Below are 57,671 nucleotides of genomic sequence, written 5' to 3'. Positions count from 1 at the left end.
ATAGTCCCCTCGAAAAAGCTAGTGCATAATCAAGACTCCAACCCGCTAGAAAAGGCTCTACTATGCAGACAAATGCTCCCTATGCCGCTCCCTATGAACTAGCCAATCTCAAAGAATTAGAGGCCCGTGTCCGCCAATTTGGTGAATTACTTGGCGAAATCCTGCGTGAACAAGAGGGTCAAGTTTTATATGAAGCAGTCGAGAAATTACGCCGTGGCTACATTCAGCTACGCCAGAAAGACGACCCAGCACTTCGCGAAGCATTAATGCAATTCATTCTGCAATTAGATGTCAAAGATATTGAGAAAATTATTCGTGCCTTCAATACCTTCTACGTCATTTCCAATATTGTGGAAGAAGATTTCCGTGAGCGTGAACGTCGTCGCAAATTTGCTCATGGCGATGATCCTTTATTATGGAAAGGTTCAGCACGTCGTACCGTTGTAGAACTACGGGACGAAGGCGTAACGGCGGAGCAAATGCAAAGCTTGATGAATCAGTTGCGTTACATTCCCGTCTTCACTGCTCATCCAACCGAAGCCCGACGCCGGACTTTGATGGGTATTCAGCGTCATATTTTCTTAATGATTAATCAGCTAGAGTCTTTAGAAGAAGCGGGCGAGGAGGAAAAAGCCGCACTCCTGCGCCAAATTAAAGGCCAGATTCAGATGCTCTGGCGTACTAATGAAGTCCGTACTCGCAAGCCAACCGTCGAAGATGAAGTGAACTATGGCTTGTATTATTTCCGTGAAAGTTTATTTGATGCGATTCCCCTGCTCTATCGTTTCTTTGAGCGTGCTATGCGCTATGCCTATGGCAATCAACCAGTGATCGTGCCAAGTTTCCTGCGCATAGGTTCGTGGATTGGTGGCGATCGTGATGGCAACCCTTTTGTGACGGCAACAGTGACACGTAATGCCATTCGTTTAGGCATGAGTGAAGCTTTATATGCATACATTGAGCGTGTCGATGTACTGCGTGACTCTCTCTCACACTCTACCGAATTTATTACCCCTTCTGCTGAATTTTCTAGTTATCTCGATAACATTAATGAGCAAATGGGGAATCGTTTACTGACAAAGCGAACTGATCAACTGCTCGAAGAACCCTATCGGCGCTTACTCACGATTATGCGCTATCGTTTAAAAAATACTTTAGAGGTAGTACGTGCCCGTCTTGCGAATCAATCAGCCGTCTTACCTTTAGAGTCCTATCATAACGCCGATGTATTCTTACACGAACTCAAGCTTATTTATGAATCCCTGCGTAGTCATAATGATGGTTTACTCGCTGGGCGTGAGTTACGTGATTTAATTCGTTTAGTTGAAACCTGTGGCTTTGGTCTCTACCAACTGGACATTCGCCAAGAATCGACGATTCATAGCGAAACCGTAGCAGAGATTTTGAATCTCTCAGGTTTATGCGGTAACTATTTGGAATTACCCGAAGCTGAACGTATTGGCCTCCTCGCTGAACTCATTCAGCGCAATCGTCTGCCGATGCCTTATCGGCCTGATCTCACCGCACGCACTGCAGAAGCCTTAGAGGTCTTCGATACCATGACGGAAATGCGGGCAGAAGCAGGCTCAGAAATCTTTGGTACTTATGTCATTTCCATGACGCATCACGCCAGTCATATTATGGAAGTGATGTTATTGGCAAAAATGGCCGGTTTAATCGGCTACACTGCTGAGCGCCAGCTCTTTTGCAATATTCGGGTTTCACCGCTCTTTGAAACCATCGAAGATTTAAAACATATCACGAGCGTTCTCACCAATTTATTCGAGGATCCGACCTATCAAGCTCTCTTGCAAGCCTCAGGGAATTTACAAGAAGTGATGCTAGGCTATTCTGACTCTTGTAAAGATGGAGGCATCTTAGCCTCGAATTGGAACCTGTATAACGCCCAAAAAGAAGTCTTAAGTTTAACTGATAAATATGACATTACCTGCCGCCTATTCCACGGGCGTGGCGGTACCGTAGGGCGTGGAGGTGGTCCTACCCATGAAGCGATTGTGGCTCAGCCACCCAATACCGTACGTGGGCAAATTAAATTTACTGAACAAGGTGAAGTACTTGCCGCTAAATACAGTAATCTAGAAACTGCCGTCTATGAATTAGGTGTGGGTGCAACGGGACTCTTGAAAGCAAGTGCCGGTTTAGTCCTACCACGGACTGCCTATAGTGAATCCTATCATGAGGCGATGCATGAAATTGCTGCCACAGGCGAATATAGTTATCGTGAACTGACTGATCGTACTCCCGGTTTGATGGATTACTTTTATGAAGCCACGCCCGTCCAAGAAATCGGCCAACTCAATTTAGGCTCACGCCCTTCGCATCGCAAACAAACCGTCAGGGATAAATCCTCGATTCGCGCCATTCCTTGGGTATTCGGTTGGGCACAAGCACGGCATACTCTGCCCGGCTGGTATGGGATCGGTACTGCACTTGCAAGTTTCCGTCAAAAATATCCTGATGGATTAGAACGCCTACGCGATATGCATGCTAATTGGCCAGCCTTTAAATCGCTTTTAGGCAATACCCAAATGGGCTTATTTAAAGCAGAAATGGACATTGCGCACGAGTACGCTTCCTTGGTAGAAAATCAGGAGATAGCCAAACAGATCTATGCAACGATTCGTACTGAGTTTGAATTAACGGTGAATGAAATTCTGTTGATTACTCAGCAAGCGCGGCTGATGGATGATACGCCTTTATTGCAGTATTCTGTGTTACGGCGTAATCCTTATCTTGACCCGTTAAATAATATTCAAGTGACGTTACTGCGCCGACATCGCGAGCATTTAACCCAAACTACCGAAGCCTCACCTTGGTTAGAAGCACTATTGCGGACGATTAATGCAATTGCAGCGGGGTTGAGAAATACTGGTTAGTAGGCTTAAAAACACAACCCCTCCGCATTGGAGGGGTTGGAAAAGAATCCTCAGCCCGCTTAATCCTAAGGACTAAAAGAGGAACCACAGCCACAAGTCGTGGTAGCATTAGGATTGCGAATCACAAACTGTGCTCCTTCTAAACCCTCGGTATAGTCGATTTCTGCACCAACCATGTATTGGAAGCTCATCGGGTCAATCAGCAACTTCACGCCTCCATTTTCTACCATGGTATCGCCATCACCTTCTGCTTCATCGAAGGTAAAACCATATTGGAAACCGGAGCAACCACCACCTGTCACAAACACTCGCAGCATTAAGGCTGGGTTGTTTTCTTCATCGATCAACTGTTTTACCTTCGCTGCGGCAGCATTGGTAAAAACCAGCGGAGATGCCATCTCTACGATCATGTAAAAACTCCTGCAAACTATTCTAAATCAAGATAAATCAAGATGAAGACGACGGTAGCACCTGCTGAAAGCAGGGTCAATAAAGCCTCTTTTCTAGCAAGATTAGTTAGCTATTGGTCGATTCTGGTGCTTTAGGAGGAGGTAGTTTACTAGCATCATTGGGTTTTTGCCGCACCAGTTTACCATTCACTTCTGCACCAACCGCCATTTCGAGCAAATTGTAATAAACATCACCACAGATGCGCGCTTTTTCGAATAACTCTACTTTACCATTAGCAAAGACATCACCATCAATCGCACCGTTCAACAGCATACTAGAAACCCGCACTTCACCTTGGATACGACCTTGCTCACTTAAAATTAAAGTGGAGTCATCATTATCCGCAGTCAGATTACCCTTAATCGTGCCTTCAATATTCAGATTACCTGAAAAGGTCAAGTCGCCATCAATGGTAGTACCACGACCAATTAAAGTATCGATCCGCGCACTACGATTACCACCCTTTTCAGCATTATTGGTGTTGGTGGTAGCAGCGGGTGCCACTGCATTATTGGTAGTCGCTGGTGGATTCACCTTCGGATTACTCTTACCAAACATTGACGTTTACTCCTTACTTACTGCAGATTTTTTAGATAAATTAAATGCTTGCCAAGCATAGCTCTTCGTTACTGGGTTCGCACCTGCCTCAGGACGCAAAGTTACCGTGACTTGTTCTGGAACAAACTCGGGCGGCAACTCAATTATCCCCTCGAAGCGCTGATAATACTTCAAAGAAAAGCGATTAACATCTTGATTCTGCCCAGTGGATTTCACCCGCAAGCTATCAAGTGGCAAGTTTACTCTCGTACCGGCCTTTAAACCTTTAATCTCTAGATGGTATTGTCCAGCGACTCCGAACTCACTGCCACGCACATTCGACAGCACTAACTGATACTGATAAAAGCGCTCATGTGGCAGTTTATTGCCTTCGAGATCGACCAAACGTGGCTTTAAACCCAAGTAACGAATAGACAAGCCCGCTTCAATATCTTTTGGGGAAAGAATATCTTCATAGAGCAGCAAGTTGTCTTTAGCATTAGCTAACTCTGTTTCAGCGAGTTCTAGTTTACGCCTTAATTCTGCATTGGCAGTCGCTTGGACTTGTTCAGAACGTATAGCAGACGCTGCTTGGCTTTCGAGCTTAATAATTTGGTGCTGTTGCTCTGCTAATAAGCGCGCTTGCTCGTTCATTTTGCCGCGTAGCGAGAATGCTTGCATACCATTTGTGGAATCAACAGGAGTTAGATACCCACTGACATATAGCCAAGCCATAACTACTAATAACAATAATAATAAGCTCACTAATAGCGGCCAACACACATTGCGTTGGCGCGCGGCCTGTACTTGAACCACACCTCGATGATCGATTCGATACTCAAGACTCATACAGGTTTAGTATAGCTTATCAAGGCAATAAGCCCGGACTCAGTAAACCGGTAGTTTCTGGATAACCAAACATTAAGTTCATATTTTGCACAGCTTGTCCCGCAGCACCCTTCACTAGATTATCTATCACTGAAAGCACCACTAAACGCTTACCATCTTGAGGTTGATGCAAGGCAATCCGGCAAGTATTAGCACCACGTACTGAACGCGTTTCTGGGTGTGATTTAAAAGGCATGACATCGACAAAAGCCTCACCCTTATAGCGCTCTTCGTATAGAGACTGCAGAGAAGTCGCCTCTTGTCCACTAGCAGTCAGATCTGCATAAAGAGTGGCGTGAATTCCGCGAATCATCGGCAGTAAATGTGGTACAAAAGTTAAAGCAACTGGCTCACCCGCAAGCTTAGTTAAGGTTTGCGCAATTTCCGGCTGATGACGATGTCCAGAAACACCATAAGCTTTGAAACTATCCGCTGACTCACACAATAAATGCGCCACGCTGGCCTTGCGTCCTGCACCACTCGCACCCGATTTAGTATCGGCAATAATATCTAGATCGACTAGACCCTGTTCAATTAAAGGGACTAAACCGAGCGTCACTGCAGTCGGATAACACCCCGGATTTGCAATTAAGCGGGCTTTGGCAATCTCTACCCGATTCAGTTCAGGTAAACCGTAGACCGCTTCTTCAACCAGCTCTGGGCAGGCATGTTTCATTTCATACCATTTTTCCCAAATCTCAATGTTCTTGATCCGAAAATCGGCAGCCAGATCAATGACTTTTGTACCGGCTGCTAATAAAGCGGGGGTGCTCTTCATCGCGACACCATTGGGAGTGGCGAAGAACACCAAATCATTGTCCGCTAATTGCTCGACTTCAGGCGCTGTGAAATCCAAGTCCAAAAAACCACGCAGATTGGGGAACATAGCATCGACACGTGTACCTGCGTTTTCACGCGAAGTTACCTGACTGATCCGCACTTGTGGGTGATTGACTAATAAGCGTAATAGCTCGACACCGGTGTAACCGGTAGCCCCAACAACAGCAACCTTTTTCACAGTAGTCCTTTATCTCTATTCATTAGAATCTTTTGTATAATACCCCATCCTTTTTGATTCACAAGTTTTGACTATGAAACTCGATATTAAAGCTTTATTGATTCTGGCGGTGATTGTTGGTGCTGGATTATTCTTTTTATTGATGCCGAGCCAAGGTACACAAGCAGCACCTAATGCAGAAATCACCACGATTGATGGGACTAAAATTGCCACTGAGCAATTGAAAGGCAAACCTTACCTCGCAGTCTTCTGGGCGACTAGCTGTTCGGGCTGTGTGAAAGAAATTCCGCAGTTAGTTGAGCTGCAAAACGAATTTGGCAAAGATGGCTTCAAAGTACTAGCGATTGCAATGGAATACGACGAGTTGCCTTTGATTAAAACCATGCGCGAGCAAAAAAGCATGAACTACGCTATCACTTGGGATCAAGGTGGCGTCTTGGCAAAGGCTTTTGGAGGCGTGCGGGTTACTCCCACCAATTTCTTGGTTTCCGGTGATGGCAAAATCGTGTTGCAGCAATTAGGCGATTTTAAAGTCGATGATATGCGTGAACGCATTAAAACTTTGCTCTAAAACTTAGGATAACTTATGTACGAATGGATTAGAGCCTTCCATATCATCTTTTTGGTGACATGGTTTGCGGGTTTGTTTTACCTGCCACGCTTATATGTGTATCACGCTATGCCAGAAAATAAGTCTAGCTTTGAACTTTTCAAAGTGATGGAACGGCGCTTATTCGGCATTATGACTATCGGTGCAGTACTGACAGCCGTGTTTGGGATTTGGATGATTATCCTTAGTGAAGGCGTGATTTTACAGATGGGCTGGTTTCATGCCAAAGCATTGCTCCTGCTGTTGTTGATCGTTTATCACTATTTCTGCTGGCGTTTAATGCAAACCTTCCGAACTGGAGAGAATCTGCATAGTCACAAATGGTATCGCTATTTCAATGAGATTCCGGGTCTCTTGCTGATTTTGATTGTGATTTTTGCAGTGGTAAAACCGTTTTAATTAAAACTTAAGTTTGGGCTTATTGTTAACTTATTGCAGAGACTTAACCACATGAAACAATTATTAAGTTCGGTGGCACTCACCACTTGTTTGACTGCTTGCGTCAGTATCCCTATGCCAGAAACGCATTCGTCTCCAAGTGATGGTGAGCCACACTATGTGTTTACTGGCACTGTCCAAGCTGCTAACCGGATTGATATCGGTCGAGGAGCAGCCACAGGTAGAATGTTTAATTATCGTCTAAGTGTGGTGGTGCAATCTGTAGCACGGGGTAATGATTACATTGAACCTACCCAAACTATCTCTGTTGAAACTTTACCCGATCAAGTCCTCCCCGGCCAATATCAAACTTGTCAATTTGTGGCTAAAGAACGCCATCCTGCTTATGCCTCGGGTGTACTCTTACTCAATGCACGAATTATGGATTGCCGTTAATTGATTACATCCATGAATCTGCGTTATTTTTTCGAGCTAATTGCTTTAGCATCGCTCTGGGGCGCTTCTTTTTTATTCATGCGCGTTGCAGTCCCAGAGTTTGGCCCGATTTGGTTGATTGCTTGGCGTGTCTTCTTAGCAGGATTATTACTATTACCGGTTTTAATCCATCAAGGCTTACTAGCAGACCTGCACAAACATGCTAAGCCGCTACTAATAGTTGGCCTTTTTAACTCCGCTTTACCTTTTTTAGGTTTCGCTTATGCGACCACTATTTTAACAGGTGGCTTCACCTCAATTTTAAATGCAACCGTGCCCTTATTTGGGGTGTTACTGGTATTAATAGGCTTTAATCAAGAAAAACTATCTCCGGCACAAATCGGCGGTTTTGTATTAGGCTTTACTGGAGTCGGCATTCTCTTAGGTTGGCACACATCCACTCCTAACTCCTATTTTTGGTTAGCCGTATTAGCTAGTTTAACCGCCGCTCTACTCTATGCAATCTCAGCTACTTATATTAAACGTAGATTAGTGGGTGTTTCCTCCGTGGTCATTGCTGTCGGTAGTCAATTAGCCGCGACTTTAGTGTTTATTCCCTTATTACCCTTTAGCATGCCAGCCGCCTTGCCCTCTTTAAAAGCAATGTTAGCTCTAGTCGCTTTAGCCGTTTTCTCCACAGCTTTAGCGTATTTAATGTATTTTCGCTTGATTCGGATGGTGGGCGCAGCGCGTGCGGTGACAGTCACTTACATGATTCCCCTATTTGCGATGATTTGGGGAACCTTAGTTTTACATGAGCCGATTACTTGGGACATGATGGTGGGTTGTGCGGTGATTTTAACGGGTACAGCCTTAGCGAATGGTGTGTTTACTAAGTGGACAAAAAACTTAGCACTCCTAATAGAGAGATGATCAGAGACTAAGTAGTGAGTAGCCTTGATATTTAATCAAGCCTCCCCATTTGTCTCCATTTTTATGACGCTGAGTAATTACAATACCTTTTTTTCTTAAAAATTAATTACATTGTATCTATATATAAATAAGCAATTAAAGGACTAGTCATTATGAATTTAAATGCTAAGGACAAAAACCCCATTACCTCATTGAATTCAAATAAAGATATCAGCAATAATAATCACAAACCTATATTTTTAGCTATTACAGGGAATTTCACATTTCAGGGCGAAGATAGAACCAGTTTCGTGAGTCCTAATGGTAGCCCAACAGAGAAAATATTCTTAGCAGTTGACGCTATAGCCAAATCAATTGATCAAAAAATAGACTCTCAATTTATTGCCCCAGGGACTACCTGCGAAACCTCTGTTAAAACTGCATCAGATTTCATCAACAAAAATTACCAAAAGGATGATTCTATTATTGTCTACGGATACAGTAATGGGGGGAGATGTGCAATGGATTTAGTCACAGAACTACAAAAGCAAAAAAAGCCCGTCGACTTATTAATCACTGTTGATGCAACAGACGCAAAGAGTAAGTTTTTTGGAAATCATAATACAACAGTAGACTCTACTACACCCGCTAATGTAAAACTACATCAGAATTTCTATCAAAATGATGAATGTGGTATTCGTAAATGCCCTAGCGGGGCAACCATGCAGGCTGAGTCACCCTTAACCACAACTGTAATTAACCATAAAACACAACTGGATAGTTTAACTAACGAAGAATACAAGACTCATCTCCACCGTCATATGGAAACTATTAATAAAGATGAAATTTTAAAAACTATCTCTTCTACCTTACAGACTACTAAAAAGAATGAATAACACCTTCCTGCTCTGGGGTGCTAGAGTCATTTATTTGCTAGCGGCTCTAACGCTTTTATTTTTTATTAATACCTCCCCTTATCTTGATAATGAGCTTTATTTGCTAGGCGGCTCTTGTTTTGAATCTGCCCTGGCTGTAGAGGGACAATTTGAATTAACGCTGCGCTTACTATTAGTAATCACGAGTCTTTTGATCATAGGAGTTAGCATCCTACTTTTCCGAGTCAGGTCATGGCTATATTTAGCCATTGGTTTTGCAATAACCTGTGCTTTTGTTGGCATTAACCAAACTTGGACACAGAAGCATTTATTTCAAGGCTATACGTGGTCAAGAATGACGGATTATTATGATGCCGCCATGCGTAAATGTTATATATTTGATGGCCCACAGTACGGAGTTTTATTAGCAATTTGTTTAGTTTGCTTGTGGGGATTGCTGATCCTATGGCGAGAAAAGCATATTTGAGCTTTAAACAAATGCTTTTTAGTAGAACTTTCTTATCGTTCAAATGAGAACACCGCTGTTTGGCGGTGTTCTCTAAACCAACTCATCAAGCTTACTTACCGACCTACTGTTTCATCAAACACCAGTAAGCCTTCTTTTTCATCCACTTTAATCGTCTCACCCGGCAAGAATTTACCTGCCAAAATTTCCTGAGCCAATGGATTTTCTACTTGGCTTTGAATTGCACGTTTCAAGGGACGCGCCCCATAGACAGGGTCAAAGCCTGCATCCGCAATATGATCCAGCGCCGCATCAGTGAATTCGATATTCAATTCGCGCACTGCTAAACGCTTACGCAAGCTATTTAATTGAATATTCGCGATCTGACGAATTTCAGCCTTATCTAAGGGATGAAAGACCACCACTTCGTCAATCCGATTGATGAACTCAGGACGAAAATGTGTCCCCACCACCTCCATCACCGCAGCTTTCATCTTGTCGTAGTTTTCTTCACCGGTCATATCTTGGATCAGATGCGAGCCTAGGTTCGAGGTCATCACGATCACCGTATTCCGGAAATCAACCGTGCGCCCTTGCCCATCGGTTAAACGGCCATCATCCAGCACTTGCAACAAAACATTGAACACATCTGGATGCGCTTTTTCAACCTCATCTAACAGAATCACCGAATAAGGACGCCGCCGCACGGCTTCGGTCAAATAGCCACCTTCTTCATAGCCAACATAGCCCGGAGGTGCACCAATCAGCCGCGCCACAGAGTGTTTTTCCATGAACTCAGACATATCAATCCGCACCATGGAATCATCGCTATCGAATAAGAAAGTCGCTAACGCCTTGGTTAACTCCGTCTTACCCACACCCGTTGGACCGAGGAAGAGGAAAGAACCACTGGGACGCTTCGGATCAGACAAACCCGCCCGTGCGCGCCGAATCGCATTGGAAACTGCCACCATCGCCTCTTCCTGACCAATTACACGTTTTCGTAATTCATCTTCCATGCGCAGCAATTTATCGCGCTCAGACTCCATCATTTTGCTGACGGGAATAGCTGTCCAACGTGCGACAATTTCTGCGATTTCGTCTTCCGTGACACGATTTTTGACGAGCTTCGGCTGATTTTGACTAGCGGAAGCCTCAGTTGCATCCGCTTGCTTTAATTGCGCCTCCAACTCAGGAATCCGCCCATATTGTAATTCTGCCATGCGCTGCAAATTCCCTGCCCGCTTCGCCGTTTCAAACTCAATCCGCGCTTGATCTAACTCTTCCTTGATATGCGTCGTGCCCTGCATCGCTGCCTTTTCAGCCTTCCAAACTTCATCTAGGTCAGACGATTCTTTTTCTAAGCGAGTAATTTCTTCCTGCAAATTATTCAGGCGCTTAATCGAGGCTTCGTCTTTCTCTTTTTTCAGCGCTTCCCGTTCAATTTTCAATTGAATTAAACGCCGATCCAGCATATCCAACGCTTCCGGCTTGGAATCAATTTCAATCCGAATCCGAGAGGCCGCCTCATCAATCAAGTCAATCGCCTTATCGGGCAAATTACGGTCGGTGATATAGCGATGCGACAAGGTAGCGGCTGCCACTAAAGCGGGGTCGGTAATTTCTACCCCATGATGCACTTCATACTTTTCTTGAAGACCGCGCAAAATCGCAATGGTGTCTTCCACGCTTGGCTCATCGACCATCACTTTCTGGAAACGCCGCTCTAAAGCCGCATCCTTTTCAATGTATTGGCGATACTCGTCTAAAGTGGTCGCACCCACACAATGCAATTCACCGCGAGCTAAGGCTGGTTTGAGCATATTGCCCGCATCCATTGCGCCATCGGCTTTACCTGCACCGACTAAGGTATGAATCTCGTCAATGAATAGAATGGTATTGCCATCGGTTTTGGCAATATCATTCAGCACTGCTTTCAAGCGCTCTTCAAAATCCCCACGGAATTTCGCACCGGCTAATAAAGCGCCCAAATCTAAAGATAATAAACGCTTACCTTTAATACCTTCCGGCACTTCGCCATTCACAATCCGCTGCGCTAAACCTTCGACTAAGGCCGTTTTCCCTACCCCCGGCTCACCAATCACCACCGGATTATTCTTGGTGCGGCGTTGCAGAATTTGAATCATGCGGCGAATTTCTTCATCACGCCCAATAATAGGGTCAATCTTACCTTGCTCGGCACGCTCGGTAATATCAATGGTGTATTTCTGCAAGGCTTGGCGTTGATCTTCGGCATTCGGATCATTCACCGTTTGTCCGCCCCGCATGGTTTCAATCGCTTTCTCGAGCGCACCTTTAGTGGCGCCCGTTTCGCGCAATAAATTCCCAAGCGTCCCTTTATCCTCCAAAGCGGCTAACACGAAAACTTCAGAAGTAATGTATTGATCTTTACGTTGCTGTGCGATTTTGTCAGTGACATTGAGCAAACGCGCCAAATCATTCGATACCGATACCGAACCTGCATCACCGCCACTCACTGTGGGCAAACGCTCAATTTCTTGACCTAATTTAGAACGTAACTGATTGACGTTTACATCGGCTTTAGTCAATAGGCCACGTACTGAACCTCCATCTTGATCCAGTAAAGCGGTCATTAAATGAATCGGTTCAATAAATTGCTGATCCCGCCCTAAAGCAAGCGACTGCGCATCTTGTAGAGCGAGTTGGAATTTGCTGGTCAGTTTATCCATTCTCATGTGGATTATTCCTCATAAAACTTTTTTAAAAGCTACTACTTTAACTACCTATGCATATAGGGGACAGAATCAGCAAATTCAAGGTGAGCGCTAACGAATTCCCTTATCGACGGTCGCTGTATTTGCATTAATCTATGGCATAATCCTCTCTAAGCTGATCGAGCCAAAACAGGAACTTGAGTGAAACCAGCATTGCCCCCACTGTCCAAACAAAGCGGTGTCTTTAAACTTTGGCATGTCCTCCTCATTGTGTTGGTGGTGGTCGGGTTTGCATTATTTATCAATGCAAAAGGCATGAGCTTTTTCACCTACACACTTCCTAATAGTTTTAATTTTAATAAAGGCCAAGACTACAGCCACTATCAACCGGACTACACAGAACCTGTAGCGTCCAATGTGAGCTATTACCGTGAACCCGAAGATACTGATGCCGATATCTGGGTGATTGAACCGAATTCACCTCAACAGCAACAACGACAAACGACTCAAGCGCCCGTTTTAGAAGAATACAACGATAATTTGTATAGCGATAATTCCGGTGTTCCTAAGCCGAGTTATACTTATGACCAGCAATACCCACCGCGTTTAAGCCGTGGCTATTACACGGTACAAGTTTTCACCGGCTACAACTCTAAGCATGCTTATGATTTACGCGCCGCTTTAAAAAAAGATGGCTATACGCTTGCCCATATTCGTGAATTGCGTACCCGCAAAGGGGTATTATTTAAGGTGCGAGTCGGACGTTATAAAGAGCGCTACACCGCTTTTGCAGTACGTGATCAATTACGCCGCCGTTATCCTCAGACTCTAGCCAAAAGCTTTGTGATGCTGGTTGAGACTGAATACCACTAATCCCTAGCAAACAGTTCATATTGAGCATTGTCTAAACCTTGATCAGCACAGAAAATTGAGCCACTGCGCATTACATTCGACACACGCATTTTACCCGCCGCATCAATCACCACGCCTTCGATTTCAGTCCCACAACGCTTGCCAACAGCAGTTTCTTGACTAGGTGTCCCTACGACAGCTAACACTCGGTTTGTTTTATCGCGCTGATAGACTTGCACGCTATCCGTTCCAGGAGATTTGATGAAATAACACGGAGCTTTAGACTTTAACCAAATCGGCTCAACTTTAAGTTTGGGGTGCTTAGCTTGGAGCTGACAACGTCCGGTATTAAACCATATAGACAAAACCTGCCCGGCAATATTCACTTGGTCAGTAATATAGATAGGCGATAGACGCTCGGGAATTTTTAAATCTTGCGTCATCTGAGTCGATTTAACCTGCTCCTCTTGGCAAGCGACTAATAGCAAAGCAATCCCTAAGCAGATTAACAGTATTAAGGAATACAGTGGCCTTGCCATCATTCAGTTACTCTCCTAAACCGGAGTAAGTGTTTAAATCTGAGCAGTTCATCACCGGTTATGAGCTATTCTCAAATGCCTACTCACTTCAATAATAGTGGATGCTGATGATCTGTGCTGAGCTTATGAAAAAAATCAATGTCGGCTTTGCAACAACAGACCGAACAAACTAATTGCGTCTTGATGAATTGTTAAAGTAATCCAATCTATTCAGGTACGCATCAGGCAAGAATGGGCAATATACCTCTAGTTTGCTCTTTTCACATGCTACTGTTGAATCAATAACAAAAACTGGCTAGGCAATAATAATGAATCAGAACCTTGCTGTGCGTATTCCTTTTTGGGCACGTTTTTTAGTTTTAGCTCCACTGCTGCTCACTTTTCTTCTTATCCTAGGGTTCAGCCCCCGATCCTATGCGGCAGGTAATACCGCAGCTCCGGTTGTCAACACGACTATTTCGGTGGCTAAAACTGGCTCAGAACCCTTTGATAGCACGACTTGGGACGGTAATCTAGCCACTGCGGGTATGGATGCGAGCGAAGATAATAAAGTCACGCGTTTACAAGACTCGATCACTTATCTGGTGGAGGTCTCAGTCAATGACAATGACGTGCAGAGCCTGACTAGCACCGTACAGTTGGATAAACGCCAAGCTTGGATTGAGATTCCCACAGGCTGTAAAACTGATCCGCAAGAAGTGAATCCAGTCTCGAGTATTTCTACAGATAAACGGACACTATTTTGTAATCTTGGCCCTGCTGTAGAAGGGACGACCCGTGCTTTTTATCCAGTGGCGCGAGCCATTGCAGCCTCGTATGATGGCAGCGAGATTACTCTGAATGATCAGCATGTGAATGCAACGGTTTCATCTCAAGCTCAAGGCTCGAATGTTGCGACGGCTGGCCCTACAGATGTCACCGTTACCGCTAACTTCCGGGTTGACACTACTAAAGAATTACAAGTCACTGCACTTGATCCGGCAACCGGTAAGCCGCTGTATATTGCACCCGCACATAAAGGGGCGGACGGCACTACCAATGGTTCAGTCGTCGAGTATGTCATTAAAGTTAAATACCAAAAAGGCTCGATGCTAGCCGATGCACCGAATGAAGCCGGCGGTGATTTTGAGCAGGATTATTTGCTACTCGATCATTATACCGATGACAATAATAATAATAATACTAAAGCAGTGACTTCTAGCTCAGGTGTACCCATTAACGTGTCCACCAATGCAGTCCTCTATACTTGGGACTCGAAAAAACCAGCTTGTGAATTAGTCGGCAATCATGGCCCTAATGCTAGTGTGACTTGTACACAGGTGAATCATATTCTTGATCAATTAGGGCCAACGCTCACACCGGATGGGGTGAATGATCCGAATATTGCCATTGATCTGAAAAATATCGATGTGCGTGACCCCGATAATGATTCTAATTTAATCGAATTACGCCTTAATGTTTGGTATAGCGAACCGGCTGATATTGCGACTCATCAAGGCTGCCCCCCCTATCCTTGTACCGTACAAACAATTAACTCGGTAGGCGTTTACGACTCCACCTCTGGAACACCTAAAGTTATTGGTTTCAATCCTGTATCAACAGAAGATGTCTCTAATAATAATTTACTTAATTACAATGGCGTTGGTGAGCCTTTCCCAGATTATGTAACTTATCCACTCATTTATAGTGGCCCAGGTAGCTGGACTGCAGCTAAAGGTTTTGACGGCCCTTGGCCTCCCAGCAAAACCGGAGCGAAGAAATATGCACTGGGAGCCACGATTCCGATACTGCTAAATATTTGGGATTACCGCTTTATTAATGGCGCTAGGTCACAATTATGCGAAAAACTCGATACCGACCAATTTGAATACGTTGGCCTAGCTGAACCCAATCGTACAGATTTAGGTTACGGTTGGAATCATACCGAATACAACCCTAACATTGTGAGTTGGGGGCCAACAGTCAATACTTATAGTGCAGATAAACTAGGTTTAATAACCTACTTATATTCAGATGATCCGCACTCCGGCTTGCTCGCACAGCGTGATGAAACTTGTGAGGATGATGTGAATGGGGATGGCAAGTTCGTCTTAGATGGTGTCAATCAGACGAGTCAATTAGCAGATGCTCCCAATGATTGGGTCACTGATCCGGCCTTAATAGGGGGAACAGCCAAGGTTAGTAAATTACGTATGCAAACTGTTCTGAATAAGAGCTTTTTGCTGAGCCTTGACCCTACCACTACCCGCATGGCCTTTATTACCAATCATTTATTAAAGATTAAGCCCTCTGCAACAGGCTATACTAACTCAACCACAGGAGTTACTTATTTACCCAATTATATGGCTATTCGCAATGATGGCTCTACAGGTACTTGGGGTGCTTGGAAGGATATGAGTGGTATTTCGATTGATCCTGATAATGCAGGCTTCTCTTATGCTGGCTACGATGCAGATCGGGTTGTAATTGTCCCCTCTTCCATTGCCTTGGAAAAATACACTGAGCCACGCGGTCTCAAAGTCGTAAGGGGGGGTGACCGGGTACAGTTCATTCTAAAGCCTCAAGTCTTCGGCAGTTGGAACCCGAGTATCACCACGGCAACTTTAACGGATAGCCTACCTGTCGGTACTGATTACGTACTTGGCTCTGAACGATTCTCCGTGGATGGAGGTACAACTTGGTTAAATCGTGCCGACTATTTAGCCTCTACTCCTAGCGTCAGTTTAAGTTCAGCAGAAAATACCGCCCTGCGCTCATTAAAATGGGATTTTGCGGATGTGAATACGGGTGACCAACTCCCCATGATCCGCTATAGCGTAGACGTAGATCCAAAACTAACCACTGGTACTTTTATCAATAATGCCACACTCACTTCAGACATTGGTGTTGATGGCAGTGATGCTGATACAGCTAGTGATCCTGTTAAGGTAAAATATCAACTGAATATCTTGGCTAACTTTGGCTTAGATGTCTTCAAAGACGTTGATTATCCAATCCATGGGCGGAATGAACCATTCGAGTTTGAGTTGGTATATACCAACTTAGGTGGAGAAGATTATAGTAGCGGCGATTTCATTGATATTTTGCCTTATAACAATGATGGTAGTGGGCAAAACTCCAGTGGTCTAGCGAGCACCCGCCACCCAAGCAGCAAATTCAACGGTATTTATGCGGTAAGCAAAGTCACGGCTAGCCATAGCGAAGTGTTCTATGCAACTAATGCTGCGTCTAACAGCATACAACAAGATCCTTGCCATGAGAGCAATCAACCCTCAGGCAAAATTCCCGCAGCAGGTGACTTGTGTTATCTGATGTATGTGAACAATGGTAATAAATATGCTGGTGGTAATGTTTCTGGGACAGGCGCTACTCCATGGACTGCTTGCACCAGCCTTGCTCCACTGAGCTGTGGTGCTTTAACCCCTGAATCGATTACTGGTCTGCGCTTCACTACACCCGCTTTAACAGGAGCTGCTGGCGGCAAATCAGTGTTAGTACAATTAAGCCCAACAGGCAATATCGGTGGTACGCCTGACCTTGATGCTAATGGCAAAGTGACTGCAGCTTCAACGGGTGATATCTACACCAATAACTTTGGTGGGCGGGTTCCTGAACTGTCGTTACAAGTCATCGCCAATGATGTGAGCGTGACGATTGTGCCAAATGCTATCGGTAATTTTGTTTGGTTAGATACCAACGGTGATGGTCTGCAAGATCCTAATGAAACTGGAATTCCGGGAGTACAAGTTAAACTTCAATGTGGCACTAAGTCAGTTACCACGACTACCTTAGCTGATAATGCCTCTACACCAGAAAATGAAGCCGGCTTATATCAATTCAGTAATTTGGCCGGCGGCAATGCAGCCAACGTTCTACTATCAGGTGCGAGTTGTACACTGAGCATTGATCCTAATGAAGCCAATTTAGTGAATTATCCACTCACTAGCACAAATGCAGAGGGGGACTCTAGCAATGATCGTGTCACAGATCTCAAAGACAATGATGCCAGCTTTAATAGCGGACTTGCTAGCATTGATTTTACCGCAGATAGCACTGGTAAGGACAACCAAGGCTTTGATTTTGGCTTTAAACCCAATTTTAGCCTCGGCAACTATGTCTGGTATGACCAAGATATGGATGGAATCCAAGATGCAAATGAAGCGGGGATTGATCAAATCTCAGTAGCACTCTATGACAACGCCACTTGTACCGGCTCTGAAATCGCTAACACCATGACGACTAAAACGGGTTGGTATGAGTTTAATAACCTAGTCAATACTAGTTACTGCTTAAAATTCACCGCTCCCAATAACTGGGTTTTAAGCCCTGCAGATACCACTGGTGATTTATTAGACTCAGATGCAGTAGTCACTGGAATTGCGAATCAGTTTGTCATTAAAGATATTAATCTGACTGCTACCGACTATAGTTACGATGTGGGTTTATTCCATGCGCAATGTACCGCACCGTTAGTTCCTATGGGCAGCCAAGCGATCATGCCTGCGTATGGTACTAGCCCTTGGCATCATCCTAATGCTTACAATGTGGAAGTTGGTGATCTTAATCTGATTGGCTTCTGCCTAGAGAAGCAAGACGCTGATCCAATCGTGGATGATCGGTTCAAAGTCAATGCTTCAGACCGTCAAAGCTTGAGTGCTACGCGAATTGATCATTTAAGACGCTTGTTCAGCGCTTTAGGTGATCTTGAAGTCTTAGCCAGTGTCAAAACCGAGTTTGGTACTGCCACGCAAAGCCTCGATACCCTCTTACAAAATCTAGTCTGGTATTACACCAACTGGAATGAAGACTATAGCAAAGTTGAAACAGCTATTGATGACACTGCTTGGACAGCCAGCCAGAAAATCGCCATGAAAGCCTTAGGTCAGTTAATTTTAGACAGAACTCAAGGTGCAAATGGTCAAACTCAATATAGCATCACTGAAGTTTATTGGTTACATAATCAAACCGATACGAGCCGCCAAGACTTAATCGTTCCAACGAATTATGTCTTTCCTGATGAACAATGTACTCTGCCTAAATTAGTTGATGTACAGCTCACGAAAATCTTAAGCGCGAGCACGGCTAAGCGTGGCGATACTTTGACCTATGAGTTAACCGCGACGAATCAAGGCCCAAGTACAGCGACTCAGATAAAAATTACTGACCAATTACCTAGCGGTGTGAGTTTAAAGACAGGTGTTGCTCCACTGGCACAGCAAGGAAGTTATGATCCAGTGACTGGAATTTGGGATTTAGGTAATTTAAGCACCGGCCAGACTGTAAACTTAGTCATTACCGTGACGGTGGATTAATAGTTAGGATTATTAAGCTAACTATAATGAAGATAAAGGCTCAAAGCCTTTATCTTTTTTTAGGACTGCAAACAGCGCTTCCGTAAACTACTAGTACGCGGAAAATGTGCACTCAAGAACTCCATTTGATCGGCTAAAATACTCCTGCCTTGCAAAAACACATACTCAACATAAGTAGGTTGAAACGGTACTGCTAATAAGGGCATATTCGCTTGCTCAGGCGTGCGTCCACCTTTATTACTATTGCATTGCTTGCAGGCTGTAACCACATTTGTCCAATGATCTCTTCCACCTTTGACAATCGGAATGACGTGATCACGAGATAAATCATGTGCACTAAAATGCCCACCGCAGTATAAACACAGATGATTATCCCGACGGAATAAAGTCGGATTATTTAAAGGTGGCACATAAGACTCACCGAATAAGCCTTGTTTACTGCCATAAGTGGCAATAATGGAATTTAGGACTAATTCGCTGCGTAAACCTGTGCGTGCATTAATCCCGCCATGTACCTGTAACAGCGAACTACCACAGGTATAAGCCACTTGTTTAGCGTAATAAAGCTTGACCGCTGTTTGGAAATGAATCCATTCCAAAGGCATTCCGCTAATATCCGTTCGCAAAATTAGTTGCTGCAAGTTCGTCATGAACTTAACTCCTGATTGGTTGGCGCTACCACCGTAGCACGCTTAGGTGACTAGATTGTGATAAGCGCCTTGTTGTTAGTTTGCATAGTGCAATTAGATAGTGTCCAATTCCTGATATAAATCAAATAGCCTGTAAGTTTTAACTAGTTTAAAGCTGATAACTGGAGAGTTTTGACGCATATCAAAAAGCCCTGTCAGCAGATCATACAAACTCTTAAGCATTACTTCATTATTTAGACAGGACTGCACAATGCTAAGTTTTGATTATGGTTTGCCAATGGCGCTCATCGTGGCTTTAGTTGCATGGGCATGGTTTAGCTTCTTCTCCGTGGTGTTTTTCTCTTAAGGTTTTCGTCCAAACCTAAAGAGTTCCACTTGCCCTACTAAGCATACTTAGTAGGGCTTTTCTGTTTGCGCTTGTTCTATCAAGTCGCTTTGTTTATCATTTGTCCTTGATAACGATGATGATAGGAACACGGAATTATGAAACTTGATTTGGAATTTGGCATTCCCATGCTGCTGGTTTGGTTGCTGATTGCTTGGTCGTGGTTTAGCTTTTTATCGGTTGCTTTTTTTAGCTAAGTCTTAGAAACGGATATAAAAAAGGCCGCTTAATGCGGCCTTTTAAATTACTAGCAAGTCATCGTTTAGAACTCGCCAACAGCAGTACGCAGCTTTTTCACCGCTACATTCTCAAGCTGACGAATCCGCTCAGCAGAAACTCCATATTTATCTGCTAAATCTTGTAAAGTGGCTTTTTCATCCGCCAACCAACGACTAACCAAGATGTCTTTACTACGCGCATCTAAATTCGCTAGCGCTTCTTCAAAACGATCGTGGGTATAGGTTTCCCATTCCTCTGCTTCTAAAGTTTCAGCAGGATCAGCAGATTCAGCCGCTAAGTACTGACTTGGCGAATAAAAACGCTCATCCTCATCATGGTCATTAGATAGATCAAAAGATACATCTTGGGAGCCTAAACGCTGTTCCATTTCGAGAACATCAGCTTTACTTACCCCCAAATCATTGGCAACCTCTTGAGCTTGGTCATTCGATAACCAACCTAAACGTGCCTTGCTACTGCGCAAATTAAAGAACAGTTTACGCTGTGCTTTGGTGGTCGCGACTTTAACTATCTTCCAGTTGCGCAAAATGAATTCATGAATTTCAGCACGAATCCAATGCACTGCAAAGGAAATCAGGCGTACATTCATTTCAGGATCGAAGCGTTTAACAGCTTTCATGAGACCGACGTTACCTTCTTGGACTAAGTCACTTAAAGGTAAACCATAGCCATTGTAACCACGCGCAACTTTCACCACGAAGCGTAAATTGTGCAAAATTAACTGCCGAGCCGCTTCAAGATTATTATCTTGGCGCAGGCTTATCGCCAACTCACGCTCCTCTTCAGCCTCCAATACTGGAATGGCATGAATGGCGTGGATATAACTCTCTAAACTTCCAACGGGGGAAGGCAAAGTCTGTCCACGTAGCGTTAGGGCTTGTGTCATATAAGTTGCTCTCCTATTAATCATTAAATGGTATGTTAGCACTCTTCTACTTAGAGTGCTAATGCTTGCACGAGTTCACTACACAGACGCTTAATCCTATAAAACAAACCGCTTGATTCTGTTTAATTTTATATTTAGTTAAACCTGTTAGAATCTCTACTTAAGACCACAATAACAATAAGCCCATGAGCATAGATCACACCGCCTTGCTAGAAAAAATCAGTGGCAATCGCTTCCTGACCAATGAAGACCGGCAGAGTCTGCTGAGTTTAATTAATAGTTTTCAGGACGAAACGCAAAGCTTACGTGAGCAAGCGAAGCAACTTACTACGCGCTTACACAATCGCGATACTGTCATTGAAGATTTAGAGCGTGCATTGGCTTTGCGTGAGCAACAAATTCACAGTAAAGAGCAAATTCTGCAAAAAAATCAGACGGCTGATCAGGCTTATCAAAGTAAAGCTGAGCAATATGAACAGCGCTTAGTAGAACGTGAACGGATTATTAAAGAACGCGATGAAGCCATTCGTTCGCGTGAGCAACTAATTCGTGAACTGGAAAAACGCTTACACGAAGTTGAAAAGAATACCTTTCAAAGTGAAAAAATTCTGCGTGAACGTGAGGAACAGATCAAGCAGCGTGACCGTTTATTAGAAGAGAAAGAACGGCATTTAGAAAAGCGCGACCGTGAATTAGAAAATCGCGATAAACAGATCACCCGCCGTGACAGCTCCTTAAATGAATATGAGCGTCAACTCCATGAGGTTAATCAGTGGGTTTTGTCTTATCAGCACAAACAGCATGAACAGAAAAAAATTATTGCAGCACGCGATGAGCAAATCAGCCTGCGTGATACCCTGCTCCAAGAAACTCAGCAGCAACTGTTAGAATTAGATCAATATTTACAAGAAGCCCATCAACAACTGCAACAACGCGACGAATCGCTGCGTGAACGCGATGAGCAACTGAAAGAACGTGATCAACTCATCAAGCAAAAAATCGAGCACATCAGCATTCGTAATGAACAACTCTTTGCGCAAACCCGCATCTTGCATGAGAAAGAACAAAATGCGATGCAATACCATCAGATGCTAGAGCAACGCGAGAAATTGCTGATTGAAAAAGACCAACAACTGCTAGTGCTCGAACAAGCGATTACTCATCACAGCCAACAACTTACACAGCGGGATACACAAATCAGCGCTCAATTTATGCAGTTGCAAGAGCGTGACCGAGAACTAAGCAAGCGGGATACGCAAATTGCTGAGTTAGTCCGTCAACTCGAGCTGATCCATCAGCGCACTCACTCGCAGCAACAGCAAATGGCTACACACCAGCAGCAAGTTGATCAATTGCAAGCTTATTTGCAGCAACAACATGAACAATTTAGCCAAATCCAACAAACTGTACAGACCAAAGACGCACTGCTGCACCAACGCGATACAACTATTCAGCAACTGAATGAATTACTTGATCAACGCAAAAAGTTGCTGGTTGAACACGATATGAAACTACAACAACGTACTCAAGAAGTGCAGCAAAAAACCGAACAACTGCAGCAAAAAGAACAGCAGTTGAATAGCCTAGCCACGCAGTTGATGGAAGAAGAGGCACAGTTAAAAAAGCAAATCGCTCAACAACAAGCGCATGAAAATCAATTGGCAGAGCGTGATGTGAAACTGCAGCAGTTAGAGCAGCAACGTAATCAATTGGTGGTACAACTCAATGAGCAGTTAGTTTCTTTCCATACGTTAACGAGCCAAGAGCAAACGCATCGTCAAGCTCTAGTGGAGCGCTCTGAACAATATATCAATCAAACGTTTGAGCAAGTTCGCACCGAAGCACAGCAATTAATTGGTGATCAACAACGTCAGTTGAAGCTGATTGCTAAAATGATTGAAGCGTTAATGCAGCAACAATACACTCATTATCAAGAGAAGCTTGCAGCTCTCACTGAGCTTTATCATCAAGATTTACAACAACGCCAGCAAACTCAAGCGCAACAACAACAGGTTATGGGGCAGATAGAACAGCATAGTGAGCTAATCAAACAAAGCAATATTGAAGGCGGCCAAGATAAACTCGCGATTCTGCTTGATCAACTTCAAGATCTGAACGAGCAACTCGGACAAGGTACTAATGAACTACAACAGCAGCGCCATACTGAACTAGTTGAATACCTGCGTGATCTTGCAAGGCAGTTGATAGCCTATCGCCCTACCGATCAAGAAGCTTGGAAAAAACGCGTGTTAGTGGATTTGAAACATATATCTGAACAACTGCAGGCTCAGAAAGTCAGCACAGCAACGTCTGAAGATACTAAACCTTATCAGCAGCTTGTTGAGCAACGGGAAAAAGTGATTCAACTGAAAGAACAAATGATTCAACAACTCAATCAACAGTTGACGATGAAAGATAAAAACTTAATAGCTAAAGAAGAGTTGATCTTCAAACTCAGTCAGCAAATAAAAGGTATTCAACCAGGAGCGTTTTAACGCCTAGTGTGAATATTGAGATTGCAAGGCTACACTGAGCAAGCGTGCCGTCAAATCCACGACAGGAATCACACGCTCATAAGGCATGCGCTTAGGGCCAATCACCCCTAACACCCCCACATGCTCATCACCTAAGGAATAAGGAGCGGTGACAAGACTGCAATCTTCAAATACTGAATAACCGGCTTCGCGACCAATAAAAATTTGTACACCATCAGCCTGAATGGTTTTATCCAGTAGGCTCAAAATGTCACGCTTACGATTGAAAGCACCGAATAAATCACGCAGCTTGCTAATGTCTGAGAGATCATCATACCCCATCAGATTGGTTTCACCCGCGATCACACAATCTTCTTCTTGCTGAGTATGTAGCCCTGCAAAGGCTAATTCACCTAACTCAATCGCCGACCGCATTAAGCGATTCATATCTTCGCTATGCTGACGCATTTCATCTAACAAGGCTTGGCGGGCGCTATGGATATTTTTACCTACTAAACACTCATTTAAAAAATTAGCCGCTTGCTGCAGTTCAGACAAGGTCATTTCGCGCTCAAGCTGAATAATACGATTTTGTACTTCATTACGGGTAAATACCAAAATCGCCAATACTTGATGGCTGGATAAACGCAAAAACTCGATTTGCTTCAAAGAAGAAGGATTCCGTTTTGGAACCGTCACTACCCCTGTAAGCGAGGTAATCCCCGACAATAAACTAGAGGCTGAGTGGATGAGGACTTGAGAATCTAAGCCAGCACTTAGACGCCCTTGGAGAATATCAATCGCATGATTTTCTAAAGGTTGGACTTGTAACAAAGTATCCACAAATAAGCGATAACCTTGTGAGGTCGGCACACGACCTGCAGAGGTATGCGGTGAGCGGATATACCCTAGCTCTTCAAGATCTGCCATCACATTGCGGATCGTCGCTGCACTTAAATCAAGACCACTACGTTTAGCTAAAGTCCGTGATCCCACTGGCTGTCCATCGGCAATATAAGCCTCCACTAACACTTTTAATAAGTGCTGAGCACGCTCACTTAAATCACTAGTTTGACGGTTTACTGCCATTTGACCTGTATTATCCCCACTACATAATGTCACAATAGATGCTTAGACAGGAAATTCAAGGCTTTGCTTACAAACAACTCAGAGATTTTGTCTGAATAGCGCCACGGTCACTTTAGCCTTTTATTCGGCAGCTCGCTACAATAACGCGCCTTGAGCGCCGCATCTTAATTATTTTTAAACAGGTGCAATACAATTATGACTTTATTCACTACCGCTGGCATATTTTCTAGGCAGGATGGCGAAGCCGTTACCGCCACCTTACACAAGCTCTATGCGTTTTTAAGCCAACAAGGTTTAAAAATTCTACTCAATACTCAAGCCGCGCATTTACTGCAAAATACTGCGGTTCCCGATGAGCTACTAGCACAGCAAATTGATTTAGCGATTGTGGTTGGGGGTGATGGTACTTTACTCACTGCGGGACGCCTACTTGCTGACTTTCAAGTACCCATTGTGGGAGTTAACTTAGGACGTATGGGCTTTCTAGTCGATGTTTTACCTGCACAAATGCAGGAACAGTTGACTGCCATTTTACAGGGTGATTACTTAGAGGATGAGCGCTGCTTATTAAAAGCTTGTGCTTGGCGTGGTGAAGAAAAGCTAGGGCAAAATATTGCTTTAAATGATGTGGTACTACATGCACGTAATGAAGTACGCATGATTGAATTCACCACCTACATTGATGGATTCTTTGTGAATACCCAACGGGCAGATGGTTTGGTGATTTCCACTCCAACGGGTTCGACGGCTTATGCGCTATCGAGTGGAGGCCCTATTTTACATACCTCGCTGGAGGCCAGTATTTTAGTACCGATAAGTCCTCATACTTTAACTAGCCGCCCGATTGTTATTCCTAATCAAAGTTCGATTGAAATTGAAATGGGTAGTGATCGCCCGGTAGAAGCTTTATTATCCTTTGATGGACATCACGATATTCCGCTCATTTCTGGTGATCGGATTAAAATCAACGCCTCCCCGAAAAAAATGCGCTTACTTCATCCCCGTCATTACGACTACTATCATATACTGCGCTCAAAATTGCACTGGGGTACGCAACTATAATGCTGACTTATATCCACATTCGTGATTTCGCGATTATTACTGATTTAGAGCTGGAATTGCAGGCGGGTATGACGGCTTTAACCGGTGAAACCGGTGCGGGTAAATCTATTTTATTAGATGCGATTGGTTTGGTCTTAGGCGATAAAGCGGATGCGGGTAGTGTGCGCCATGGTGCTGAAAAAGCTGAGATTACCTTAAGTGTTGATCTCAACAATACACCGCAAGCTAAACAATGGCTCGCTGAACAAGATTTATTAAGCGATGAAGATCTCTGTATTTTAAGACGCGTAGTCACAAATACGGGTAAATCACGTGCGTGGATTAATAGCTCCAGTACAACACTGACTGCATTACGTGAATTAGGCGAACAACTGGTAGATATTCATGGTCAGCATGAACATCAATCCCTGATGAAGCGTGATATGCAACGTGGAATGGTCGATGCTTATGCCACGAATGAAAACCTGCTCAAACAAACGCAGGAAGCCTATAAACAGTGGAAAAACTTAAATGAACGTTATCTACAACTCACTACCCAAAGCAGTCAACTTCAGGAGCGTTTAGATTTACTGAATTTTCAAGTACAAGAATTAAGTGAACTCGCTTTAGAGCAAGGGGAAATCACCGCGCTCGATGAAGAGCTGAATCGCTTAGGACATGCTGAACAGTTACAGGCTACTGCAGAGCATAGCTATCAACAACTTTATGAAAACGAGCGTTCTTTATATTCTTCACTTAGTCAACTCAGTCAAGAGTTAAGCCGTCAAGCACGTGTTGATCAGGCTTTAACAACCCCCTTAGAATTAGTGAATAGTGCACAAATCCAAATCCAAGAAGCTGCGTGGATCTTGCGTGACTATGCACAAGCCGTGGATTTAGACCCTTTGCGCTTAAGCACAGTAGAGGCACGTATTGCTGATATTCGTAATATGGCGCGCAAATATCGTTTAGAACCAGAACTACTTCCAGAGCAGTTAACACGTTTACAAGCTGAGTTGGCAAGTTTAGCGAGTGATGATTACGACCTAGAAACTTTAAAGACTAAATTGGAGGCTACTCAACAAGCCTATAAAGTAGTTGCCCAAAGTTTAAGTCAAGCACGCATGCAAGCAGCTGATCAGTTGTCGAACGGTGTAAGTACTACGATGCAAACTTTAGGCATGCAAGGCGGACAATTTCAAATTCAGGTTAGCCCCAACGAAGATGATACACCGCATGCTTATGGTATGGATCAAATTGAATTCTTAGTGAGTGCAAATCCCGGCCAGCCTCTCAAGCCATTAACTAAAGTCGCTTCCGGTGGTGAACTATCCCGAATTAGCCTAGCCATTCAAATGATCGCAGCCCAACGAATGACTCTACCTGCTTTGATTTTTGATGAAGTGGATACAGGAATTGGTGGTGGTATTGCCGAAGTAATAGGTTCGCAATTACGCAGCTTAGGGACGAACCGCCAAGTCCTGTGTGTCACACATTTACCACAAGTTGCTTCACAAGCGCATCATCATTATAAAGTCACTAAAATCAAAACAGCGGATAGTACTAACACCGGCATCATTTATTTACCTTCCACTGAGCGAGTAGAGGAAATTGCGCGCATGATTGGCGGCACTGAAATCACTGCAACAACTCGTGCTCTCGCTACTGAAATGCTAGAAAGGGCTGATTAAACTGATTAGCTCCTCAACATAAGCTGATTATCCTACCGCTTATCAGAGAGTTTTAGCTTTTTAATGGGCTAAACCTCTACGTCTGTACCCTGCCTACTATACTGTAATATAAGGTTAGCTTGGTGTTGCTGCCCCCCAACCAAGTAGATAACTCTACCGATAAGCCAAGATCAAACCCGATAGAAACTTAATATAGTCTCTGTCTAGAACTCTCCGTAAAAAAGAGAACCTAACTGGTAGGCGTTGATTTTATGGAAAAAATTTCGCTTATCTCGGCAATAAATTCATTTTAATTGCTGTGTACTTGATACTTATCAAGGAGGATTTCTGTGAAAAAAACCTTCCACATTTTAATAGTAGCTAACTTATTGCTAGGTGCTACTGGAGTCTGTAATGCAGCTTGGGCGGATAGCCGCTCAGCAGAAGTACGTTTGGTGGCAACCATTAATAATGGTCCGGCCTTCCAGCCCATTACTTGGAAAGTCTACCGTGTTGATGGTAAAGGTGAGACGTATCAGTCGGATCGTCATGTATTCACCATTAGCTCTTTAGCTCCTGGCCGTTATACCGCAGTCGCCAAACGCCATGGTCAAACTGAACGTAAACGGGACTTTTATGTGATGGCCGATACCACCAATAAAATTAGTATTCCTGTTGATTAATCTTTTATCTTGATGCTCTCCTCCATCTAACCCCCTCCTTACCTTCGGGTGAGGTCGGGCTTATTTTGAAGCCATACTTTTTCCTTAACTGCTGTTGAACTCCCCCTTATTGCTTTTGTCTTTATGTCATAATGCCGACTAATAAATAATTAGTAGATAACCCAACTCAGGGCTAAAGAGTTGGCTCCATAAAATGATATAAATAAATATAGGGGATCAAGAAAATGGGCTCAAAAAGTCAACATGCACTTGCTATCGGTATTGGTGTAGGTGCTAGTTTAATTAGTCATTACCTTTTGCCAGAATTAGACTGGGTAGCCCTCGTATTCATTGGTTTAAGCGGTTTCGTGGGTGTGCATTTGCCCAATATTCAACGGCCGTCCTCCTCTTCTTATTGGATGGTGCGCCTAGTTAGCATTATTGCTGCCTTTGGTATCCCTTTGATTATGTACACTTACCGACCTAGCGACTTATTGATTGCTTGGCTAGCAACCTATTTATTGTTTCAAGGAGCTTGGTGGATTGTTGACCGTGTGTCTTTATACCGTGACTACACACATAGCTTAAGCGCGATTATTGGCTTACCGATGTTTATTACACTAGCCGCTTATATCAGTTTAGAACCGCTTGCTGTCTTACCCGTATTTTTGGCTAGTAGTAACGGTTATGTGATTCAACTTCTCACTGAGCAACGGCAGAAAGTAGGCTTGGAAACAACAGGTTTTTTATCCAAAAAACCAAACAACTCACTAGGGGAATAAAAACTGCTCCCCTAGTTTGATTTTTACGATTATTCAGAACGTTCTTGGTTAGCGATTTCTTCGTATACTTTAGCCATGTCGACTTCGCGTACTTTACCAATCACCTCTTCCAATTGTCCTTCAGATAACATCCCCGGCTGAGCAAATAATACTACTTGCTCACGGAAAATCATTAAAGTAGGAATCGAGCGAATCTGGAAATGGTTGGATAACTCCTCCTCTTCCTCGGTATTCACTTTAGCAAAAACAATATCAGTATGCTTATCTGAGACTTTTTCATAAATCGGCGCAAACGAGCGACAAGGTCCACACCAAGGGGCCCAGAAATCAATAATCACAATCTCATTATCACTGATTAACTCATTAAATTCAGCGGCAGTTACATTTTCAGTTGCCATAGCAAGCTCCTTATTTTTTAGTGACCATTAATGCTAATCGTTGCCTGACAAATGATTTGCCGGAAAAGTATCAGCAAGCTACTGCTTAGTTTCGCCCCAACGCGGCTGCATTTGATGTTCTAAACCCAAATGATCTAAAATCCGTGCGACCATAAAATCGACTAAATCATTAATGGACTGAGGACGAAAATAAAATCCGGGGTTAGCTGGCATAATCACCGCTCCCATCCTAGTAAGTTTTAGCATATTTTCTAAGTGGATTTCGGAAAACGGTGTTTCTCTTACCACGAGAATTAACTGCTTCCGTTCTTTAAGTGCAACATCTGCGGCACGCTCAATTAAATTTCGACTACTCCCACAGGCAATGGCTGATAAAGTACCGGTAGTGCAAGGGCACACGACGGTAGCATCCGCTACTGCACTGCCACTAGCAATCGGTGCCATCCATTGCTCGCGCTCAAATACGCTTAACTGCCCCGCTTTGGCAGCAAACAAACTTGAAAAATACTGTTCAATTTCAAGAGCACGGGCTGGTGCTTTAAACTCAGTTTCAGTATTAATCACCAACAATGCAGGACGCGAAAGCAGCAAATACACTTTGCATTGTAAAGCCAACAACTGCTCTAATAAACGCAGTCCATATTGTGCTCCTGAAGCACCGGTCATCATTAAAGTGATGGTTTTAGGCATAACGCTTAGCTAACTCAGCTAAAACTTTATCGTGAATCCCGCCAAAGCCACCATTACTCATAATGAGTATAGAGTCGCCGATCTGTGCCGTCTGAGCCACTTTTATGGCTAGGTGCTCAATATCTTGCTCCAGTTGAGCTTTAGCACCTAACCCCTCAAGTACTGAACCTAAGTCCCAGTTTAAACCGGCTGGCTGATACAACCAAACTTGATCCGCATCTATGAGTGAATGAGCGAGTTGTTCTTTATGTGTACCTAAACGCATCGTGTTTGAGCGTGGTTCTAATAAAGCAATAATGCGGCCTTGCCCAACTTTTGCTCTTAACCCTGCTAGAGTGGTAGCAATAGCGGTTGGGTGATGCGCGAAATCATCATACACCGCAATACCCTGAACTTGCCCACGCAACTGCATCCGCCGCTTCACGCCCTTGAAATTAGGTAAAGCTGCTAGACCATGCTCAACAGGTACGCCGACATGTCGTGCTGCAGCCAAAGCAGCTAAAGCATTATGGACATTATGCGTGCCTAACAAATCCCAACTGACCGAACCGACTCGTTGACCCTGGTATAAAACGTGGAACTCACTACCATCAGCTTTAAGCAACTCAGCCTGCCAATCCCCTTCAATGAAAGTCTCTACAGGCGTCCAGCAGCCCATTGCCAAAGTCGCCTTGAGATTTGCATCAGTACCATGATTGATCACCAAGCCATTCCTAGGAACCATCCGCAGCAAGTGATGGAACTGCGTTTTAATCGCCTGCACATCAGGAAAAATATCAGCGTGATCATACTCAAGGTTGTTTAAAATGACGGTACGTGGATGGTAGTGCACAAACTTAGAACGCTTATCGAAGAAAGCCGTATCATATTCATCTGCTTCGACTACAAAAAACGGTGAATCCCCTAAACGTGCTGAAATACCAAAGTTTTCTGGCACACCACCAATTAAGAAGCCGGGTTTTAAACCCGCATATTCTAAAATCCAAGCCAACAGACTAGCAGTCGTAGTTTTACCATGCGTCCCTGCCACGGCTAACACCCAACGTTCGCGCAAGATATTTTCATAGAGCCATTGGGGACCAGAAATATAAGGTAAGTTCTGATCCAAAACCTGCTCAATAATCGGCATTCCACGGCGCATGAAGTTGCCTACGACGATTGTATCGGCATCAGATGGTAAGTGAACAGGGTCATAACCGTCGCTAAGTTTAATCCCTTCTGCCTCTAGCATGGTGCTCATCGGCGGATAGACATTCGCGTCAGAACCAGTCACATCAATTCCCTGCGTCCGCGCTAATAAAGCAATACCACCCATAAAGGTACCACAGATACCTAAAATATGAATTTTCATCTAGCCCTTGTCCTTAGGTCTTATCAGTTGCTGCAGTTACAGTTGGTTGCAGATGAGTTGCGATCACATCGGGTAAAGGGATGGGGCGCGAAATACCATAGCCTTGACCAAATTCAATCCCAATATCCCGTAGAATACGGATAATCTGCTCATTCTCAACATATTCAGCAATCGTTTTAACCGACATCAACTGTCCGACTTGATGCACTGACTGCACCATAGCACGCCCTACGTCATCAGTGGCAATATCCTTTACAAAGCTGCCATCAATTTTTAAGTAATTTACTGGCAACTGCTTAAGGTAAGCGAAGGAACTTACCCCTGTACCGAAGTCATCTAAAGAAAAGCTACAGCCTAATAATTTTAGTGTATCAATAAATTTATGTGCCAAGGCTAAGTTACTAATTGCAACCCGCTCAGTAATCTCGAAGCACAACATATTCGGTGGCACGGCGGCCCATTTAATCATATCCAACACATATTTCAGGAAACTAGGATCATCCAAACTTTGTCCGGATAAATTAATGGCAAAAATCGGCAAAGGATTGCACTTGGCGATTCGTCTAACATGCGTTAAGAGTTCTTTGACTACCCAACGATCCAATTTCGGCATCATCGAATAGTATTCGGCGACTGGGATAAATTCATCCGGTGAAATCGCTTTACCTTCCGCATCAAAGAGTCGCAGTAAAATCTCATAATGATGAAAGGGCTTGAGGAAAGCCCTAGGTTCAAGGGGTTGAATCGGTTGCGCATAGAGCCGAAACTCCCCACTTTCAAAAGCTTTACGCAAACGCCCAATCCAAACTAATTGCCCACGATGTTTATTAATTTCAACATCATCAGGACGATAGAGATGTAAGCGATTACCACCCTTGGCTTTCGCGACCCGACAAGCTGCATCCGCTAAAGAAAAGACACGATTTGGTGTACCTGATTGCTTGTGAATGGGTACAAAGCCGACACTAGCAGTGATTTTATGTGGCTGCCCATCCCAAACAAAATTATAACGCATTACTGCATTACGCAAACTTTCCGCTTTACGTAACGCATCAATTGGCTCAGCCTCACGGAACAAAATTCCGAACTCATCGCCACCAATGCGTGCTAATACATCGCGGCGTTTATCAATGGAGTTTTTCAACAGGTGGGAAATGCGCTCAATGAAAGCATCTCCTGCACTATGACCCAAGGTATCATTGACTAGCTTAAATTGGTCAAGAGCCACATGACAAAACGAGTGCTTAACTCCTTGTTGTCGTGCCTCATCCAAGGCAGTTTTTAATTTAAGCTCAAAACTCTTACGATTCAATAGCTTGGTTTGTGGATCATTCATCTGCACATAATTCAGATGAGCCTGTAAAGCCCTTAACTCTGATTGATCTTTTAATAGCAGCAAAATATGATCATCGTCTTTTCCCGTTAAAGACAAGGGTTTAACCAGATAGGTTATCTCGACATCTTGTAAACCATGACAATTGAATAAGCAATCACGGAAGATTTGCTGTCGAATCATATGATTACGCTCCATCCAAGGGATAGGCGAATGTTTAGCAGGATCCAATAAGTGAAAAACTTCGGTATGATATTTACCACGGGTACTGCGCGCACGCTGGCGTAAGAGTTTTTCGGCTGCGGGATTAATTAAAACAATGAAGCCGTGCTTGTTAGCAAGCACGGCAGCTTCCTCTACATCCATCAAGGCTGCAATCAAGATATTCTCTTGATCCACCGAAACTCGCCGTGAACCACCACGTTGACGCAGAAAGAACCAAATGCCTGCACCAATAGAGCCTAGCAGTGAGACAGCAATTGCTAGATACCAAAGAGACTGAGTCCACATGGATGGAACCCCAGTTTCAATCACTTAATCATACCCCGACTACTATAAATTATTTTTTTGATGGATCTATCATAAAGAGCAGTTTATAGCCTGTATAGACTGACCAGATAGGCGCGGTAATCTTCGGGGCTTAGCGCGAATTTTCTAAACTTCACCCATAAAAAAAGCACTATAACTAGAGCGTTGATAGTGCTTTTGACAGTTTTGAGCTACGACTTAGGAGCTTAAACTTTTTCTTTAATCCGTGCCGCTTTACCAGTCAAGCCACGTAGATAGTACAGTTTTGCACGACGCACATCACCACGACGTTTCAATTCGATGCTAGCAATGCTATTACTGTAAGTTTGGAATACGCGCTCCACACCTTCGCCATAAGACATTTTCCGTACGGTGAATGCTGAGTGTAAGCTACGGTTACGTTTAGCAATAACCACGCCTTCATAAGCTTGTAAACGCTCTTTATCACCCTCTTTTACGCGAACCTGTACTACTACTGTATCACCGGGAGCAAAATTAGGGATATCCTTATTCATTTGCTCTTGTTCTAACTGACGAATAATCGTATTCATGAGATAACCTCTGAAGAAACCTTGTATTCCTGTCTAAATTCATTCAGCAGGGCTTGTTCTGCTGCACTTAAATCTTTTTTTGCTAGCAAATCAGGACGTTTTAACCATGTCGCCCCTAACATTTGCATTTTACGCCAACGAGCAATAGCAGCGTGATTCCCACTTTTAAGAACAGCAGGAATCCCCAACCCTTCAATGAGCTCAGGGCGGGTATAATGTGGACAATCTAACAAACCTTCTGCGAATGAATCTTGCTCAGCAGAATCTTCATGCCCTAATACTCCGGGTAGTAAACGGGTGACACTGTCAATCAGTACCATTGCCCCTAGCTCACCACCACTAAGTACATAATCACCGATGGAACATTCTTCGTCTACTTCTAATTGAATAATGCGCTCATCAATGCCTTCATAGCGTCCACACAGTAAGACTAACCCTGACTCTTGCGCAAACTCACGGACTTTGGCTTGTGTTAAAGGTATACCTTGTGGACTTAAATAAACTAATCGACCCAGATGCCGCTTTCGTACATCACGAATCGCTCGCAATAAACAGTCGGACTTCATTACCATTCCTGGGCCACCGCCATAAGGGCGATCATCTACAGTACGATGTACGTCCAACGTATAATCGCGTGGATTATAACAACTAACCTCGACAGCTTGCTGCTCAATAGCTCGTCGCACAATACCATGCTGAGTTACCGCTTGTACTAACTCCGGAAACAGGGTCAGTACTGCAAACTGCATTTTAAGCTCAAAACTCTGGATCCCAGTCGACTTCGATTAAACTAGTAGCCAAATCAACACGCCTAATCACTGAATCCATTACCCAAGGCAACCAATGTTCGCCAGTAGCATGTTTAACTACTAGGACATCATTAGCTCCCGTTTCAAATAAGTGATCTACCTTACCTAAGACCGTGCCAGTGATAGTTTTCACTGTTAGACCCTCTAAATCAGACCAATAATACTCATCGGCTGCTAGAACAGGTAATTGACTACGTAATACAGCAATCTCAGTGCCAGTCAGCTTAATCGCTGCATTACGGTCTAAAACATGTTCAAATTTGGCGACCAGGCCTTTGGATTGCTGTTGATGGTCAATAAGCTTTACAGCTTTCCATTCTTGATTAACTTTGAAATATAAAGGCTGATAATTAAAAATATCGGCCAGATTTTCAGTATAAGAATGGACTTTTACCCAACCTTTAACACCAAACGCACCGGAAATTTTTCCAAGTACAACCATGGCTTCAGATTGAGCTAGCATCTAGAAAACCTACTTAAGCAGCTGCTTTTGCTGATTCACTCAACAACTTTGCTACGCGCTCACTAGGTTGTGCACCTTTAGAAATCCAATATTGCACACGCTCTTGCTCAACGTGTAAACGAATTTCTTGACCGCGAGCAACTGGATTAAAGAAACCCACACGCTCAATATAGCCGCTGTCACGAGGCTTGCGTTTATCAGTGACCACTATGCTATAGAATGGATTCTTTTTAGAACCACCACGAGCCAGACGAATATTGACCATAAATCAAAGACCTTAGTTAAATTCAAATACCGATCGACAGAGCGCTGCCAAAAGCAAACGCGCAATTGTACGGTTTTTTTGAGAAATGTGAAGAGGGTATTGACAAATAAACCGTGTTCTAAGCCCCAAGTTTGTGGGGCTTAGCAAAATTAGCCCTAATACTGAACTGAAGCCAGTTGTGGCTGACGTGAGCCTGGGAAATAGCGATAGTGACCGCTAATAGGCATTTTGAAGAGTACATCTTCTAGCTTTTCACCTTGGCCAATATTATGCACGATCATGAAACGGCGTGGATCAGAAGGCGAGCGCTGATCGACCACAATGCCAATATGTTCTTGATCACCCCCCAAACTCCAAGTGACTAAATCACCAGGACGATAATCACTAGGATTACCAGTGACAGGTAAACGTTGACCATGACGAGTGAAAAAGACTTTTAAATTATGGACACGCCGATGATCGATATTAGTATCCGGACCTTGCAAGCCCCACTTCGGCAAATTTGGATAAGAATAGAATGCGCGCGAAATATCTTCATGGACTAGACGTTGCAAATCGACACCCAAGCGACGATAAGAACGAATAACGGTGTCAGTACAAACGCCAATATTGGAAGGGACATCGCCATTCGGATAACTTATAGGAATATACGCACCATTATAGCTAACGCGATAACGTAAACGATCCACTGCAGCTTCAGCCAAGCGTTCAGAATAATCCGTGTTAACTACACGTTGCGAACGTTGTATTTGCCAAGCCATTTGTGCACGTTGTCTGGCTTCATTCGCACGCTGGGCAACTTCCCATTGTTGATGATACCAACGCTGTTTTTGTTCGAACTCCAATTGATGCTGATCTTTGCCACGGCGTGGTGGTGACGATTGTGCTGTTACAGCAAGATTCCTTTGAATAATTCTGATAGAAGTTTGCGGCTTAGTGGTCGCCAATTTCTGTGGTGTCGAAGGCTTTGCTTCTGTTTCGACCGTGTTCGTAGAACAACCTGCTAAATTCGCTAAGGCTAAAATAGCACTGCCATAAGCCACAAAACTAATCTTTCTTTTTAAAGCTGTATTGACAAAAGAGTTCACCATAACTCCACCCAAAGGAATAAATAATCTAGAAGGAACGCACATCCCCAACCCGTGCGCACGTAGTTTTATAATAAATATCTAGCAAATACTAGCTTCAGGAACATTAATTTTTTAATGCATGGGGTTTAACAAAAAACTTTAGCTATTCATAATTCTTGTCAGTCGGCTTCCATTTACATTGTTATGGTTGAGTACCATACTCAACCATAACAGTAACAGTTTTTTAGTATTGATACTGCTGCATAGCACGACGATCAATAGGCACTGCACCACGGTAATTACCCTTAGCCTTAACAGGTGGCACTTTGACGGGCGGACGCTGAACCGGCCGGTGGACTGGACGAGGGCGCTGTACAGGTGGTGCTGGTTGTACAATCGGGGCTGGCTCTTCAATGACGGGCACAGGCTCTGGTTGGGGAGCTTCAACAATTGGCTCTGGAACCGTTTCAACCGGTGGCGCTGCTTGCTGTTGGCTACAACCTGCCGCGGCTATACCCGCAATCAAAATAGCCATAGCTACATGCCGATTCTTAATTTTCATTATTGGTTGCCTCTATTTAAAATTTATTGTTATTAAAAATACGCTAGGTATCTTATAAGCCCATTGCAGACAGCCTTACTATGCTAAGACCCGCCCTAATGACAGCTTAACCAATAAATTTTATCGGCAGTTGTTAAATGACTACTAGATAAACGGCAAGGATACCCACTCTCTTAGAATGGGTACCTTGTTAGCTATTGTTTCCTAATGCTTGCTTACAGCCTTTTATTGGCGATATTGCTTCATTGTGCCTTGATCGATTTGAATGGGGCCTTTGAAATTGCCTTTGGCTTTAACAGGCGGAACAATAATTTGCTGTTGTTGCTGAGGACGCATCCCACCACGACAGCTGTAATGATGTGAGTGGTTAGGATTGGTATATGGATGAGTATGAGTTATAGAGTTAGTGCAACCAGGGATCGCTGGGTGGGTATGTGCCCATTTGCCACCTGTTGGAGGTAATGGCTTTCTAATTGGGCCTCTCCCCCCTCTATTGGGCTTGCGACCTTTACAACTGTATTTATGCGTATGGCGTGGATTAGTGAATGGGTGACTATGCGTAACTGAATTAGTACAACCAGGAATCGCAGGATGAGAATGACGACCACCTAACCCACCTCCTCTACGTACCCCTCCTCCTCTACGTACGCCCCCACCACCTTTACGCACTGTACCACCACCAACACGTGGACGTGGAGGACATTTACTGCAGTCAGTAATGGTAATAACTTTGCCAGGAGCCGGTGCTGGTGGAGGTGCAGCTTGTGCAACCTGCTGTGCACTCATCTGACTACAACCAGAAGTGAGTAGCCCTGCCAAAAAAATGGCAGCTAGTGAAAATTGGGTTTTCATTTTCATAATAGTGGTCTCTTTCGTTGTTTAAGGGAACGCACTCTCGAGTATAGTCAAAGTTTTTAAAATTGATGCGCATAAAACCGAGTTTTGAGTTTTTTTTACGACATTTTTTATATTTTTTTCTAACCCCCACTCAACTGTTCAATGCACAAGCAATCGTCTAGCAAATCCTTGTAGTAGCTTGCTTCTGGGGTTCAAAACTCACAAACAAAAAGCCCCTTACTTTTTACAAAGTAAAGGGCTTGAGCAGTTTTGTTGTGGTTTAGCTACAAAAGCTTAGCCACATCAATTCTTACTGTTGGTATTGCTTCATCACGCCTTGATCGATTTGGATCTTACCACGATAGGTACCTTTTGCCTTCACTGGTGGTACTTTTACTGGTGGTACTACCACAACTGGTGGGCGTGGTTGTGGACGAACAACAACTGGAGGACGTGGCTTCACAACTGGACGTGGACGTACCACTGGACGTGGACGTACCACTGGGCGTGGTTTCACAACTGGACGTGGTTTTACAACAGGTGCTGGGCCACATTTGCTACAATCTAAGACAACTTTATCTGGAGTTGGTGCTGGCGGTGGCTCTACGACTTGTTGAGCACTCATTTGGCTACAACCAGATGCTAATAAACCAGCCAGAATAACTGCTGCGAGAGAGAGTTGAGCTTTCATCTTCATAGTCTTCGGTCTCTATATAACGTTAATTAGGGAACAAGGTTCTACAAGTATATTCAAAATTGTTGGTAAGATAAAACAATTCCCCTGACTTTTTTACAACAATCACCCTAATTACTTAATAAGTTGGGCAAGTAGGTGCGTAAGGTGTTTTAACTATGCCCCAACGATACTGTAGTGGTGCATGAGGGTCAGATACTAAGTGACCACCTTCTAAGTTTTTGCGTAACTCACGCAAACTCATATATAACTCTTCGCCTAAGGTCATTTGTACCATGCAGAAATCATTTAAATGTTTCATTTCACCGGCTGGTGGCTCATCAATCGAGAACACCGCTTTCGCCCAACGGGCAGGTTGGGATTGTGGATCAAAGCGGCCAATGCGATCTAGGTGATGGCGAATGGAACTAAAGAACATGCCTAAACGTTTATCGCGTCCTGGCGTTGAATAATCATCAAACTCTTTAGCACTCATACATTGACGTCCACCTTTACGAATCTCCTGTAGATGCCACAGTGCATCATATACGTAAACGCTACGATCATTAGCATACATACAAAGTGCTAATAATAAACGAGTAGTTTTTTCATCAGGGCGCTCTGAGCGTTTGCCTAGCTTTTTAGAAATAATATCAGTGAACGCCACATAGTCGTATTTCAAATCAGCCGCTAACTGGAACTGTTCTTCGCTATAACCCGGCTGTGCGCTGGCAGGCTGACGAATATTTTGAGGTTGCTTAAAGCGACGATAACCATCAGCAAATGTCTTATCTTCGGGTACATAAAACGGAAAGGATGGAGTACGTAGTAAGAAACGTGAAGTTTTTGGCGTAGTCGAGGCCATGACTTCAGCAATACCGGTTTCAGTCACCTCTACAATTTGATAAGAGTGTACACCCGGTGCTACATAAACGTCACCCGCTTTAATGTCATTCAACGCAACCGGATAAGTATCTTGTCTTAAGGACTTAGTGCTCGTCATATCAGCAACATAATCCATAAAACGGCGCACACGTTGTGGTTCAGGTAGATTGTCCCAAATGCCCATATTATTGCTAATCACTTGGCTTGGCGTTTGCTGATTATTTACTACGAAAGGCAATCTATGCTCATAAGAGAAAATGAGGCGCATCATATAAGTTGCATCAGCACAGTCGTTTTCAAATTTGTAATAGATAGGCTTGGCTGGATTCATGAAGATATCATCTTTCCAGTTTTGAACTACCCATTGGCGATAGCGATTTTCCCAAGATTCATCCCATTGCGAGTCAGAACTCCAAACAGATGCAAAGGCGGAGCTAAACGGTGCTAAGCAAATCCACACCAAAAGTAGTAATAACGCTTTAAATTTATCCATAATTTCTATGCTTGTGCGACAAGAACCAATACAGTTGTGAGGCAAGAGTGCAACAGTAACTGATTATTTACAACATTACCAAATTTAACCGTTTTATAAAAATAAAGAAGCTACTAATAAAAATGCCCGATATCATCTGACATCGGGCTGGTATGGGTAGATTTTATTGAATCACAGAAGCTTTCTGCAACTCAAAAATCACTCATTTTACGGTTTTTTGTAAGTTTGCATTACACCCGTATCAATTTGAACTGGCCCCTTGAAATTACCTTTTGCTTTAACTTGGGGCACTACAATGTGCTGTTGTTTTTGACCACCTTTGCAACTGTAATGGTGTGAGTGGTTAGCATTGTTGTAAGGATGGGTGTGAGTGATGGAATCAGTACAACCAGGAATCGCTGGATGGGTATGTGCCCACTTATTAGCAACTGCTGTCTTTTTAGTTTGCTTCACTACACGCTTAGTAACTGTTTTTTTACCACCTTTACAACTATACGCATGCTGATGTTTAGCGTTAGTAAAGGGATGAGTATGGGTAGTAGAATTAGTACAACCAGGAATTGCTGGATGGGTATGTGCACCACCTGCTGGAGTAGCCGCTGGGGCTGGAGCTGGTTTATGGCACTTGCTGCAGTCAACGATTGTTTTTGGTGCGGCTGGTTTGGCTTCAGGAGCTGGTGCAGCTTGCTGTGCTGCCATTTGGCTACAGCCAGAGGCAAACACACTTACCGCAAAGATCGCCGCTAAAGTATACGGAGTCTTGATTTTCATGGCTTTTAATCTCTTTCGTTGTTAAATGTGAAGCAATAAAGACTAGACGGGAACCCACCCTCTAATCATTGATCGACCTAATGACTAAGCAGAATATTTCTATGGAAATGCCTAACATTCAGCTCTAAATGTTGCCAAAAGCCAACAAACCTAAGCATTTAGTTGTAACTTTGGCACAACTAAATCATACAGCGCAGCCCTCACTAGGTAAACAGTTGAAATCATGAATTTTTAGAGAAAGGGCAAGTTTTTAACCAGAGAAACCACCTCCTAGCGGAGGAAAACCACTCCCAGTCGGTAACTTCCCTTTCATATTCTGCATTAGTCTACGCATCCCACCACCTTTTGAAAACTGCTTCATGACTTTACTCATTTGCTGTTGTTGCTTGAGTAAACGATTCACATCCTGAACTTGCAGACCACTGCCGGTGGCAATGCGACGTTTACGTGAGGCTTTAATGAGTTCAGGATTACGGCGCTCTTCTAAGGTCATTGAATTAATAATCGCGATCATACGGCGAATTTCTTTATCATTGGCTTGCTCTTTCACATGCGCAGGCATAGCGCCCATACCGGGTAACTTATCCAACAAGCTACTCATGCCACCCATTTTTAGCATTTGATTCATCTGGTCACGCAGATCTTCGAAATCAAAACCTTTGCCTTTATTGAGTTTACGCGCTAGCTTTTGAGCTTTTTCATGGTCAACTTTATGCTGGGCTTGCTCAATTAAACTGAGCACGTCGCCCATGCCTAGAATACGTGAAGCCATCCGATCCGGATGGAAAGGCTCTAAAGCATCAAGCTTTTCACCTACCCCCATGAATTTAATGGGCTTGCCGGTAATATGCCGCACCGACAAAGCCGCACCGCCGCGTGCATCACCATCGGTCTTAGTCAGAACTACACCCGTTAAAGGCAAAGCATCACCAAAAGCTTTAGCGGTATTGGCCGCATCTTGCCCAGTCATACTATCGACAACGAACAATGTTTCAACCGGCTTGAGCAGCGTATTGAGCTGGCTGATCTCCTCCATCATCTCCGCATCAATATGCAAACGGCCTGCAGTATCGATGATCAAAACATCCATATACTGGCGTTTAGCTTGCGCGAGTGCCGCTAAAGCAATATCAGCAGGCTTTTGATGGGGTTCACTGGGGAAAAACACTGCTTCAGTTTGCTTAGCAATAGTTTCTAGCTGCTTAATCGCCGCAGGACGATACACGTCACAGCTAGCAACCATCACCGTTTTTTTACTTTTTTCTTTCAAAAAGCGAGTTAATTTACCTACGGTAGTAGTTTTACCCGCACCTTGTAAGCCAGCCATCAAAATAACAGCAGGTGGCTGAGCATTCAGGTTGAGAGTTTCATTTGCCTGCCCCATAATCTCAATCAGCTCTTCATGAACGACTTTAATCAGAGCTTGACCGGGGGTAAGGCTTTCTAAAACTTCTTGTCCGACTGCACGTTCACGGATACGACCGATAAAATCACGCACCACTGGCAGTGCAACATCCGCCTCTAATAAAGCCATTCGCACATCACGCAAGGCATCTTTTATATTTTCATCGGTTAAACGCGCTTGCCCACGTAGTTTTTTTACCGTTTTCGAAAGACGATCACTTAAATTTTCAAACATGATTATGGTCTTCTGCTAGTCCCAATCGAGAACAAATTGCTATCATAGCATTAAACTGTATCGTCACATCGATGAGAAGCTAATCTGTATCTAGAATGACAATAACGATGACCTTGATAGTCATGGCGGCTTGGATGTCGACCTGGCTCGTAATTGCTTTACGCCTACGCAAGCCTCCTGCAACGAGGCCACCTACTTGGCTACTCAACAGTCTTTGGCTGTTAGCTTTAATTGTACAAGGTGCAAGCTTAATCCTGACTTGGTTTAGCCAGCAACATGGTTTTATTGATTTCTTTGCTGCGCTATCAGTCGTTTTATGGCTAACTTGCTTCTTACTATTTCTTACTCAGCTTAGCCGTCCTTTGGAAAATTTGGGGTTACTGATCATTCCCTTTATCCCGCCAACCTTATTAGGCAGTTATTTCCTAAGCACCAATAGTGCTACTTTAAATTTAGATAATGGCTTAGGCATTCATATTTTTAGCTCACTACTCGCCTATAGCATGCTTACCTTGGCTGCCTTACATGCACTACTCCTCGGCTTACAAATCCGGCAACTCCATGATCATAAACCCAATATATTAGTCAGAACTTTGCCAGCTTTACAGGATATGGAATCACTACTCTTTAAAGTGATCGCGTTAGGGTGGGTATTGTTGAGCTTAAGCCTGTTCAGTGGATTTATGTATTTAGACAATCTCTTCGCCCAACATGTAGCACATAAAACCATTCTCTCAATTATGGCTTGGCTGGTATTTGCAATACTACTCTACGGGCATTGGCAATATGGCTGGCGGGGTAAAACAGCAATTCGTTGGACTTTAGCGGGTTTCTTTATGTTAATGCTTGCCTTTTTTGGCAGTAAATTTGTTTTAGAATATTTAAAACAGCCATGAACTTGCAGCTATCTCTTAGCCTGCAAATGACACTCCTTAGTCGACACATCTTCCAACTTATCCTCCACGTCGTAAGACATCGCCCTTTAGGGCGGGAGCTATAAGGCGCATCGGCGCTAGCCGATCTATTCACAGATTGTGCCGTTTAGTATAATCAAACCGATGAAAACTCTGAAATTGCGTATCAAAGACCAACATGCTTCAGTGCTCAACCGAGATGAATTAGTCAAAGCCTATGCTGCAATTTTCATAGGCGATGTGAGTTCAAAAGCCCTAGCCAAAACCAAGATGGCTAAATCCGTGTTAAATGCCGGTTGGGGAAGTTTTAAAACCATGCTTCGGTATAAATGCGTGAACGCAGGGGTATGGTTTGAAGAAGTGAATGAAAAGTACACGACCCAAGCTTGTTCGAGTTGCGGCAGTATTTCCGTCAACAGTCCGAAAGGTAGAGCAGGTTTGCGAATAAGAGAATGGACTTACCCTGATAATGCCCGATGATAGTGCTTAGTTGGATGGGATAACACCTATCCGTGAAGTCAATCAATCCCTCAAGCTCAAGCTGCCTCTAGATGGTCTAAAAACCATTAATGGTTTAATTATGGAGCATTTGGGATATCTGCCTGTACTAGGTATAACTGTCTTGATTGAGCAGCATCCTATGGAAATCCGTAAAACGCGTAAAAATGCAATCAAAACTTTAATTATCTATCCAGCGCTGCCAACACCCAGCCAGAAGGAATCCGAACATGGCAAAAACTAAACTGCAGTATTATTGTACCGCTTGTGGCAGTGTGCATAGCAAATGGAATGGACAATGTTCGGACTGTAGCGCGTGGAACACCTTAGAAGAAAGTATTGCGCCCCCTGCTAACGCTACACCTAAAAATCCACGCTTTACCGGTTATGCTGGCGAACCCGCTAGTATTCGCAGCATTAAAGAAATTCACATTCAAGAAGACCCACGCACGCCAACCGGTGTACAAGAATTAGATCGAGTTTTAGGTGGGGGTTTAGTCGCAGGTTCAGTCGTCTTGATTGGTGGTGATCCAGGTATTGGAAAATCGACTATTCTTTTGCAAACTTTATGTGACTTGCCACAAATCAGCAGTCTGTATGTCACCGGTGAAGAATCACTCCAACAAGTGAGTTTACGAGCGCGGCGCTTAGGTTTAAATGCTGATCATTTGCGCTTACTCACTGAAACAGGTGTTGAGACCGTTTTAGCTTTAGCACAAGCTGAAAAGCCCCAAATCATGGTTATTGACTCGATTCAAACCCTTTACACCGAACAATTACAATCTGCCCCCGGGTCTGTCAGCCAAATTCGCGAGTCCGCTGCACAATTAGTTCGCTTTGCTAAGCAAACCCAAACTACACTCTTTATTGTAGGCCATGTGACCAAAGAAGGTACGCTAGCCGGCCCGCGCGTTCTCGAGCATATGGTAGACACAGTGCTCTATTTTGAAGGCGATCCCGGCGGACGCTATCGGATTTTACGCGCTGTCAAAAACCGTTTTGGTGCCGTGAATGAGCTTGGTGTGTTTGCCATGACCGAGCAAGGTTTAAAGGGAGTTAGCAATCCGTCGGCTATTTTCCTCTCTCGGCATGAAGAGCCTGTTTCTGGTAGTGCTATCATGGTAACACGTGAAGGTACACGGCCTTTGTTGGTTGAAGTCCAAGCTTTAGTCGATACCAGTCATGCCGGTCATGCCCGCCGTGTGACTTTAGGGATGGAGCAAAACCGCTTGGCCATGCTCTTAGCCGTCTTGCATCGACATGGTGGGATTTCTATGTATGATCAAGATGTTTTTATTAATATTGTTGGCGGTGTTAAGATTTCAGAAACTGCCGCTGATTTACCCTTACTGCTAGCTGCCTTATCAAGTTTTCGTAGCCGGCCACTTCCAGCCGATGTAGTCATCTTTGGTGAGGTTGGCTTAGCAGGAGAAATTCGCCCCGTACCTAATGGTGAGGAGCGGCTAAGAGAAGCTGCCAAACATGGTTTTAAGCAGGCGATTGTGCCTAAAGCGAATAAACCACATCATGCAATTCAAGGCATGAGAGTCACTGCAGTGACTCGTTTAGAGGAAGCGATGGCGGCATTGATGTAAAAATACAACACGCCAATCGCATAATTGTTGACTCAAAACCACATATATAATAGCTTTATGAACATTCTGGGGCGTAATTTTACTCACAAATTCGGTTTGGTCCGCCCTAACAGGTTTCCTTGCCACAATCGCCTTATTCACATGTTCATGAAGAAGTAAGTTATGGATCACTTGCCTGCTTGTTCAGCCAGGGAGTTTTATCTTGTCATTTATTGATTTAGGTCTACAGGGTGCTTTCGCCGATAATATCGACGCAGCAGGCTATGAGACCCCGACAGAACTACAACAACAGCTTATCCCCCTAATGGCACAGCGTAAAAGTGCCATTGTTTGGACGCAATCTGCAGCAGGCAAAACGGGGGCTTTTTTAATTCCTGCGATTAACTATATTTTTAATAATCCGCTGCCTGAACATCAAGGTGCACGCATCTTAGTCCTGACTTCGCGCCGTGATCGTGTCAATCAAATTACCTACACTATCAAGCGTTTACTCGGTGAAGGCCAGCAAATCCGTACCGGCTTTATTGTAAGTGGTCGCCCTTATCAACCACAAATGCGCCTACTACGTCGCCCCTTGGATTTAATGATTGCTACACCGGGGCGTTTAAATGATTTGGTCGATAATAACAAAGCCGATTTCTCGAATATTGAGCTGCTGATTATCGATGATCTGACCGCCATTTATAAGAAAGGCTTACACAGCTTGATAGATCGGATTGTTGAACAAAAGCCGGCGACCGCACCGGTGATTGCTTTCGTGCGCCATGATGATGAAGTCACCCCTTATGCACGTCGCATTATTCCAAACTGCGAAGAAATCCTCATTGAGGATGAAAAAAGCCAGCTCTTACGCTTGCCACAAGTCGTGCATCAAGCAGATGACTACACACACAAATTAGCGCTGATTGATTACATTCTTGATGGCTTAAAAGGCAAGCCTACAGTTATTTTCACAGTCACTAGTAAAACAGCAAAAACCTTAGCCGATAATCTAGCAAATCACGGGCATACTGCTGATTCAACTCATTTATTACCTGATGAGGAACGTAATTTAGAAGCCTGTCCAATTTTAATTGTGCCTGATCAAGAGGACTTTATTCCCGAGTTAAGTGGCAATGAACCTGTTATTCATTTTGAGTTGCCGGAAAAAACTGATACTTACTTAAACCGTTTACAAAGCGTGTTAGGTACAGAACGCCAAGAGCCGGTGATTTTATTAGCAGGCCCAAGCGATCGTGATGGTTTGAAGAAGATTGAAGAGTTTCAAGGCGAAGCGATCAATCAGCGTACGATTCCGGGTTTAGAACCGAAACAGACTAATCGCAGTGGTGCTAAGCCAAATACACGTGCACCTCGTAAACCCAGCACTAATCCACGTAGTGCTACAAATGCTGAGAAATCGAGTCGCCCGCAAAATAGCCGTGGTAGCAAGCCAGCGACTCCAAATAATGGCACAGCCACTCCACGTACTGGGACGGACGATAAACAGCGAGGACGCAAAGGACCTTATGGGCGTTTAAATGGAGGGGCACAACGTAAACAAGGTTCAGGGCAATCAGCCTCTGATGCAGGTTATGAAATTGGTAGCTGGGAAAAGCAAGATTATGTTCCTAAGCAAGCGGCAACCGCTGATAAGAAAGTTGTGATCCGCTATAAAGAAAAGCGGCGAAATCTAGTCAAATAGTGCACTTATCCCTATGTTAAGCCTAGAAGAAGAGCATTTGCTCCGCCAAAAGCTATTTGATTTACGCCAAGAACATCGCGATCTGGATACTGCGATCGAGGTCTTACGCATGACCCCAGATTATGATCAATTTATGCTCTCACGCATGAAAAAGCGTAAATTACTTTTAAAAGATATGATTCAAAAACTCAGTAGCCAACTGATTCCAGATATGAATGCCTAAAGTGAATTTAAGAAGCTAGCGCGAGTAGTTTTTTAATAATAGGCTGATTAGCGGCAGGGAAATCTAAGCTTGCAAGTTCTGCTAACTCAAACCAAGCAATGTCTTGCCCTTCTTTACCAACTGGCTCATGTTGAAATTGAGAGACAGCCCACACATCTAAATGGATATTTTTATCCGGATAGATGTGCCTAATTTCAATTAAAGGCTGCATGCTTGGCAGATCAGCTTCTATGCCCAGCTCTTCAAAGAGTTCTCGCTTTAGAGCAATAGTCGCAGTTTCTGTAGGCTCTACTTTGCCACCGGGAAACTCCCATTTACCACCTTGGTGCTTATGCGAAGGTCGCTGTGCCAACAAAATTTGCTGGCGACTGTTATAAATAACCGCCGCCACCACATGAATCCAAACAGATGAAACTTCAGACATCAGCTACGGTATTCAGCATTAATTTTGACGTAATCATAAGAGAAGTCACAAGTCCAAGTGGTTGCACTCGCCGCCCCTCTTCCCATCTGAATGCGAACATTGATTTCATCACGCTTCATTTCCACTTGGCCTAATTCTTCACGATAAGAGGGAGCTGGCTGCCCCTTCTCAATCAGTAAAGTATCTCCCAACCAAATCGTGACTGCATTCACATCTAGCTTATCAATTGGACTACGCCCAACTGCTGCTAAAATCCGTCCCCAGTTAGGGTCACTGGCAAACATCGCGGTTTTCACTAAAGGTGATAAAGCGACCGTATTCCCAATCACACGCGCTTCTGCACGATCGTTAGCACCCTCCACCACCACACTAATGAATTTGGTAGCACCTTCACCATCACGCACAATCGCTTGCGCAAGATACATACAAACATCCTGCACCGCTTGCTGGAAGCTAGCACGATTACTCGCATCCACCACTGAACCTGATTTTCCAGTAGCTGCTAACACCAGAGAATCATTGGTTGAAGTATCACCATCAATCGTGATGCAGTTATAGGTTTCTTCAACCACTTCACTTAAAATGGCTTGTAATAAACTCGGTTCAACCTGAGCATCGGTGGCTACATAAGACAACATAGTAGCCATATTCGGGTGAATCATCCCCGCACCTTTAGCGATGCCTGTGATGGTCACTGACTTGCCGCCCAGTTCAATTTGCTTGCTCATGGCCTTACCGATAGTGTCGGTGGTCATAATGGCTTTTGCTGCAGCTAACCAATTATCCTCTTTAAGATTAGCCATCGCCGCAGGTAAAGCAGCGACAACTTTATCGACGGGCAACTGTTGGCCAATCACACCCGTAGAAAATGGCAAAATTTGCTCTGGCTTACACTGCCCTACTTCTGCCAAAGCATTACAACAAGCTTTAGCTGCAGCAAGACCGAGTTCACCTGTGCCTGCATTCGCATTGCCTGCATTCACTAGCAGATACCGTGGGCTAGCACTTGCTAAATGTGCACGAGCAACCGTCACTGGAGCTGCACAGAAAGCATTACGCGTGAAGACCGCAGCACAAGAACTGCCTTCGGCCAGCTCCATCACTAACAGATCATCACGCCCTTTATAACGAATGCCTGCATTCAAAGTCGCTAAGCGCACACCCGCAATGGGCAATAAATCCTCATTAAAGCTTAAATTGACAGCCATTAACTTAACTTCCCATGACATTGCTTATATTTTTTGCCTGAACCACAGGGGCAAGGATCATTACGCCCAACTTTCGGCTCAGAATTAACGGCTGTTTTCTCTTGTGCTGGTGTGAATGCATCCACAACTTCATCATCGTCTGCAAAAGCATCAGGATTTGCATGAGTATACTGTACATCTTGTTGTACCGTTTCATGCGCAGGCGGTGGCTCACCAATTTGAATCCGCACCAAGAAAGTAATTACGTCATGCTTGAGGCGCGTGAGTAGCTCCTCAAACATCTCAAAGGCTTCACGCTTATATTCCTGCTTCGGATTCTTTTGCGCATAGCCACGCAAACCTATACCTTGGCGCAGATAATCCATCGCTGCAAGATGCTCTTTCCAGTGCGAATCTAAGATATGCAGCATTGCTTCACGCTCTAAGCGACGCATATTTTCAGCACCAATCACAGATTCTTTTTCGGCTAGCTCATTCTTAACCAGCGCTTGGATACGCTCACGAATTTGCTCTTCATACAGCTTTTTATCCTCATCCAACCATTGCTGGACAGGCACTGATAAATTCAAATCGGTTTGGAGTTGCTTCTCTAACCCAGCAATATCCCATTGCTCATCCACACTGCCGGGTGGAATGAAGCGGCTCACTAAATCCTCAACCACATCGTGACGAATGGACGCGATCATATCTTGGGTATTATCTGCTATTAACAGCTCAGTACGCTGCTCATAGATAACCTTACGTTGGTCATTCGCGACATCATCGTATTCAAGCAAATGTTTACGAATATCATAGTTATGCGCTTCAACTTTACGTTGGGCATTCTCAATCGATTTTGATACTAATCCCGCCTCAATCGCCTGACCTTTTTCCATACCTAATTTTTGCATCATGCCTTTCACACGCTCAGACGCAAAAATTCGCATGAGATTATCTTCTAGCGATAAATAAAAACGTGAGGAACCGGGGTCACCTTGACGACCAGAGCGACCCCGTAGCTGATTATCAATCCGCCGGGATTCATGGCGCTCCGTGCCGATGATATGCAAGCCACCTGCGGCTAATACAGTGTCATGACGCTTTTGCCACATAGCTTTAATTTTTTGCTTAGCCGTTTCATCCGCATTCGCAGGCGGCAACTGCGCAATTTCCTCTTCGTAGCTCCCACCGAGCACAATATCAGTACCACGCCCCGCCATGTTAGTCGCAATGGTGACTGCACCGGGGCGACCCGCATTAGCAATAATATGGGCTTCACGCTCATGTTGTTTAGCATTCAAAACTTCATGTGGAATGCGTAGGACTTTCAGTTTATTCGAAACTAACTCGGAAGACTCAATCGAGGCGGTACCCACCAACACGGGCTGACCTTTTTCGACGCAAGCTTTAATGTCTTCAATAATTGCGTCATATTTTTCTTCAGCCGTTAGATAAATCAGGTCATTCGCATCTTTCCTAATCATCGGGCGATGCGTGGGGATGACTACGACCTCTAAGCCATAAATCTGCTGTAACTCAAAAGCTTCAGTATCAGCCGTACCGGTCATACCTGAAAGCTTTTTATACAAACGGAAATAATTCTGGAAGGTGATCGACGCTAAGGTCTGATTTTCTGCTTGGATTTCAACGTTTTCTTTAGCCTCAATCGCTTGATGCAAGCCCTCTGACCAACGCCGACCGGGCATAGTACGCCCTGTGAATTCGTCAACGATAATAATTTTACCATCGCGCACAATATAGTCGACGTTCTTTTGGAACAAAGTATGTGCACGTAAGCCTGCATTTAAGTGGTGCAAAATCGCAATACTAGCAGAATCATATAAACCCTGCCCATCAGGTAATACGCCACGCTCACTGAGAATTTGCTCAACCCGCTCTTGACCACTTTCTGAGAGGAAAACTTGCTTAGCTTTTTCATCCACCCAGTAATCACCTTCACTCTCTTCTGCTTCTTGGCGAGACAATTCAGGCACGATAGCATTGACTGCACGATATAAATCAGAGGCATCTTGGCTTGGGCCAGAGATAATTAGCGGAGTACGCGCTTCGTCAATCAGGATAGAGTCAACTTCATCGACGACAGCATAGGAGAGTTTGCGCTGTACACGCTCGTCCATCGAAAAAGCCATATTATCGCGTAGATAATCAAAGCCAAATTCGTTATTGGTACCGTAAGTAATATCAGCTGCATAAGCTTCACGACGCTGGTCTTGGCTTAAGCCATTAATGATTACACCGGTACTTAAGCCTAAGAAGCCATAGAGTCTAGATAAGGAGGTCGCGTCACGCTGTGCTAGATAATCATTGACGGTAATGACATGCACGCCCTTACCCGGTAGAGCATTCAGGTAAGCTGCAAGAGTAGCGACTAAGGTTTTACCCTCACCGGTGCGCATCTCAGCAATTTTTCCATGATGCAACACCATACCGCCAATCATTTGTACATCATAATGGCGCATGCCAAGAATACGTTTACTCGCTTCACGCACGGTAGCAAAGGCATCAGGTAAGAGATCATCCAGTGTTGCCCCAGCTAACAGCCGCTCACGGAATTTAACCGTGCGATGCTGCAAGTCAGCATCCGACAACTTGGAGTAATCAGTTTCTAATGCATTAATATTTTTAACGATCTTTGCATAACTTTTGACCAAGCGATCATTACGACTACCAAAAATCTTTTTCGCAACAGAACCCAGCATAATCTCTTATTTTCTCCTAACTCATCCTGCCAGTGGCTCTACCGGCAATTTCCTGAGCCAATACAAGGCAGAGAGTTTACTCCCTTGCGCTGACACAGCCATGGTTGTCACCCCAATATGGGGTCTAGCCCAAACAAAACAAGCTCAATTGACAAAAAAATCCGGCGCAATCCTAAGAGAGGAATTGCGCCGGGCTCATAGTATAGCTTGAATAACTGGCTATACGGTGAATTATTCCTACTCGCCCAAACCTAAATAAGTCTGTGGATCAATAGCTTCACCGTTACGCAAGATTTCTAAATGTAAATGTGCTCCAGTTGAGCGGCCTGTATTGCCTAAGAGTGCCACTCGATCTGCTTTTTGAATCACTCTGCCCTGCTCAACTAAGGCTTGATCTAAATGCGCATAGCGACTGACTAAGCCATTACCGTGATCAATTTCGACAAGGGTGCCGTAGCCCCCTTTAGTCCCTACGAACGACACTATCCCACCGGCTACTGCATGGACATCAGTGCCACGTGGCCCCGCATAGTCCATACCTTTATGCATACGCATACCCCCATTAAAAGGATCACGCCTTGCACCGAATTGAGAAGAAATATAGCCAAACTTGACAGGACGCGAGGAAGGTAAAACTACTTCGGCTAGCGCTTTTTCTTCAAGAACTTGATAGAGACTTTCGAGCATAGCACGTTGTTGCTCCAGCTTAGACTCCATGTTTTCAAAAGAACCTAATAACTCCTTAGTAGTTACCCTAGGTGCCACGGCAGGTGTGTAATCTTCCTCCAAGCCGCCACGCGGTGGAGCCTGATCTAAAGAAAACTCCTTCGGATCTAATTTTGCACGATTGACTACACGTTTTGCTAAAGCGTTGAGCCTTGCAATCTCAGCCTCCAAAGTCCCTAGACGTACAGAAAGTGTATCGACATCAACGGTATAGCTTGAGTAAGTCTTCTTAATTTCATTGACAGTGTTCATCTGCTCACCGAGGGTTGTGAGAATTTTCTCCGCCTCCTCGGCTGTTAGTGAATTCTGTTGCGGTGTATTATCTAAACGGTAAAGACCTAACATCTGATTGACTGACAAACCGATAATCAGCAGAGCCACTAAACTGGCTGGGAGTACCAGATGAGTAATGGGGTTGAGACTAAACGAAGCGCGTCGTGCACCATCACGACTAATACAAATAACTTTCATGCGACAAACATCCGCTAATGCCCTCCACAGGCAAACTAAACACTCTCTTTATAATAGTTGGATGTAGTGCAGGTTGATGTAAAAAGATACTATGAGAAAAATCAACTACTTTATTAATGATGGTCTGTCCGAAAGGCTGGATCAGCTAGATAAACTGAGCTATTTGATTAGCCAACACACTCAAATGCGCCTCGAAAACCGTATCTGGCCGATCATTCGCAATCGACGTTTATTAGTACTGACGGACGACCCACATTTCGCAACTCAGGCACGGTTTACACAGAAGACACTCTGCCACCATCTCAATAAAGAATTGAGTTTAAAACTTAACGGTGTGGATATTAAAGTGATTGCTATGCCACTGGCAAGCTTTGGGCGAAAATCAAGTAGAGTACCGATGAGCGAGCAAACCATTGAAACACTTGCAAGTATTGCTCAACAGATTCAAGATGAAAGCTTACGTCAAGCTTTAGTACGACTGGCTTTAGCTCATCGTACCAGCACTTATAGCTCTACTAATCTTCAAACTGCTAGTGCGTAGCCATCAGCAAAAATAGCACGCTCGCGCTGTTTTTCTTCGAGCGAAACCATTTCCCAAGCTTCTTTTTGAGCCAGCAGCTCACGTACCAACAGATTGTTAATGGCATGTCCAGCTTTATGACCATGGAAAGCACCAATAATCCCATGACCTAAAGTATATAAGTCACCAATCGCATCCAGAATTTTATGGCGGATAAACTCATCACTATAGCGTAAGCCATCAGGGTTCAATACACGAAACTCATCCAACACGATGGCATTCTCTAAACTACCACCTAAACCTAAGTTCTTGGAACGCAAAAGTTCAATGTCACGCATAAAGCCAAAAGTGCGCGCACGCGCAATTTCACTCGCATAAGCCTGCTTAGAAAAATCTAGCTCCATACTTTGGCAAGTTGCACTAACTGCTGGATGATTGAATTGAATATCGAACGAGGCTTTAAACCCATCATAAGGACTTAAGCGCGCCCACGCATCTCCTTTGCGAAACTCGACAGGCTTTTTAATGCGAATAAAGCGCTTGGTTGCATTCTGCTCAGCAATACCAGCAGAAAGAATCAAATATAAAAAAGGGGCAGCACTACCATCCATAATCGGAATTTCAGGCGCGTCAATATCGACATAAAGATTATCAATGCCTAAGCCTGCTAACGCCGATAATAAATGCTCAACCGTCGCAACTTTAACTACACCTTCTAATAAAGCTGTACAGAGCATCGTTTCGCCAACCCGCTCGGGGTGTAGACACAACTTTGGCTTATTAGGAAGGTCAGTTCGATAAAAAACAATACCCGTATTCACAGGAGCAGGCCGTAGGGTCATCGCTACTTTCTTTCCAGAATGCAAGCCAATACCCATCGAAGACACTGCCGTTCTTAGAGTTCTTTGTTTCAGCACTTGTCAGCCCCTACTTCTTCCATAACTACTTGTACCGCTTAACAAACGGCACAAATCATATCACAATTAATCGAGATAATTTTAAATAGATTTTGCCAAGCTCACGCTGAATAAAACGCTCGAGCCCATACTAAAATGCAACCAACCTCGACAAGTTGGCTGCTAGGGCATGTTTAATGACTAGTTAGCTGCGTTTAATCAGCTTGGGTTCGCAAAAACGCAGGAATATCTAAAGTACTATTGCCACGATTAAATCCGTTTCCAGCGGCTGGATTTTGAGCATTCTGACGGGCATTATCAATATTTACCACCACTCGTGGTTTTTCTGGTTGCACAGGCACTGCAGCAGGGCGCTCGCGCTTAACAGCTTGGGCAGCCGCTGGCTTACTAACGCTATGCGTAGCTGCATCCTCTAAACCCGTCGCGACCAAGGTTACACGGATTTCATCCCGCATATCAGGGTCGATAACTGTACCAACGACTACTGTGGCCTCGTCTGAAGCAAATTGACGAATCACTTCGCCCACTTCCTCAAACTCATGAATCCCCATATCTAAGCCAGCAGTGATATTAACTAGAATACCGCGCGCGCCATCCAGGCAAATGTCTTCTAGTAAAGGATTAGAGACCGCTGCTTGAGCTGCTTTTTCAGCACGACTATCCCCTTGAGCTTTGCCCATGCCCATGACTGCCATGCCCATACCAGACATAACCGTACGCACGTCAGCAAAGTCAACATTGATCAAACCAGGACGGGTAATAAGCTCAGCAATACCTTGCACCGCATTCAACAGCACACTATTTGCTGATTTGAAGGCATCCAATAAAGTCGCATTTTTACCTAAAGCGGTTAACAACTTTTGGTTAGGAATAGTGATTAAAGAATCGACATGACGTGCTAACTCGGCAATTCCCGCATCTGCTAATTTCATGCGTTTAGTCCCTTCCAAATGGAAAGGACGCGTCACCACTGCAACCGTCAAAATACCTAAATCACGTGCAATTTCAGCCACTACTGGTGCAGCGCCCGTGCCCGTGCCACCACCCATACCTGCAGTAATAAACAGCATATCCGTTCCACGAATTAATTCTTTAATTCGCTCACGATCTTCCATTGCTGCTTCACGACCTACATCGGGATTAGCACCAGCGCCTAAACCTTTAGTCAAGCTTGTGCCTAATTGTAAAACTGTACTAACTTGGCAACCTTTTAAAGCCTGTGCATCAGTATTCGCGCAGATATACTCCACCCCTTCGATACCTGAAGTCAGCATATTAATGACTGCATTGCCACCGCCGCCACCGACACCGATCACCTTAATAACGGCACCGGCTTTTTGATTATCCATAATTTCAAACATGCCCATTCTCCAGCTGTTACAAGTTTCCGTTAAACCAACCTTTAATCCGCTCCCATAAGCTCTCAGACGAACTTACCGGTGCGTGGTGCACTCCCTTTCGCTCTCCATAAGCCTGCTGTGCGATGCCATACAGCAACAATCCTACCCCAGTGGAATGGATAGGATTTTCGACTTCCCCGCGTAAGCCACCAACATCACGCGGCATTCCTAGTCGAACCGGCATATGGAAGATTTCCTCTGCCAATTCGATAGCACCTTGCATTTTTGAAGTACCACCGGTTAAGACAATACCTGCACCAATCCGCTCTTCGTAGCCACTGCGTTGCAGCTCGTCTAGAATTAAAGCAAATAGTTCAGCATAACGCGGCTCAATAATGGATGATAAGACAAAAGTAGATAAGCTTAAGGCCTCTCGCTCACCCACTGCAGGTACATCAATAGTCTCTTCCTGCTCAATTAATTTTTGTAAGGCGACACCATGCCTAATTTTAATATCCTCCGCATGACGTGTAGGAGTACGCACGCCAAGCGCAATATCATTGGTCACTTGGTCACCGGCAATCGGGATCACTGCTGTATGATGAATCGCTCCATTGAGGAATACTGCAATATCGCTAGTACCCCCACCGATATCGACTAAGCAGACACCCAACTCTTTTTCATCTTCCTCAAGCACGGCATAACTAGACGCTACTTGCTCAAGAATAATATCTTCTACGCTTAGGCCGCAGCGCTCAACACATTTAATAATATTTTGTGCCGCGCCATGCGCTGCTGTGACTAAATGCACACGCGCCTCAAGCCGTACTCCCGACATACCAATCGGCTCACGGATACCCTCTTGCGAGTCAATCACATATTCTTGGGGCAGAACATGCAAAATACGTTGGTCTGCTGGAATAGCGACGGCGCGCGCTGCATCCATAACACGCTCAAGATCCTGCGCTGTTACTTCCTTATCTCTGATCGCGACAATTCCATGCGAGTTAAGACTACGCACATGACTTCCAGCAATACCTACATAGACTGAACTAATTCTGACTCCAGACATTAGTTCAGCTTCTTCAACGGCTTTTTGGATCGACTGAATGGTCGATTCGATATTGACAACTACTCCACGACGCATACCACGAGAGGGAGAGGTGCCAATACCGACGACCTCGAGGCGCCCATTTTCGTTCACCTCGCCCACCATCGCGACTACCTTGGAAGTACCAATATCTAAGGCGACGATGGTGTTCCGATCTGATTTTTTTGACATCTTTAGCTCCCTAGACCTTGTACTGTGTATCCATCGAAGGAACTCACAGCTGCGCCGTTACCAACACTAGGCTTCCATTCCACAGCGAATCCATTGGTATAGCGTAGGTCAATCTGATCAATCTCACCGAGACGATCCTTCAAGCCTTGCAAATAGCCCACTCTAAAACGTTGCACGCGTTTTTCCTGCTCTTTACGGCCAATAATGATTTCTGGCCCATGACGCACCTTCATCCGCCATGAACCACGTTCATCTTCTGACAGCTCGATAATTTCTAAATTTAAACCAGCCAGCATTTTGGTAAGCTGCACATAACGTTCACCCATGACCCGCCCACTATTACCCTGAGAACTGTAAAGAATGGGGAAAACGCCCTGCTTTTCTGGCAATGCTCCAGCGAAAATGTCGCCGAACTTATTCAATAGCTTATCATCACCCCAGAAAGCAACTGGAAACTGCGTTTCTACATCAACAACCAGCTGATTTGGCCAAACTTTACGCAGACTAGCACCTCTCACCCAAGAATTTTGCTCTAAAGCCTTCTCTAAGCTATCGGTATCCAGCAAATATAAATTCGTACTAACAAAGGGCTGTGCGAGCGCTTCTAACTCAGCTTGTTTGAGATATTGGAAATCACCTTGCCACTCCACTTTTTCAATCGCTAGATGCGTAGGGTCGCTAATCCAAGCCCGTAGCCATAAGACTGCACCGCCCATTACCATTAAAAAAGCCAATAGGCTCAACCAACGCGCCATACTGGGTGACAACTCGGTCACTAGGCTCACATTGTTTGTAGAACGTGATCGTGCACGCCGTTGGGGTTGAGAACTAGGCTGCTTCGCCATTAGAGTGTAGTCTCCAAAATCCTTAGGACTAAAGCATTAAAATCCATACCCACCGCACGCGCAGCCATGGGTACTAAGCTATGATCTGTCATCCCTGGATTGGTATTGACTTCAATCAACCACGTATGCCCCTGCTGATCACGCATCATATCCACTCGACCCCAACCACGCCCACCAACAACCGCAAAGGCCTGCAGTGCTAATTGACGTACATGGGACTCCTCCGCTTCAGTCAAGCCACAAGGACAAAAATAGCGGGTGTC

53 protein-coding genes and 1 pseudogene (1 of these 54 only partly in view) are annotated in these 57,671 nt (G+C 44.2%); 21 read left to right on the top strand and 33 right to left on the bottom strand.

What is annotated here, in order from left to right:
* The first annotated feature begins 62 nt into the window (after positions 1 to 62).
* Positions 63 to 2,897 (top strand): phosphoenolpyruvate carboxylase, encoded by a 2,835-nt coding sequence (gene ppc / locus Q0307_RS11935; protein WP_298660870.1) that lies wholly within the window; start codon positions 63 to 65, stop codon positions 2,895 to 2,897.
* 65 nt (positions 2,898 to 2,962) lie between these two features.
* On the opposite strand, the gene erpA is transcribed toward ppc, so the two are convergent.
* The 4 genes from erpA to argC all read right to left on the bottom strand — a co-directional run bounded on the left by erpA (position 2,963) and on the right by argC (position 5,790).
* The gene (erpA, locus tag Q0307_RS11930; RefSeq protein WP_298660868.1) at positions 2,963 to 3,307 is read right to left on the bottom strand and encodes an iron-sulfur cluster insertion protein ErpA; all 345 of its coding nucleotides are present in this window, start codon (positions 3,305 to 3,307) and stop codon (positions 2,963 to 2,965) included.
* A 106-nt stretch (positions 3,308 to 3,413) separates the two neighbouring features.
* Positions 3,414 to 3,905: a polymer-forming cytoskeletal protein gene (locus Q0307_RS11925; RefSeq protein WP_298660866.1), complete on the bottom strand. Its 492-nt coding sequence runs from the start codon at positions 3,903 to 3,905 to the stop codon at positions 3,414 to 3,416.
* Between the two features lie 6 nt (positions 3,906 to 3,911).
* Entirely contained in the window at positions 3,912 to 4,733 is an 822-nt protein-coding gene (locus tag Q0307_RS11920; RefSeq protein WP_298660864.1) for a DUF6776 family protein, read from the bottom strand.
* A gap of 19 nt (positions 4,734 to 4,752) precedes the next feature.
* On the bottom strand, positions 4,753 to 5,790 hold the full coding sequence (gene argC / locus Q0307_RS11915; protein ID WP_298660862.1) for an N-acetyl-gamma-glutamyl-phosphate reductase: 1,038 nt from the start codon (positions 5,788 to 5,790) through the stop codon (positions 4,753 to 4,755).
* Between the two features lie 73 nt (positions 5,791 to 5,863).
* Between argC and Q0307_RS11910 the strand changes: the two genes are divergently transcribed.
* From Q0307_RS11910 to Q0307_RS11885, 6 genes are all read left to right on the top strand, one after another.
* Positions 5,864 to 6,361, top strand: coding sequence for a TlpA disulfide reductase family protein (locus Q0307_RS11910; RefSeq protein WP_298660860.1), 498 nt, complete (start codon positions 5,864 to 5,866; stop codon positions 6,359 to 6,361).
* A 15-nt stretch (positions 6,362 to 6,376) separates the two neighbouring features.
* Entirely contained in the window at positions 6,377 to 6,799 is a 423-nt protein-coding gene (gene hemJ, locus Q0307_RS11905) for a protoporphyrinogen oxidase HemJ (RefSeq protein ID WP_298660858.1), read from the top strand.
* Between the two features lie 51 nt (positions 6,800 to 6,850).
* Positions 6,851 to 7,234: a hypothetical protein gene (locus Q0307_RS11900; protein WP_298660855.1), complete on the top strand. Its 384-nt coding sequence runs from the start codon at positions 6,851 to 6,853 to the stop codon at positions 7,232 to 7,234.
* A gap of 12 nt (positions 7,235 to 7,246) precedes the next feature.
* Positions 7,247 to 8,146 (top strand): DMT family transporter, encoded by a 900-nt coding sequence (locus Q0307_RS11895; RefSeq protein WP_298660852.1) that lies wholly within the window; start codon positions 7,247 to 7,249, stop codon positions 8,144 to 8,146.
* Positions 8,147 to 8,298: 152 nt separating this feature from the next.
* Entirely contained in the window at positions 8,299 to 9,021 is a 723-nt protein-coding gene (locus Q0307_RS11890; RefSeq protein WP_298660851.1) for a hypothetical protein, read from the top strand.
* Positions 9,014 to 9,487 (top strand): hypothetical protein, encoded by a 474-nt coding sequence (locus Q0307_RS11885; protein ID WP_298660849.1) that lies wholly within the window; start codon positions 9,014 to 9,016, stop codon positions 9,485 to 9,487. The genes Q0307_RS11890 and Q0307_RS11885 overlap by 8 nt, the downstream gene beginning before the upstream one ends.
* A gap of 95 nt (positions 9,488 to 9,582) precedes the next feature.
* Here Q0307_RS11885 and clpB read toward each other — a convergent pair whose 3' ends face one another.
* Positions 9,583 to 12,183, bottom strand: coding sequence for an ATP-dependent chaperone ClpB (gene clpB / locus Q0307_RS11880; RefSeq protein WP_298660847.1), 2,601 nt, complete (start codon positions 12,181 to 12,183; stop codon positions 9,583 to 9,585).
* A gap of 180 nt (positions 12,184 to 12,363) precedes the next feature.
* On the opposite strand from clpB, the gene Q0307_RS11875 reads away from it, so the two are divergent.
* Entirely contained in the window at positions 12,364 to 13,035 is a 672-nt protein-coding gene (locus tag Q0307_RS11875) for an SPOR domain-containing protein (protein WP_298660845.1), read from the top strand.
* Here the strand turns inward: Q0307_RS11875 and Q0307_RS11870 are convergent.
* Positions 13,032 to 13,556 (bottom strand): hypothetical protein, encoded by a 525-nt coding sequence (locus Q0307_RS11870; protein ID WP_298660843.1) that lies wholly within the window; start codon positions 13,554 to 13,556, stop codon positions 13,032 to 13,034. The genes Q0307_RS11875 and Q0307_RS11870 overlap by 4 nt on opposite strands.
* A gap of 305 nt (positions 13,557 to 13,861) precedes the next feature.
* Here Q0307_RS11870 and Q0307_RS11865 point away from each other — a divergent pair, with 305 nt between their 5' ends.
* Positions 13,862 to 18,865, top strand: a complete 5,004-nt coding sequence (locus Q0307_RS11865) for an SdrD B-like domain-containing protein (RefSeq protein ID WP_298660841.1) — start codon at positions 13,862 to 13,864, stop codon at positions 18,863 to 18,865.
* Between the two features lie 59 nt (positions 18,866 to 18,924).
* On the opposite strand, the gene Q0307_RS11860 is transcribed toward Q0307_RS11865, so the two are convergent.
* Positions 18,925 to 19,515 (bottom strand): HNH endonuclease, encoded by a 591-nt coding sequence (locus Q0307_RS11860; protein ID WP_298660839.1) that lies wholly within the window; start codon positions 19,513 to 19,515, stop codon positions 18,925 to 18,927.
* A 647-nt stretch (positions 19,516 to 20,162) separates the two neighbouring features.
* Positions 20,163 to 21,026 (bottom strand): RNA polymerase sigma factor RpoH, encoded by an 864-nt coding sequence (rpoH, locus tag Q0307_RS11855; RefSeq protein WP_298660838.1) that lies wholly within the window; start codon positions 21,024 to 21,026, stop codon positions 20,163 to 20,165.
* A 185-nt stretch (positions 21,027 to 21,211) separates the two neighbouring features.
* Between rpoH and Q0307_RS11850 the strand changes: the two genes are divergently transcribed.
* On the top strand, positions 21,212 to 23,521 hold the full coding sequence (locus Q0307_RS11850; RefSeq protein WP_298660836.1) for a hypothetical protein: 2,310 nt from the start codon (positions 21,212 to 21,214) through the stop codon (positions 23,519 to 23,521).
* A 3-nt stretch (positions 23,522 to 23,524) separates the two neighbouring features.
* Here Q0307_RS11850 and hrcA read toward each other — a convergent pair whose 3' ends face one another.
* A complete protein-coding gene (gene hrcA / locus Q0307_RS11845; protein WP_298660834.1) occupies positions 23,525 to 24,622 on the bottom strand; it encodes a heat-inducible transcriptional repressor HrcA in 1,098 nt (365 codons plus the stop codon).
* 162 nt (positions 24,623 to 24,784) lie between these two features.
* Here hrcA and Q0307_RS11840 point away from each other — a divergent pair, with 162 nt between their 5' ends.
* The 4 genes from Q0307_RS11840 to Q0307_RS11825 all read left to right on the top strand — a co-directional run bounded on the left by Q0307_RS11840 (position 24,785) and on the right by Q0307_RS11825 (position 28,744).
* Positions 24,785 to 25,651, top strand: a complete 867-nt coding sequence (locus Q0307_RS11840) for an NAD(+) kinase (RefSeq protein ID WP_298660831.1) — start codon at positions 24,785 to 24,787, stop codon at positions 25,649 to 25,651.
* Positions 25,651 to 27,321 carry a DNA repair protein RecN gene (gene recN, locus Q0307_RS11835; RefSeq protein WP_298660829.1) on the top strand — a complete coding sequence of 557 codons (1,671 nt, stop codon included), beginning with the start codon at positions 25,651 to 25,653 and terminating at the stop codon, positions 27,319 to 27,321. The genes Q0307_RS11840 and recN overlap by 1 nt, the downstream gene beginning before the upstream one ends.
* A gap of 329 nt (positions 27,322 to 27,650) precedes the next feature.
* Positions 27,651 to 27,983: a hypothetical protein gene (locus Q0307_RS11830; RefSeq protein ID WP_298660828.1), complete on the top strand. Its 333-nt coding sequence runs from the start codon at positions 27,651 to 27,653 to the stop codon at positions 27,981 to 27,983.
* Positions 27,984 to 28,207: 224 nt separating this feature from the next.
* Positions 28,208 to 28,744 carry a hypothetical protein gene (locus tag Q0307_RS11825; RefSeq protein WP_298660826.1) on the top strand — a complete coding sequence of 179 codons (537 nt, stop codon included), beginning with the start codon at positions 28,208 to 28,210 and terminating at the stop codon, positions 28,742 to 28,744.
* A gap of 29 nt (positions 28,745 to 28,773) precedes the next feature.
* Here the strand turns inward: Q0307_RS11825 and trxA are convergent, their stop codons facing one another.
* The 15 genes from trxA to ffh form a co-directional block, all read right to left on the bottom strand.
* Positions 28,774 to 29,142: a thioredoxin gene (gene trxA / locus Q0307_RS11820; RefSeq protein WP_298660824.1), complete on the bottom strand. Its 369-nt coding sequence runs from the start codon at positions 29,140 to 29,142 to the stop codon at positions 28,774 to 28,776.
* Between the two features lie 78 nt (positions 29,143 to 29,220).
* Positions 29,221 to 29,832, bottom strand: coding sequence for a flavin prenyltransferase UbiX (locus Q0307_RS11815; RefSeq protein WP_298660822.1), 612 nt, complete (start codon positions 29,830 to 29,832; stop codon positions 29,221 to 29,223).
* Entirely contained in the window at positions 29,825 to 31,183 is a 1,359-nt protein-coding gene (gene mpl, locus Q0307_RS11810) for a UDP-N-acetylmuramate:L-alanyl-gamma-D-glutamyl-meso-diaminopimelate ligase (protein WP_298660820.1), read from the bottom strand. Before mpl ends, Q0307_RS11815 begins: the two co-directional genes overlap by 8 nt.
* 13 nt (positions 31,184 to 31,196) lie before the next feature.
* Positions 31,197 to 33,026 (bottom strand): EAL domain-containing protein, encoded by a 1,830-nt coding sequence (locus Q0307_RS11805; RefSeq protein ID WP_298660818.1) that lies wholly within the window; start codon positions 33,024 to 33,026, stop codon positions 31,197 to 31,199.
* Between the two features lie 224 nt (positions 33,027 to 33,250).
* Positions 33,251 to 33,595, bottom strand: a complete 345-nt coding sequence (gene rplS / locus Q0307_RS11800; RefSeq protein WP_298660816.1) for a 50S ribosomal protein L19 — start codon at positions 33,593 to 33,595, stop codon at positions 33,251 to 33,253.
* Positions 33,592 to 34,344: a tRNA (guanosine(37)-N1)-methyltransferase TrmD gene (gene trmD / locus Q0307_RS11795; RefSeq protein ID WP_298660814.1), complete on the bottom strand. Its 753-nt coding sequence runs from the start codon at positions 34,342 to 34,344 to the stop codon at positions 33,592 to 33,594. The genes rplS and trmD overlap by 4 nt, the downstream gene beginning before the upstream one ends.
* 7 nt (positions 34,345 to 34,351) lie before the next feature.
* On the bottom strand, positions 34,352 to 34,867 hold the full coding sequence (gene rimM, locus Q0307_RS11790) for a ribosome maturation factor RimM (RefSeq protein WP_298660811.1): 516 nt from the start codon (positions 34,865 to 34,867) through the stop codon (positions 34,352 to 34,354).
* A 13-nt stretch (positions 34,868 to 34,880) separates the two neighbouring features.
* The gene (gene rpsP / locus Q0307_RS11785) at positions 34,881 to 35,132 is read right to left on the bottom strand and encodes a 30S ribosomal protein S16 (protein WP_298660809.1); all 252 of its coding nucleotides are present in this window, start codon (positions 35,130 to 35,132) and stop codon (positions 34,881 to 34,883) included.
* A 155-nt stretch (positions 35,133 to 35,287) separates the two neighbouring features.
* Positions 35,288 to 36,223 carry a DUF1287 domain-containing protein gene (locus tag Q0307_RS11780; RefSeq protein ID WP_298660805.1) on the bottom strand — a complete coding sequence of 312 codons (936 nt, stop codon included), beginning with the start codon at positions 36,221 to 36,223 and terminating at the stop codon, positions 35,288 to 35,290.
* Positions 36,224 to 36,446: 223 nt separating this feature from the next.
* Positions 36,447 to 36,764 carry a hypothetical protein gene (locus tag Q0307_RS11775; RefSeq protein WP_298660803.1) on the bottom strand — a complete coding sequence of 106 codons (318 nt, stop codon included), beginning with the start codon at positions 36,762 to 36,764 and terminating at the stop codon, positions 36,447 to 36,449.
* Between the two features lie 225 nt (positions 36,765 to 36,989).
* On the bottom strand, positions 36,990 to 37,622 hold the full coding sequence (locus tag Q0307_RS11770) for a hypothetical protein (protein WP_298660801.1): 633 nt from the start codon (positions 37,620 to 37,622) through the stop codon (positions 36,990 to 36,992).
* 289 nt (positions 37,623 to 37,911) lie between these two features.
* Entirely contained in the window at positions 37,912 to 38,292 is a 381-nt protein-coding gene (locus Q0307_RS11765) for a hypothetical protein (RefSeq protein WP_298660799.1), read from the bottom strand.
* 121 nt (positions 38,293 to 38,413) lie between these two features.
* A complete protein-coding gene (locus Q0307_RS11760; protein ID WP_298660797.1) occupies positions 38,414 to 39,652 on the bottom strand; it encodes a hypothetical protein in 1,239 nt (412 codons plus the stop codon).
* Between the two features lie 207 nt (positions 39,653 to 39,859).
* Positions 39,860 to 40,423, bottom strand: a complete 564-nt coding sequence (locus Q0307_RS11755) for a hypothetical protein (protein WP_298660795.1) — start codon at positions 40,421 to 40,423, stop codon at positions 39,860 to 39,862.
* A gap of 250 nt (positions 40,424 to 40,673) precedes the next feature.
* Positions 40,674 to 42,062: a signal recognition particle protein gene (gene ffh / locus Q0307_RS11750; RefSeq protein ID WP_298660793.1), complete on the bottom strand. Its 1,389-nt coding sequence runs from the start codon at positions 42,060 to 42,062 to the stop codon at positions 40,674 to 40,676.
* A 134-nt stretch (positions 42,063 to 42,196) separates the two neighbouring features.
* Here ffh and ccsA point away from each other — a divergent pair, with 134 nt between their 5' ends.
* The 6 genes and pseudogenes from ccsA (at position 42,197) to Q0307_RS11720 (ending at position 46,976) form a co-directional block, all read left to right on the top strand.
* Positions 42,197 to 42,958: a cytochrome c biogenesis protein CcsA gene (ccsA, locus tag Q0307_RS11745; RefSeq protein ID WP_298660791.1), complete on the top strand. Its 762-nt coding sequence runs from the start codon at positions 42,197 to 42,199 to the stop codon at positions 42,956 to 42,958.
* A 222-nt stretch (positions 42,959 to 43,180) separates the two neighbouring features.
* Positions 43,181 to 43,432, top strand: a pseudogene (locus tag Q0307_RS11740) (transposase); the annotation flags it as partial.
* Positions 43,433 to 43,466: 34 nt separating this feature from the next.
* Positions 43,467 to 43,718: a transporter associated domain-containing protein gene (locus tag Q0307_RS11735; protein WP_298660787.1), complete on the top strand. Its 252-nt coding sequence runs from the start codon at positions 43,467 to 43,469 to the stop codon at positions 43,716 to 43,718.
* Complete coding sequence (gene radA / locus Q0307_RS11730) at positions 43,705 to 45,069, top strand: DNA repair protein RadA (protein ID WP_298660785.1); 1,365 nt, start codon at positions 43,705 to 43,707, stop codon at positions 45,067 to 45,069. Before Q0307_RS11735 ends, radA begins: the two co-directional genes overlap by 14 nt.
* 202 nt (positions 45,070 to 45,271) lie before the next feature.
* A complete protein-coding gene (locus tag Q0307_RS11725; protein ID WP_298660783.1) occupies positions 45,272 to 46,753 on the top strand; it encodes a DEAD/DEAH box helicase in 1,482 nt (493 codons plus the stop codon).
* Positions 46,754 to 46,766: 13 nt separating this feature from the next.
* Positions 46,767 to 46,976 carry a DUF465 domain-containing protein gene (locus Q0307_RS11720; protein ID WP_298660781.1) on the top strand — a complete coding sequence of 70 codons (210 nt, stop codon included), beginning with the start codon at positions 46,767 to 46,769 and terminating at the stop codon, positions 46,974 to 46,976.
* Positions 46,977 to 46,983: 7 nt separating this feature from the next.
* Here the strand turns inward: Q0307_RS11720 and mutT are convergent, their stop codons facing one another.
* From mutT to Q0307_RS11700, 4 genes are all read right to left on the bottom strand, one after another.
* Positions 46,984 to 47,400, bottom strand: a complete 417-nt coding sequence (mutT, locus tag Q0307_RS11715; protein WP_298660779.1) for an 8-oxo-dGTP diphosphatase MutT — start codon at positions 47,398 to 47,400, stop codon at positions 46,984 to 46,986.
* Positions 47,400 to 48,608 (bottom strand): bifunctional glutamate N-acetyltransferase/amino-acid acetyltransferase ArgJ, encoded by a 1,209-nt coding sequence (gene argJ, locus Q0307_RS11710; protein WP_298660777.1) that lies wholly within the window; start codon positions 48,606 to 48,608, stop codon positions 47,400 to 47,402. Before argJ ends, mutT begins: the two co-directional genes overlap by 1 nt.
* Positions 48,608 to 51,307: a preprotein translocase subunit SecA gene (gene secA / locus Q0307_RS11705; protein ID WP_298660774.1), complete on the bottom strand. Its 2,700-nt coding sequence runs from the start codon at positions 51,305 to 51,307 to the stop codon at positions 48,608 to 48,610. Before secA ends, argJ begins: the two co-directional genes overlap by 1 nt.
* 237 nt (positions 51,308 to 51,544) lie before the next feature.
* Positions 51,545 to 52,504, bottom strand: a complete 960-nt coding sequence (locus Q0307_RS11700; RefSeq protein ID WP_298660772.1) for a M23 family metallopeptidase — start codon at positions 52,502 to 52,504, stop codon at positions 51,545 to 51,547.
* Positions 52,505 to 52,595: 91 nt separating this feature from the next.
* Between Q0307_RS11700 and Q0307_RS11695 the strand changes: the two genes are divergently transcribed.
* Positions 52,596 to 53,045 (top strand): hypothetical protein, encoded by a 450-nt coding sequence (locus tag Q0307_RS11695; RefSeq protein WP_298660769.1) that lies wholly within the window; start codon positions 52,596 to 52,598, stop codon positions 53,043 to 53,045.
* Here the strand turns inward: Q0307_RS11695 and lpxC are convergent.
* The 5 genes from lpxC to Q0307_RS11670 form a co-directional block, all read right to left on the bottom strand.
* Complete coding sequence (gene lpxC, locus Q0307_RS11690; protein ID WP_298660767.1) at positions 53,027 to 53,941, bottom strand: UDP-3-O-acyl-N-acetylglucosamine deacetylase; 915 nt, start codon at positions 53,939 to 53,941, stop codon at positions 53,027 to 53,029. The genes Q0307_RS11695 and lpxC overlap by 19 nt on opposite strands.
* A 194-nt stretch (positions 53,942 to 54,135) precedes the next feature.
* Positions 54,136 to 55,302: a cell division protein FtsZ gene (gene ftsZ / locus Q0307_RS11685; protein WP_298660765.1), complete on the bottom strand. Its 1,167-nt coding sequence runs from the start codon at positions 55,300 to 55,302 to the stop codon at positions 54,136 to 54,138.
* A gap of 16 nt (positions 55,303 to 55,318) precedes the next feature.
* On the bottom strand, positions 55,319 to 56,563 hold the full coding sequence (gene ftsA, locus Q0307_RS11680) for a cell division protein FtsA (RefSeq protein ID WP_298660763.1): 1,245 nt from the start codon (positions 56,561 to 56,563) through the stop codon (positions 55,319 to 55,321).
* 2 nt (positions 56,564 to 56,565) lie between these two features.
* Positions 56,566 to 57,408 carry a cell division protein FtsQ/DivIB gene (locus tag Q0307_RS11675; RefSeq protein WP_298660761.1) on the bottom strand — a complete coding sequence of 281 codons (843 nt, stop codon included), beginning with the start codon at positions 57,406 to 57,408 and terminating at the stop codon, positions 56,566 to 56,568.
* Positions 57,408 to 57,671 carry the 3' portion of a D-alanine--D-alanine ligase gene (locus tag Q0307_RS11670; RefSeq protein WP_298660759.1) on the bottom strand. Its footprint extends 654 nt past the window's final position, so 264 of the gene's 918 nt are visible here — the last part of the coding sequence; its start codon lies off the right edge, out of view; its stop codon occupies positions 57,408 to 57,410. The genes Q0307_RS11675 and Q0307_RS11670 overlap by 1 nt, the downstream gene beginning before the upstream one ends.

Source organism: uncultured Thiothrix sp., assembly GCF_937873765.1.
Lineage (GTDB): Bacteria > Pseudomonadota > Gammaproteobacteria > Thiotrichales > Thiotrichaceae > Thiolinea.
This window is presented reverse-complemented; position numbering and strand designations above follow the sequence as displayed.

Bases quoted from the DNA above. Each gene is read 5' to 3' on its own strand.
- ppc (WP_298660870.1), top strand. From the start codon at position 63: ATGCAGACAAATGCTCCCTATGCCGCTCCCTATGAACTAGCCAATCTC.
- erpA (WP_298660868.1), bottom strand. From the start codon at position 3,307: ATGATCGTAGAGATGGCATCTCCGCTGGTTTTTACCAATGCTGCCGCA.
- Q0307_RS11925 (WP_298660866.1), bottom strand. From the start codon at position 3,905: ATGTTTGGTAAGAGTAATCCGAAGGTGAATCCACCAGCGACTACCAAT.
- Q0307_RS11920 (WP_298660864.1), bottom strand. From the start codon at position 4,733: ATGAGTCTTGAGTATCGAATCGATCATCGAGGTGTGGTTCAAGTACAG.
- Q0307_RS11910 (WP_298660860.1), top strand. From the start codon at position 5,864: ATGAAACTCGATATTAAAGCTTTATTGATTCTGGCGGTGATTGTTGGT.
- hemJ (WP_298660858.1), top strand. From the start codon at position 6,377: ATGTACGAATGGATTAGAGCCTTCCATATCATCTTTTTGGTGACATGG.
- Q0307_RS11900 (WP_298660855.1), top strand. From the start codon at position 6,851: ATGAAACAATTATTAAGTTCGGTGGCACTCACCACTTGTTTGACTGCT.
- Q0307_RS11895 (WP_298660852.1), top strand. From the start codon at position 7,247: ATGAATCTGCGTTATTTTTTCGAGCTAATTGCTTTAGCATCGCTCTGG.
- Q0307_RS11890 (WP_298660851.1), top strand. From the start codon at position 8,299: ATGAATTTAAATGCTAAGGACAAAAACCCCATTACCTCATTGAATTCA.
- Q0307_RS11885 (WP_298660849.1), top strand. From the start codon at position 9,014: ATGAATAACACCTTCCTGCTCTGGGGTGCTAGAGTCATTTATTTGCTA.
- clpB (WP_298660847.1), bottom strand. From the start codon at position 12,183: ATGAGAATGGATAAACTGACCAGCAAATTCCAACTCGCTCTACAAGAT.
- Q0307_RS11870 (WP_298660843.1), bottom strand. From the start codon at position 13,556: ATGATGGCAAGGCCACTGTATTCCTTAATACTGTTAATCTGCTTAGGG.
- Q0307_RS11865 (WP_298660841.1), top strand. From the start codon at position 13,862: ATGAATCAGAACCTTGCTGTGCGTATTCCTTTTTGGGCACGTTTTTTA.
- Q0307_RS11860 (WP_298660839.1), bottom strand. From the start codon at position 19,515: ATGACGAACTTGCAGCAACTAATTTTGCGAACGGATATTAGCGGAATG.
- rpoH (WP_298660838.1), bottom strand. From the start codon at position 21,026: ATGACACAAGCCCTAACGCTACGTGGACAGACTTTGCCTTCCCCCGTT.
- Q0307_RS11850 (WP_298660836.1), top strand. From the start codon at position 21,212: ATGAGCATAGATCACACCGCCTTGCTAGAAAAAATCAGTGGCAATCGC.
- Q0307_RS11840 (WP_298660831.1), top strand. From the start codon at position 24,785: ATGACTTTATTCACTACCGCTGGCATATTTTCTAGGCAGGATGGCGAA.
- recN (WP_298660829.1), top strand. From the start codon at position 25,651: ATGCTGACTTATATCCACATTCGTGATTTCGCGATTATTACTGATTTA.
- Q0307_RS11825 (WP_298660826.1), top strand. From the start codon at position 28,208: ATGGGCTCAAAAAGTCAACATGCACTTGCTATCGGTATTGGTGTAGGT.
- trxA (WP_298660824.1), bottom strand. From the start codon at position 29,142: ATGGCAACTGAAAATGTAACTGCCGCTGAATTTAATGAGTTAATCAGT.
- Q0307_RS11815 (WP_298660822.1), bottom strand. From the start codon at position 29,832: ATGCCTAAAACCATCACTTTAATGATGACCGGTGCTTCAGGAGCACAA.
- mpl (WP_298660820.1), bottom strand. From the start codon at position 31,183: ATGAAAATTCATATTTTAGGTATCTGTGGTACCTTTATGGGTGGTATT.
- Q0307_RS11805 (WP_298660818.1), bottom strand. From the start codon at position 33,026: ATGTGGACTCAGTCTCTTTGGTATCTAGCAATTGCTGTCTCACTGCTA.
- rplS (WP_298660816.1), bottom strand. From the start codon at position 33,595: ATGAATACGATTATTCGTCAGTTAGAACAAGAGCAAATGAATAAGGAT.
- trmD (WP_298660814.1), bottom strand. From the start codon at position 34,344: ATGCAGTTTGCAGTACTGACCCTGTTTCCGGAGTTAGTACAAGCGGTA.
- rimM (WP_298660811.1), bottom strand. From the start codon at position 34,867: ATGCTAGCTCAATCTGAAGCCATGGTTGTACTTGGAAAAATTTCCGGT.
- rpsP (WP_298660809.1), bottom strand. From the start codon at position 35,132: ATGGTCAATATTCGTCTGGCTCGTGGTGGTTCTAAAAAGAATCCATTC.
- Q0307_RS11780 (WP_298660805.1), bottom strand. From the start codon at position 36,223: ATGGTGAACTCTTTTGTCAATACAGCTTTAAAAAGAAAGATTAGTTTT.
- Q0307_RS11775 (WP_298660803.1), bottom strand. From the start codon at position 36,764: ATGAAAATTAAGAATCGGCATGTAGCTATGGCTATTTTGATTGCGGGT.
- Q0307_RS11770 (WP_298660801.1), bottom strand. From the start codon at position 37,622: ATGAAAATGAAAACCCAATTTTCACTAGCTGCCATTTTTTTGGCAGGG.
- Q0307_RS11765 (WP_298660799.1), bottom strand. From the start codon at position 38,292: ATGAAAGCTCAACTCTCTCTCGCAGCAGTTATTCTGGCTGGTTTATTA.
- Q0307_RS11760 (WP_298660797.1), bottom strand. From the start codon at position 39,652: ATGGATAAATTTAAAGCGTTATTACTACTTTTGGTGTGGATTTGCTTA.
- Q0307_RS11755 (WP_298660795.1), bottom strand. From the start codon at position 40,423: ATGAAAATCAAGACTCCGTATACTTTAGCGGCGATCTTTGCGGTAAGT.
- ffh (WP_298660793.1), bottom strand. From the start codon at position 42,062: ATGTTTGAAAATTTAAGTGATCGTCTTTCGAAAACGGTAAAAAAACTA.
- ccsA (WP_298660791.1), top strand. From the start codon at position 42,197: ATGTCGACCTGGCTCGTAATTGCTTTACGCCTACGCAAGCCTCCTGCA.
- radA (WP_298660785.1), top strand. From the start codon at position 43,705: ATGGCAAAAACTAAACTGCAGTATTATTGTACCGCTTGTGGCAGTGTG.
- Q0307_RS11720 (WP_298660781.1), top strand. From the start codon at position 46,767: ATGTTAAGCCTAGAAGAAGAGCATTTGCTCCGCCAAAAGCTATTTGAT.
- mutT (WP_298660779.1), bottom strand. From the start codon at position 47,400: ATGTCTGAAGTTTCATCTGTTTGGATTCATGTGGTGGCGGCGGTTATT.
- argJ (WP_298660777.1), bottom strand. From the start codon at position 48,608: ATGGCTGTCAATTTAAGCTTTAATGAGGATTTATTGCCCATTGCGGGT.
- secA (WP_298660774.1), bottom strand. From the start codon at position 51,307: ATGCTGGGTTCTGTTGCGAAAAAGATTTTTGGTAGTCGTAATGATCGC.
- Q0307_RS11700 (WP_298660772.1), bottom strand. From the start codon at position 52,504: ATGAAAGTTATTTGTATTAGTCGTGATGGTGCACGACGCGCTTCGTTT.
- Q0307_RS11695 (WP_298660769.1), top strand. From the start codon at position 52,596: ATGAGAAAAATCAACTACTTTATTAATGATGGTCTGTCCGAAAGGCTG.
- ftsZ (WP_298660765.1), bottom strand. From the start codon at position 55,302: ATGTTTGAAATTATGGATAATCAAAAAGCCGGTGCCGTTATTAAGGTG.
- ftsA (WP_298660763.1), bottom strand. From the start codon at position 56,563: ATGTCAAAAAAATCAGATCGGAACACCATCGTCGCCTTAGATATTGGT.
- Q0307_RS11675 (WP_298660761.1), bottom strand. From the start codon at position 57,408: ATGGCGAAGCAGCCTAGTTCTCAACCCCAACGGCGTGCACGATCACGT.